The 57671-nt window shown below is 42.3% G+C and carries 51 protein-coding genes; 25 read left to right on the forward strand and 26 right to left on the reverse strand.

The features are described 5' to 3' along the window. Both V7L05_RS01370 and V7L05_RS01375 read left to right on the forward strand, forming a co-directional pair. On the forward strand, positions 1-1319 hold a 1319-nt coding region (locus tag V7L05_RS01370), incomplete at its 5' end, for an HsdM family class I SAM-dependent methyltransferase (RefSeq protein WP_335161114.1). Between the two features lie 110 nt (positions 1320-1429). Then, the gene (locus tag V7L05_RS01375) at positions 1430-2716 is read left to right on the forward strand and encodes a restriction endonuclease subunit S (RefSeq protein ID WP_335161116.1); all 1287 of its coding nucleotides are present in this window, start codon (positions 1430-1432) and stop codon (positions 2714-2716) included. 79 nt (positions 2717-2795) lie between these two features. Here V7L05_RS01375 and V7L05_RS01380 read toward each other — a convergent pair whose 3' ends face one another. Continuing rightward, positions 2796-4442, reverse strand: a complete 1647-nt coding sequence (locus V7L05_RS01380) for an alpha/beta hydrolase (protein WP_335161118.1) — start codon at positions 4440-4442, stop codon at positions 2796-2798. Positions 4443-4942: 500 nt separating this feature from the next. On the opposite strand from V7L05_RS01380, the gene V7L05_RS01385 reads away from it, so the two are divergent. Continuing rightward, the gene (locus V7L05_RS01385) at positions 4943-5395 is read left to right on the forward strand and encodes a hypothetical protein (protein ID WP_335161121.1); all 453 of its coding nucleotides are present in this window, start codon (positions 4943-4945) and stop codon (positions 5393-5395) included. 238 nt (positions 5396-5633) lie between these two features. Here V7L05_RS01385 and V7L05_RS01390 read toward each other — a convergent pair whose 3' ends face one another. Together V7L05_RS01390 and V7L05_RS01395 are read right to left on the reverse strand one after the other, a co-directional pair. Further along, a complete protein-coding gene (locus V7L05_RS01390; protein WP_335161123.1) occupies positions 5634-6458 on the reverse strand; it encodes a class I SAM-dependent methyltransferase in 825 nt (274 codons plus the stop codon). Positions 6459-6781: 323 nt separating this feature from the next. Next, positions 6782-7837 (reverse strand): M28 family peptidase, encoded by a 1056-nt coding sequence (locus tag V7L05_RS01395; protein ID WP_335161125.1) that lies wholly within the window; start codon positions 7835-7837, stop codon positions 6782-6784. 62 nt (positions 7838-7899) lie between these two features. Between V7L05_RS01395 and V7L05_RS01400 the strand changes: the two genes are divergently transcribed. Next, on the forward strand, positions 7900-8022 hold the full coding sequence (locus V7L05_RS01400) for a hypothetical protein (RefSeq protein WP_335161127.1): 123 nt from the start codon (positions 7900-7902) through the stop codon (positions 8020-8022). A 421-nt stretch (positions 8023-8443) separates the two neighbouring features. On the opposite strand, the gene V7L05_RS01405 is transcribed toward V7L05_RS01400, so the two are convergent. Both V7L05_RS01405 and V7L05_RS01410 read right to left on the reverse strand, forming a co-directional pair. Continuing rightward, complete coding sequence (locus tag V7L05_RS01405; protein ID WP_335161129.1) at positions 8444-10006, reverse strand: metallophosphoesterase family protein; 1563 nt, start codon at positions 10004-10006, stop codon at positions 8444-8446. A gap of 101 nt (positions 10007-10107) precedes the next feature. Then, positions 10108-11079 carry a YegS/Rv2252/BmrU family lipid kinase gene (locus V7L05_RS01410; protein WP_335161130.1) on the reverse strand — a complete coding sequence of 324 codons (972 nt, stop codon included), beginning with the start codon at positions 11077-11079 and terminating at the stop codon, positions 10108-10110. A gap of 191 nt (positions 11080-11270) precedes the next feature. On the opposite strand from V7L05_RS01410, the gene V7L05_RS01415 reads away from it, so the two are divergent. Beyond that, complete coding sequence (locus tag V7L05_RS01415) at positions 11271-11693, forward strand: lysozyme inhibitor LprI family protein (RefSeq protein ID WP_335161132.1); 423 nt, start codon at positions 11271-11273, stop codon at positions 11691-11693. A 71-nt stretch (positions 11694-11764) separates the two neighbouring features. After that, a complete protein-coding gene (locus tag V7L05_RS01420; RefSeq protein ID WP_335161134.1) occupies positions 11765-12316 on the forward strand; it encodes a Uma2 family endonuclease in 552 nt (183 codons plus the stop codon). A 402-nt stretch (positions 12317-12718) separates the two neighbouring features. Here the strand turns inward: V7L05_RS01420 and V7L05_RS01425 are convergent, their stop codons facing one another. Continuing rightward, the gene (locus tag V7L05_RS01425; RefSeq protein ID WP_335161136.1) at positions 12719-13789 is read right to left on the reverse strand and encodes an LOG family protein; all 1071 of its coding nucleotides are present in this window, start codon (positions 13787-13789) and stop codon (positions 12719-12721) included. A 464-nt stretch (positions 13790-14253) separates the two neighbouring features. Beyond that, entirely contained in the window at positions 14254-15072 is an 819-nt protein-coding gene (locus tag V7L05_RS01430) for a class I SAM-dependent methyltransferase (RefSeq protein ID WP_335161138.1), read from the reverse strand. A gap of 45 nt (positions 15073-15117) precedes the next feature. Here V7L05_RS01430 and V7L05_RS01435 point away from each other — a divergent pair, with 45 nt between their 5' ends. Then, entirely contained in the window at positions 15118-15846 is a 729-nt protein-coding gene (locus V7L05_RS01435; protein WP_442937128.1) for a class I SAM-dependent methyltransferase, read from the forward strand. Positions 15847-15892: 46 nt separating this feature from the next. Next, positions 15893-16036, forward strand: a complete 144-nt coding sequence (locus V7L05_RS01440) for a hypothetical protein (RefSeq protein ID WP_335161142.1) — start codon at positions 15893-15895, stop codon at positions 16034-16036. Positions 16037-16074: 38 nt separating this feature from the next. On the opposite strand, the gene V7L05_RS01445 is transcribed toward V7L05_RS01440, so the two are convergent. Together V7L05_RS01445 and V7L05_RS01450 are read right to left on the reverse strand one after the other, a co-directional pair. Next, a complete protein-coding gene (locus V7L05_RS01445; RefSeq protein WP_335161144.1) occupies positions 16075-16356 on the reverse strand; it encodes a hypothetical protein in 282 nt (93 codons plus the stop codon). 21 nt (positions 16357-16377) lie between these two features. Further along, positions 16378-16845, reverse strand: a complete 468-nt coding sequence (locus tag V7L05_RS01450; RefSeq protein ID WP_335161146.1) for a VOC family protein — start codon at positions 16843-16845, stop codon at positions 16378-16380. Positions 16846-16922: 77 nt separating this feature from the next. Between V7L05_RS01450 and V7L05_RS01455 the strand changes: the two genes are divergently transcribed. The 4 genes from V7L05_RS01455 to V7L05_RS01470 all read left to right on the forward strand — a co-directional run bounded on the left by V7L05_RS01455 (position 16923) and on the right by V7L05_RS01470 (position 18418). Then, the gene (locus V7L05_RS01455) at positions 16923-17396 is read left to right on the forward strand and encodes a DUF4385 domain-containing protein (protein ID WP_335161148.1); all 474 of its coding nucleotides are present in this window, start codon (positions 16923-16925) and stop codon (positions 17394-17396) included. 36 nt (positions 17397-17432) lie between these two features. After that, complete coding sequence (locus V7L05_RS01460; protein ID WP_335161150.1) at positions 17433-17726, forward strand: hypothetical protein; 294 nt, start codon at positions 17433-17435, stop codon at positions 17724-17726. A gap of 90 nt (positions 17727-17816) precedes the next feature. After that, on the forward strand, positions 17817-18062 hold the full coding sequence (locus tag V7L05_RS01465; RefSeq protein WP_335161152.1) for a DUF433 domain-containing protein: 246 nt from the start codon (positions 17817-17819) through the stop codon (positions 18060-18062). Next, positions 18062-18418: a DUF5615 family PIN-like protein gene (locus tag V7L05_RS01470; protein WP_335161208.1), complete on the forward strand. Its 357-nt coding sequence runs from the start codon at positions 18062-18064 to the stop codon at positions 18416-18418. The genes V7L05_RS01465 and V7L05_RS01470 overlap by 1 nt, the downstream gene beginning before the upstream one ends. 61 nt (positions 18419-18479) lie before the next feature. Here the strand turns inward: V7L05_RS01470 and V7L05_RS01475 are convergent, their stop codons facing one another. The 3 genes from V7L05_RS01475 to V7L05_RS01485 form a co-directional block, all read right to left on the reverse strand. Further along, a complete protein-coding gene (locus V7L05_RS01475; RefSeq protein WP_335161154.1) occupies positions 18480-22232 on the reverse strand; it encodes a CHAT domain-containing protein in 3753 nt (1250 codons plus the stop codon). 105 nt (positions 22233-22337) lie between these two features. After that, complete coding sequence (locus V7L05_RS01480; protein WP_335161156.1) at positions 22338-23357, reverse strand: aldo/keto reductase; 1020 nt, start codon at positions 23355-23357, stop codon at positions 22338-22340. A 159-nt stretch (positions 23358-23516) separates the two neighbouring features. Beyond that, complete coding sequence (locus V7L05_RS01485) at positions 23517-23741, reverse strand: hypothetical protein (protein ID WP_334943202.1); 225 nt, start codon at positions 23739-23741, stop codon at positions 23517-23519. 192 nt (positions 23742-23933) lie between these two features. On the opposite strand from V7L05_RS01485, the gene V7L05_RS01490 reads away from it, so the two are divergent. After that, entirely contained in the window at positions 23934-24734 is an 801-nt protein-coding gene (locus V7L05_RS01490) for a histidine kinase (RefSeq protein WP_335161158.1), read from the forward strand. A 238-nt stretch (positions 24735-24972) separates the two neighbouring features. Here the strand turns inward: V7L05_RS01490 and V7L05_RS01495 are convergent, their stop codons facing one another. The 4 genes from V7L05_RS01495 to V7L05_RS01510 all read right to left on the reverse strand — a co-directional run bounded on the left by V7L05_RS01495 (position 24973) and on the right by V7L05_RS01510 (position 28540). Further along, positions 24973-25164, reverse strand: a complete 192-nt coding sequence (locus tag V7L05_RS01495) for a YqaE/Pmp3 family membrane protein (protein ID WP_335161160.1) — start codon at positions 25162-25164, stop codon at positions 24973-24975. A 119-nt stretch (positions 25165-25283) separates the two neighbouring features. Then, positions 25284-25682 carry a phage holin family protein gene (locus tag V7L05_RS01500; protein ID WP_335161162.1) on the reverse strand — a complete coding sequence of 133 codons (399 nt, stop codon included), beginning with the start codon at positions 25680-25682 and terminating at the stop codon, positions 25284-25286. Between the two features lie 343 nt (positions 25683-26025). Next, complete coding sequence (locus V7L05_RS01505) at positions 26026-26367, reverse strand: 2Fe-2S iron-sulfur cluster-binding protein (protein ID WP_335161164.1); 342 nt, start codon at positions 26365-26367, stop codon at positions 26026-26028. A gap of 13 nt (positions 26368-26380) precedes the next feature. After that, complete coding sequence (locus V7L05_RS01510) at positions 26381-28540, reverse strand: Tex family protein (protein ID WP_335161166.1); 2160 nt, start codon at positions 28538-28540, stop codon at positions 26381-26383. 652 nt (positions 28541-29192) lie between these two features. Between V7L05_RS01510 and V7L05_RS01515 the strand changes: the two genes are divergently transcribed. The 6 genes from V7L05_RS01515 (at position 29193) to V7L05_RS01540 (ending at position 33886) form a co-directional block, all read left to right on the forward strand. Next, positions 29193-29447 (forward strand): hypothetical protein, encoded by a 255-nt coding sequence (locus tag V7L05_RS01515; RefSeq protein ID WP_335161168.1) that lies wholly within the window; start codon positions 29193-29195, stop codon positions 29445-29447. Positions 29448-30563: 1116 nt separating this feature from the next. After that, positions 30564-30692: a hypothetical protein gene (locus tag V7L05_RS01520; RefSeq protein WP_335161170.1), complete on the forward strand. Its 129-nt coding sequence runs from the start codon at positions 30564-30566 to the stop codon at positions 30690-30692. 172 nt (positions 30693-30864) lie between these two features. Further along, complete coding sequence (locus V7L05_RS01525; RefSeq protein WP_335161172.1) at positions 30865-31248, forward strand: EamA family transporter; 384 nt, start codon at positions 30865-30867, stop codon at positions 31246-31248. A gap of 36 nt (positions 31249-31284) precedes the next feature. Further along, complete coding sequence (locus tag V7L05_RS01530) at positions 31285-31641, forward strand: EamA family transporter (protein ID WP_335161174.1); 357 nt, start codon at positions 31285-31287, stop codon at positions 31639-31641. A gap of 70 nt (positions 31642-31711) precedes the next feature. After that, positions 31712-33016 carry an NAD(P)/FAD-dependent oxidoreductase gene (locus V7L05_RS01535; RefSeq protein WP_335161176.1) on the forward strand — a complete coding sequence of 435 codons (1305 nt, stop codon included), beginning with the start codon at positions 31712-31714 and terminating at the stop codon, positions 33014-33016. Between the two features lie 45 nt (positions 33017-33061). Beyond that, positions 33062-33886, forward strand: a complete 825-nt coding sequence (locus V7L05_RS01540; protein ID WP_335161178.1) for a glycosyltransferase family 2 protein — start codon at positions 33062-33064, stop codon at positions 33884-33886. 87 nt (positions 33887-33973) lie between these two features. On the opposite strand, the gene V7L05_RS01545 is transcribed toward V7L05_RS01540, so the two are convergent. Both V7L05_RS01545 and V7L05_RS01550 read right to left on the reverse strand, forming a co-directional pair. Continuing rightward, positions 33974-34576, reverse strand: a complete 603-nt coding sequence (locus V7L05_RS01545; protein ID WP_335161180.1) for a HEPN domain-containing protein — start codon at positions 34574-34576, stop codon at positions 33974-33976. 10 nt (positions 34577-34586) lie between these two features. After that, positions 34587-35645 (reverse strand): ParA family protein, encoded by a 1059-nt coding sequence (locus V7L05_RS01550; RefSeq protein ID WP_335161182.1) that lies wholly within the window; start codon positions 35643-35645, stop codon positions 34587-34589. A 319-nt stretch (positions 35646-35964) separates the two neighbouring features. Between V7L05_RS01550 and V7L05_RS01555 the strand changes: the two genes are divergently transcribed. The 3 genes from V7L05_RS01555 to V7L05_RS01565 all read left to right on the forward strand — a co-directional run bounded on the left by V7L05_RS01555 (position 35965) and on the right by V7L05_RS01565 (position 41810). Continuing rightward, entirely contained in the window at positions 35965-37437 is a 1473-nt protein-coding gene (locus V7L05_RS01555) for a TldD/PmbA family protein (protein WP_335161184.1), read from the forward strand. A 254-nt stretch (positions 37438-37691) separates the two neighbouring features. Next, positions 37692-39032, forward strand: a complete 1341-nt coding sequence (locus tag V7L05_RS01560; protein ID WP_335161185.1) for a TldD/PmbA family protein — start codon at positions 37692-37694, stop codon at positions 39030-39032. Positions 39033-39548: 516 nt separating this feature from the next. After that, positions 39549-41810: a cation:proton antiporter domain-containing protein gene (locus V7L05_RS01565; RefSeq protein ID WP_335161186.1), complete on the forward strand. Its 2262-nt coding sequence runs from the start codon at positions 39549-39551 to the stop codon at positions 41808-41810. A 471-nt stretch (positions 41811-42281) separates the two neighbouring features. On the opposite strand, the gene V7L05_RS01570 is transcribed toward V7L05_RS01565, so the two are convergent. The 6 genes from V7L05_RS01570 to V7L05_RS01595 form a co-directional block, all read right to left on the reverse strand. Continuing rightward, positions 42282-43718, reverse strand: a complete 1437-nt coding sequence (locus V7L05_RS01570; RefSeq protein WP_335161188.1) for a TolC family protein — start codon at positions 43716-43718, stop codon at positions 42282-42284. Between the two features lie 123 nt (positions 43719-43841). After that, complete coding sequence (locus V7L05_RS01575) at positions 43842-44513, reverse strand: ABC transporter ATP-binding protein (protein WP_335161190.1); 672 nt, start codon at positions 44511-44513, stop codon at positions 43842-43844. Between the two features lie 30 nt (positions 44514-44543). Then, positions 44544-45824: an ABC transporter permease gene (locus V7L05_RS01580; protein ID WP_442937124.1), complete on the reverse strand. Its 1281-nt coding sequence runs from the start codon at positions 45822-45824 to the stop codon at positions 44544-44546. A gap of 269 nt (positions 45825-46093) precedes the next feature. Beyond that, complete coding sequence (locus V7L05_RS01585) at positions 46094-47674, reverse strand: efflux RND transporter periplasmic adaptor subunit (RefSeq protein WP_335161192.1); 1581 nt, start codon at positions 47672-47674, stop codon at positions 46094-46096. Positions 47675-47989: 315 nt separating this feature from the next. After that, positions 47990-48625: a hypothetical protein gene (locus V7L05_RS01590; protein WP_335161194.1), complete on the reverse strand. Its 636-nt coding sequence runs from the start codon at positions 48623-48625 to the stop codon at positions 47990-47992. Positions 48626-48948: 323 nt separating this feature from the next. Continuing rightward, the gene (locus tag V7L05_RS01595; protein ID WP_335161196.1) at positions 48949-49581 is read right to left on the reverse strand and encodes a TetR/AcrR family transcriptional regulator; all 633 of its coding nucleotides are present in this window, start codon (positions 49579-49581) and stop codon (positions 48949-48951) included. Between the two features lie 145 nt (positions 49582-49726). Here V7L05_RS01595 and V7L05_RS01600 point away from each other — a divergent pair, with 145 nt between their 5' ends. After that, a complete protein-coding gene (locus tag V7L05_RS01600; RefSeq protein ID WP_335161199.1) occupies positions 49727-50614 on the forward strand; it encodes a tetratricopeptide repeat protein in 888 nt (295 codons plus the stop codon). A gap of 253 nt (positions 50615-50867) precedes the next feature. Here the strand turns inward: V7L05_RS01600 and V7L05_RS01605 are convergent, their stop codons facing one another. Next, positions 50868-51266, reverse strand: a complete 399-nt coding sequence (locus V7L05_RS01605; protein ID WP_335161201.1) for a response regulator — start codon at positions 51264-51266, stop codon at positions 50868-50870. 567 nt (positions 51267-51833) lie between these two features. Here V7L05_RS01605 and gyrA point away from each other — a divergent pair. Together gyrA and V7L05_RS01615 are read left to right on the forward strand one after the other, a co-directional pair. Next, positions 51834-54350, forward strand: coding sequence for a DNA gyrase subunit A (gyrA, locus tag V7L05_RS01610; RefSeq protein ID WP_335161204.1), 2517 nt, complete (start codon positions 51834-51836; stop codon positions 54348-54350). A 601-nt stretch (positions 54351-54951) separates the two neighbouring features. Then, positions 54952-55137 carry a chlorophyll a/b-binding protein gene (locus tag V7L05_RS01615; protein ID WP_300414870.1) on the forward strand — a complete coding sequence of 62 codons (186 nt, stop codon included), beginning with the start codon at positions 54952-54954 and terminating at the stop codon, positions 55135-55137. 125 nt (positions 55138-55262) lie between these two features. Here the strand turns inward: V7L05_RS01615 and rpoD are convergent, their stop codons facing one another. Further along, entirely contained in the window at positions 55263-56432 is a 1170-nt protein-coding gene (gene rpoD, locus V7L05_RS01620; RefSeq protein WP_094353188.1) for an RNA polymerase sigma factor RpoD, read from the reverse strand. Positions 56433-57671: the final 1239 nt, after the last annotated feature.

The raw sequence follows: 57671 nt of genomic DNA on the forward strand, positions 1-57671 counted from the left end.
CTTTAGGATCTTTACTTGTTCGTAGGTCATTAATGCTACCCAACTCTAACTTATTTGTCCCACGCATCTGGGACTTTTGCAAGAGGTCTAATGTAGATCCACCAGTTCTCGCCCAAGTTGTTGAACACTTAGAAGCTCTTTCACTAGATCGCACGGAACTGGATACAAAAGGGGTAGCTTTTGAGGAGTTCATGGGTGGGTTCTTTAAGGGGGATTTTGGGCAATATTTTACTCCCCGTGAACTAATTGCTTTTGCTGTTGAAGTTCTGAATCCAGAGCGCAAACAGCTAGTTCTTGATCCTGCTTGTGGTTCTGGGGGATTTCTTCTCTATGCGCTTGATCATGTTCGTAAGGAAGCTGATCGGTGTTATCCAAAATACAAAACTGATGTGCGTCACAGTAGAGATCATTGGAACTATTGGCATGATTTTGCACAAAAGAACCTATTTGGAATTGAAATTAATGAGGAATTAGCCCGTGTCGCTAAGATGAATATGATTATCCATGATGATGGTCATACTAATATTGTTGGTTACGATGCTCTTGAGTTCCTAACTAAGCTAACTGCGATCAAATCCGAACTTGTACCCGATAAATTTGATTTAATCTTGACCAACCCGCCTTTTGGGTCGGTGGTTAAAAGCACTGAAAAAGAAAAAGGCTATCTCGATCAGTTTGAGCTACGCCATTATCTGAATAAATCAACGACTGGCACAGAACCGGATGAGTCAGCACAAAGTGAGAGAAATGCCAAGCGAGGGGCAAAGGCGGTAAAAGCTCGTACTAACATCAAAACAGAAATTCTGTTTATAGAGCGAATTCATTCCTATCTGAAACCAGGTACAGGTCGGGCAGCGATCATACTTCCTGATGGCATTCTTACCAATTCTTCGCTGCAAGGGGTAAGGGATTGGATGCTGTCCCATTTCCAAATTCTTGCTGTGGTTGGTTTGCCTCAATTTGCCTTTGCTTATTATGATGCAGGGGTCAAGGCAAGTATTGTTTTTCTCCGTCGCTTAAAGAATGGTGAAATAGTCTCGGATGATGTCCCTATTTTCATGGCACTAGCTGAAAATATTGGCTATGACGCGACAGGAAGAAAAACCTTTAATGTAAAGGTTGAGGAAGAAGTTATAGGAAAAGAAAAGATAGAGCGTCACAGTTGCGATCTTTTTGATTATCGAGTTTATTTTGAGTGGAGTACGGTTAATCCGAAAGAACCAGGTTGGAGTGAACATCACCGTGAAATTATTCCTGATACTGGATTGGTTGCCCAATGGTGGGAGTTTCAAAGAAATGCAAAATCTTTTTTCGTTTAACCCCTGTTCGAGTTGGTAATTCCAAGGCTTTTGCTATCGAACAGGGGAAAATTAAAGGTAGTTTTGGTGTTTCAAGTGCAATGTTTGAAACATTTGAACGGCCTTTATTAATGAATAGATCACTATTTCCAATTCAAAATCTACGCCAACTTGTTTCGGAAGATTTCTTGAATGGAATATTCAAAAAAAAAGATGATTATGGCGAAGGTACTTTGCTAGTCAATGTATGGGATTTATATCGTGACGAAGTTGTAATAGAGGAGAATCTTGAACGAATAAAGACTACAGCAGAAGAAAATGAACGCTTTCAGGTTGCTGAAGGAGATGTTTTTTTCTGTCGTTCTTCGCTAAAACCAGAAGGTGTAGGTTGGTCTTGCTTAATAGGTGAGCTAAGTGAACCTGCTGTTTTTGAGTGTCATTTAATTCGTGCAAGGGTAGATTATCGCAAAGTTTTACCCGCCTTTCTTAATTACTTTGTTCGTTCTCGTTTTGGGACATCGTATGTACGGGCTAAATCTGTAGTGACGACTATGGCTACGATTGACCAAGGAACTCTTTATAATCTTCCGGTAATTTGTCCACCGATACAAACACAAATTAAAATTGTATCTGTCATGGATAAAGCGCGATCGCAACGACGACAAAAACTAGCAGAAGCTGATAATCTTCTTGCTAGTCTTGATGATTACTTACTCAATGCCATTGGACTTGATCGCCCTGCTGAGGATAATCGCAAGGTGTTTGCTATGCGTGTTCAAGATATTCGCTTACAGGGTCGGCTAAATTCAGACTACTTTCATCCTGAACGTATCCTTGCTTTACGAGCTATGACTACTGCTGCAAAAAAGATTAACTGTCAGCAACTTCAAAATATAGCGACTTTTGAGCGTAACCAAATCAAAACACCGGAGGCAAATTATCTAGGTCTTGCTCATGTTCAGACTCACACAGGTGAACTTACAAATGCAAGTGATACGGCTACTGGGAATTGTTTTACTTTCCAACGTGGAGATGTATTATTTGCAAGGCTTCGCCCCTATCTTAATAAAGTATATTGTGCTGAAATAGATGGCTGTTGTTCTCCTGAGTTTCACGTTCTCCGTATTCGTGATACTAGTTCGCTCCTTCCTGATTACTTAGCAGTTATCTTACGCAGCAAACTAATTCTTGCTCAAACTATACATATGATGACTGGAAACACTCACCCCCGTTTAGCAAATGAAGATGTAATAAGTCTTGTAATTCCTATACCTGGTTGGGAAGTTCAGAAACAAATTGCAGCAGAAGTACAACACCGTAGTGAAGAAGCCCGACGCTTAAGAACTGAAGCAGAAAGAGGTTGGCAAGATGCAAAAAAATGGTTTGAAGAACAACTTCTTGGATCTGCCCTGCTATGATGTTTGAATTTCTGCTTTCTTACCGCCATACACCCAGCATCGAAATTCTTAAAGGTCAATTTTTTTAATTGGAAGTCCCTTATTTCTCAACAAATTCTTTCACCACTGCGATCGCGTCAGGAGGAATCTGCCTAACTAGACGAAATGGAAATGCCGGAGTCGAAGCAAACTGGGCATAATCTGAGGTCAGAAAGACAGCGTAGTTTTTAGCTTCTGGAGTCATCTGTGCAGCAAAAGCCAAAGCTATAGCTTTAACGTACTTGCGAACATCTGCTGCTTGTTCACCCACAACTTCACCACCACTAATCGGTGTATTTGGTTGTCCTGCCTGATCCAAAGTGGTACTAGGGTCTTTTACACTCAGATGAGTACCCCCAACTATACCAACTAGCCATTTTGGGGATGGGATTTTTTCAAATCCGGCAATCTGTTCAGTTAAAGCTGGAGTGGTTTTATCTGCGGAACTTGCTAACACTAGGGTAGGAATTTGCACCTTAGTTAACCCAGTTTCGCCAAACATCAGAGAAGTTGTCGGATTGAGAGCGATCGCCTGTTTTATTCTAGTATCCCGTAGTTGATAGCTATTTTCTGGTAGTTCTTGAGCGATGCACTGCATAACTTCACCCTCACTAAAGCTAGTCAAGTTCTTTTTACAGCGTTGTTTGAGTCGTTCCAGTTGTAACTCGGCTCCAGCAATTTCTAAAGCTGTACCACCACCAAAAGAATGTCCAATAACCATCGCGTTCGTGGTTGCGAGTTTCCCTTGTAGCGGATGATTAGGCGTTTGGTTGAGCTTTTCTAATTCGTCGAGGACAAAACTAATATCTTGAGGGCGATCCAAAAACTCATGAGGCTTCATAACTCTGGTTTTGCCTTGTAATGCTGAGTTAGTATTTGCCTGGTTACTACCGGGATGTTCTAAAGCTGCTACTACATAACCGTGGGATGCTAAATGTTCTGCTAGGTAACGCAAGTCCGTGCGGACTGACGCAAAGCCGTGAGAAAGGACAATTACGGGTTTGTCGAGAGTTGCAGCAGTTGACCAATAAATATCAACTGGAATTTGGCGTTGGCGCTTTTGGTCATTCAGGCTTAAGCTGAGTATTTTTACTTGAGCGTTTCCTGGTTGGCTGGGATCAAAAGGAAAAGCAATCTGCGGTGTTCTGGGGTCGATTTGAGGAGCGATCGCTAACATAAATTGCTGGGTACGCCAAAAAGCTGTATTCAAACTCCTTGCAACTATAAAAGCCTGTGGCAAATCAATTTCTAAGCGTTTACTCGGATAAGCGGCGATAAAACTCAATATAGAAAGACCCTGCGGTGCAGTAGAGCCTAATACCAATCCTGCTCTCAGTGCTTGTACCCCAGCTTTGTCCTTTCGGGCTAAGACCGTAGCGAAGTCATTGAGAATGCTTGTAGCAATTTGAGTATTAATTAACTTATTAACGGTAACAACATTTATCGGTACATTCATGCCCAGCGCCCCCAAGAGAAAGCGGCGTTGTTCTTCAGATAATCCTTTAGTGTAAGACTTCAAACTGCCAGACAATTCCCCAGTTTTTGCAGCATTTTGCAACTCAGTAAGAGAGATAGATTCTGTAAATAAACCCAAACGCACAACAACTGTGTCAGCCGCGATCGCCGAAGTATTTGCCCCAAACTGTGTAAGTGCAATCGCGCTAAAGATACCTGCAACTGTCTTAAGACTTCCCCAACTTCTTCCCATAACTTTTATACCAACTATTACTTACGGGAATATAACTAATATTTGTGTATTTGACTACCGATTAATTGCCTAGAAATCAAAGGAGATTTTTTCTTGAACTTGATGGCGCTCGCTCTGATTTGTTCAAAACACCTGCTGATGGGAACAAAGCATAACAAAAGCAACGAATTGTAGGATTCATCACAGCTAAAAAATTGAGCATAAATCAGTGTTAACAGCCACAAAAGCCTGATGGTTTCTCAGCTAGGTTTAATACTGTAACGAAGCTACTAAAACAGGGTAAGCGATGCCTGCGGCGGTAAACTACGCATCTACAATCTGCACTTTTTGTAGGCTGATATCTTGACGGCAATTTTTTTTGGCAGGAAAGTTTAATCGACTGCTTAATGTTTTGTCTTTGGCCTTTAGAACGTATTGCAGGTAGATAGTCTTACTGCTGTAGCTGCACTATCATTACTCATCAAATTCTACCAGCCGCTTCAACAATTTTTCTTGGCTTTATGCGTCGCAGACTCCGCTATATTTTAATTTTGCTGCTCTCCCTGAGTATTATTACACTGTGGTGGCCTGTGAATGATTCTGATTGCAATTTCGAGACTTTTCTCGCATCAAAAACTCCAAAATTCCAAGTACATGCTACTAAGGTTATTGTTCAGCCGTGGCGTGGTCGTCACCATGTATATGGAATTTTTATGATTCCTGATGAATACAAACAAGCTCCATTTTTTGTGTTAACAGTTCAAGGTGCTGGCAGTTATTGTTCAAAACAATTTGGTTATAAACAAAACTTTGATGATATCTTTGCTGAAGCAGGAACTTATCTGGTAAAGAAGCCTATTAGAACTCGAAAAACTCTGCGGCTCATTCTCCAAGGTTTGTACTTTCAGGTGAATGATAAAAATAATTGGACGTTGACTTTCCCGGAATCAAAAGTTGGTCAACATAATTTGTAATTATCAAAAAATTAGGTTTAAAACCCCGTCCTTGTAGGACGGCTTTAAGTTTTGATGCCTAAGCTAAATCCCCGTCACAAAACGTAATTGCGAACGCGAGTGCGTGCCGGAGGCTCTATTACAGCTATTTTCAGGTAAATAGACCATGCGGTAGGGGCACAGCATTGCTGTGCCCCTACAACAGATGTGGTTCAAATACATGAAAACTGCTGTAAGAAAAAGCGAATTGCGAATTGGTTTAAGACCCATAAGCCCAATCGCGTATCACAACAATTTTGAACTGACGTTCTTGGGGCAAAATGTAATCCAGTGAACCGTAGCGTTGCAAAGCCCACTCCCGCAAGTCTTGAATGGCACGAGCAAATATCTGATCGGGAATACTCCAAGCTGCACTTTGGATTTTGTTTTCTTGGTTTTCTAGCAATTTACCCACAGTATCTTCAACTCGCCATTGAGCAGCGATTTCGGTGGACAAAGTAGCACCTTGTGCTTGCAACTCTGTTAACACCTCTTCTTCGGTCGCACCGTAGCGCGGTAAAGGATGATTGTAGCCATCCAATATAGCTCTCCAACGCTCAGTAAATTCCCGTCTCTGTGAATTGACATCCTCATCAGCGCTAATAGAGGTAGCCTGACCGTGAGTGTAGAGCAAAATACCACCAGGTTTGAGAACGCGACGGATTTCTGCTAAAGCTTGCTTCCAAGCAGAAATCAAGTGAAACACATGAACCGTTAGAACCACATCGAAGGAATTATCATCAAACGGTAAAGCAGTAGCATCTCCTTTGATTGCTGTTAATCGGTGGGACACACCCTCTAATTTTTGGTGCAGTTCAGCCAACATCTTTTCTGAAACATCTACACCAGTGTATGAATAACCTCTTCTAGCAATTGGAACAGCAATTCTACCAGTGCCGATACCCGTTTCATAGAATTTAGTCTCTGCTGTTGGTGAAACTAGATTGAGGATAAAGTCCGTCACTTGCTCAGAAACCCCTGGTGGAAATCCCCTTGTCGCATCGTAAATATCAGACACTCGGTCAAAAGAAATTGTGCTAGTCATATCGGTTTTTAATGTATGGAAAAGTGATTCGTAGTAGTACAGCTACCCAAAAGCAAGCTACGTAATTAGAATTCTCAAAAATTTAGAATTACTTGTGCTAACTATGGCTAATTCAAATGAAAAATGCAGTATGTTATTAAAACTACTGTAAGCGTATCGCTAAACCGTAGTTTATAATCGAAATCTAGAGTATCATGGAAAATCATCCCAAATCAAGTTGTATTCAATTCCAATGGCATGATAAAACGAGAAACGCTTTTGTAAGCTTTCGCTACTTGCAATAGCAGTAAATCTCTATATCTTATTAATGAAGCGTTTAAGCATCAGCTTGGTGGTTGAGTTTCCAAAACCTCGTTTTTCTCTAACAAGGCAGTAGTAGTATTGACTACAATCTGTGCTGCTCCTGTGAAAAACGATCGCTCGATGGTCGCTGGAACATCACTAGGTTTATGATAGTGCGGAGTACGTAAATTTGCGGTATCTGTCACCAGGACAGCACCCACACCATGATACCAAAATGGTGCATGGTCGCTGCGTAGGGTGTCTGGTGTCAGTAAACCTTTAAAAGGAATTGGTACTGTTAGGGTTGGCGGCAGATTTGATTCTTGTTTATTCCGGGCGGTTGAAGGGAGCATTTGTGAGTTTTGAAAGGCATTCAGCAAAGGCAAATGTTCTGTATCACCAACTACTGCCAAAAAGTCGCCCTTGTCGCTAGGTGGGGTAACAGGCAATCCGGTAGGGTATTTTTGACACCCAGCAGTGTAACAGGCATAACCTACCATATCCATAACGATCGCTCCGCCCAAGTTTTGCAAGCGTGTTGTCTTACTAACGAAAGCCCGACTACCCAAAAGTCCTGCTTCCTCTTTGTCAAAAAAAGCTAGCTGTAACGTCCGTGGTGTGGGATGGGAACCGAGCAACCGCGCTACTTCCAGCACCACAGCTACACCACTGGCGTTATCATCGGCACCAGGAGATAAGGCAACAGTGTCGTAATGCGCTGCTACGAGAATTGCTTTAGCTGCTTTGTTAGTTCCTGGGCGTTCGGCAAAAATATTCACACCGTCAGAGAACTTTTCCAATTTGGGCTTCCAGCCTAATTTTCTCAGTTCAGTTGTGATATAAGTGCGAGTTAGCGATCGCTCTGTTGTTGTGTAGCGCTGAAAATTTAACTTTTGGATATGGTTTAACAGCTTGTCAGTAGACACTTCCGGGGCAATGTTAACTTTTTTTAACTCTGCCTGTGGTTCGGGTGTTTCCAGTGGAATGCTCTGAACAATTGCTGGTGAGGAACGCTGTTCAAAAAACGTGCTGCCCTGACTACCCACCACCGCAACTGCCACCAACACCAACAGCATCAGCCAAATCCATTTTCTCATGTTCTTGCCAAAATTTTGACTGAATCGATGCTCTAGATGATTATCGGCTCAAGTTCACGATTATGCCATTGCCTTTGATGCCATTCGGCAACCAAAGGACGGACAATAAACTTAGGATGGCGATCGCCCTTGGCGTTGGCAAAGCCATCGCCTTTAACATCAATAGTGTAGTCAGGATTTCTTAGCTTTTGATAAATTGGGTTTGTAAGAATTGGTCGTAACCCATGACAGAATAAAAGCCCTTAGTTATTACCAAAGAAATTTAAGTACAAGAAAGATAAACGAACCGCAAAGGACGCAAAGGACACAAAGTAAAGAAAGAAAGAAGTTAAAAGGGTTTGGCGCAGCCTCACAAAGAAATGGTATTAGCGGGACTTAAACATTTTTTCGGGATAAACAAGCCTCAAACCCATGCAGGGTAAGGGAAATACACCAAATGCTCAAAAACGGCTCAAACCCAGATATATCAATCAACCAAGCAAAACGATGTCAAAGTCTCTCTGTATATAGATTTGAGGCTTTTTTATGGGTGTTTTTTGTCTAAGTCCCATTAGGCATCAAAACGTTCTGTCTGTAGAGGCTCTTTACTTAAACCCCCAAACTTGGTTAAATAATTAACGGTTCAAGTTCACGATTATGCCATTGCCTCTGATGCCATTCGGCAACCAAGGGACGGACAATAAACTTAGGATAGTGATCGCCTTTAACGTCAATACGTAAACTTGAATAAGGTCGTCGTTTCTGAAAACCTTGGCCGTTGCGACCGATGAAGAGATGCGATCGCGCCACTAATCTATTTTCATTTCCAAAAGTCTCCATCAAATCTGCTCCCTCAATTCGCTGGCGTCGCAAACTAAACCCGCTACCGCCACAAACAATCCAGTGGATATGCGAATCAGCGTGTCCGGTATCCATTGTCTCCAGGTGTTCCAAGCAGTGCGCGTGACCGTTTAATACCAAATCGACTAAAGGACGCCCCTGAGTTAGGGAACCTATTTCTTTAGCTACCGCATCGAACACACCACGGAGGCGATCGCGAATGATTAAAGTTTGGGCTTGCTGCCACTTTGTCGCTTCAGTTACATAGGGAGGATGATGGAAATAAATCACCCTTCCTCGAACTTCAGAATTATTCCAAGATTCAATTAATCTTTGCTTGAGCCACTCCAGTTGTTCAATATCAGTCAGCAGTGTTTTATTAGTGGCTAGTTGCTTATCAATATCAACAATAATTTCTTCAATTTGTGATAGCTTGGCGTGGAAGTCGTCTAATTGATCGGCTTCGCTGGGGTTTTCGGGACGAAGCTTGGCTGAGGTTTCAATAATTTCCAGCTTTTCTTGCTCTAAATCTTCACGACGTTTTTCTAAGACTTTGCGATCAGCGTCACCTTCTTTTGTTTTAGGTAGCGGTGGTGGATCGTTAAATGTATTAGAATCCAAGGCAAAGAAATCAATCCCGCCATAGCGAAAAGTGTAGTAGCGATTGGGAAGCCGGGTGAAGTGCCCAGGTTCATAGGAAAGACAACGACCTGTATCTGTCTTGGCTGTGTAGTATTTATCTAAATGATCATTTAACTCTCCGGGAAGCTGAAACGCCTTCAGATAGTCCAGAAATGCCCGTGCGTAGGCTTCACCAGTTCCTGAGCCATGTAAGCCCACATCTAAATCTAACCGCGATCGCAACAGGCGACGAATGGGTAATGTTGTTAAAGATGCCAAGCTCAATAAAATCGGCAAGTTATAGTAATCGTGATTTCCCGGTACTGGTAAAATGGGCAGCTTAAAAATCATCTGGTCAAAGGCAATCTGTTTGGGATGTTCTCCGCCCAAGAGAAACTCTCGGTAAGGCTCGATGAAGTTCTGCTGGTAGTATTCACTCGACCCCACTAAATAGATCACGTCCCCCGTGTGTAGCATAAAACGGCATTCGTTGTGATGAGGCAGCATGAGTTCAGCTACCTGTCGCTGGGGATTGTGACCCCGGTGCCTGCCCGAACCACTATCACCGACAACTAAAAATGAGAACTCAGAATTGTCTGTTTGACCATCCTCCAACACCAGCCGAGTTTGGTCGATGTCCCGTTCCACAATTAATGGATCTTGCCACCGGACTCGCTGATTCATTTTACGAATTTTGTTAGCGATCGCTGGATCAGATACAAGTTTCAATACAAGTTACTCCTGAATCTTCAATTAAAAGACAGCAAGGTTACAGCAAGTCTTTCCCCTCTGCCCCATGCCCAATGCCCCATGCCCAATGCCCCATCCCCTCATTCTTCTACTGTGTTTTTCATCTCAATAGTCAGATTAGGAAGTCCCTCTAGTTTTTCGATAGGCTCAACTTCTTCTACTAATGGCACAAAAATTCTCAAACCTGCTGGTACACACTTAATTTCTACTGGTGTTGTGCCCACTAATTCACCATCTAGAACAACCTTTTGCGGTGGGTTAGTCGTAATTTTAAATTGTTTGGCTCGCAGAAAGCCAATATCATCCCGTTCTACGGCGTTACCTGTAGAAGCGGTTTGAAATAGATGAAATGTCGCTGCGATCGCTCCTGCCTTATTAGCTGGAGCTACAATTGTTAAATCTAGTAACCCATCATCATAAATCAGACCTGCTGGCCCCTGAGCTAAAACGGAAGTGGGAGGCGCGGCATTTGCGACTGTTACTGCACAGGCACTAGTTTTAATTATTTTGTCTTCAGTTTCAATTTCAACATCAAAATTTTTTAAGCTTCTGAGTTGCTGGAATCCTGCCAAAACGTAGGCCATCATCCCAAAGCGATTTTTTGCATCCCGGTCTGCCAATTCTACAGTTTCAGCTTCAAAGCCAATACCTGCTAAGAGTACCATTGGGCGATCGTTGCAATAGGCTACGTCTACACTGCGGATTCCTCCCTGTAAAATTGTCTGACATGCAGATGCGATCGTGTCAGGAATTCCTAAAGCTGTGGCAAAAGCGTTTGCTGTTCCTCTAGAAATGATCCCAAATGGAATCTCAGTACCCACTACAGCCGCCGCCGCCGCCGAGAGGGTGCCATCTCCCCCCGAAGCAATGATTGCATCTACCCCCCTCGCTACGGCTGCATAAGCCAGTTCGTCAGCGTCGATTTCTTCAGTTGTCAGATAAATATCTAGGTCAATATCTGGCTCTAATATTCCCCGAATTTGTGCCAGTTCTAGGTCTGGATCACCCTGACCAGCAACTGGATTGAAAATGAGGCAGGCGGAACGATTCATAAAAATATAAAAGCTAAACTTAGATCACTAAAATAGCAGATTATTTTTAGCATTCTTGGAAAATTTTGACTTCCTTCTGACGGCTGGTTTATCTTTTGTCAGCAGTTTAGAAGTCTTCTGCGTCGGAACATCCCAATGGTGATGCCTATTTTGGTATCTTTTGTCCAATACTTAAACAATAAAATTTTGCCATGCGTAAATTCTTACTAGTTTTGGCAAGTATGCTAACTCTCAGCACTTTAGATGCTCCTACCATAACAATAGCAGGCACAACGCCCGATTTACCAGAGATGCTTTTAGCTCAAAAGCTCAACTGCAATAATTCTCAAACTCAAATAGCAATTAATGAATGCAGGAAGTTATCTTATCAGAATGCAGATAAAAAACTGAATCGAGTTTATCAACAATTGCTATCTACCTTAGAAAGCTCTAGCAAACAGAAATTGATTGCTGCACAGGTAACATGGATCAAGTTTCGAGATACAAATTGTGAGTTTGAAAGAAGCAGATATGAGGGAGGAAGTATTACTCCTACCATTTATTTTGGTTGTCTGGAAAATACGACAAAACTGCGTACCCAACAATTACAGGAATATCTCAAATCCGACCCTTAATTTTTTTGATATCTAGCGATTTCTATGCTTGCGTTACGATGTGAGGTAAAATACGATAAAAAAGTGTATCTATGACCATAGCTACAACAAAGTGGACAACAGATGAATATCACCGCATGATCGCGGCAGGTATCCTAGATGATCGGCGAGTGGAACTACTAAAGGGAGAAATAGTAGAAATGTCACCGGAAGGAGAACCTCATGCCTACTTCAGTAGTGAAGCCGGGGAGTACCTGATTCAACTTTTAGGTACTCGCGCTACAGTTCGCCCCAGTAAACCGATTACCCTTCCTAACAACTCTGAACCTGAGCCTGATATTGCTGTTGTACAAAGATTGGGACGTGAATATTTAGAACATCATCCCTACCCTGAAAATATCTTCTGGCTAATCGAATATTCAGATTCCAGCTTAGATAAAGACTTACAAATAAAAACCAAACTCTATGCTGAAGTAGAAATTCTTGAATATTGGGTAGTTAATCTTAAGAAGCGGCAACTTGTAGTATTTCGAGATCCTCAAGATGGAGAGTATGCCTCAAAAACCACATTAACTGGAGGTACAATTTACCCACAAGCATTTCCAGATTTGGCTATATCAGTAGTTTCCATCGTGAGCATTTAGAAGTAGAAACGAAAAAAGCAATTACCCCGTTAGTCTGATTCAGGAACTTCCTTCTCTTCCTTCCTTCCTTCCTTTGCGTCCTTTGCGTCCTTTGCGGTTCATTAAAAAAATTGACTTAGACAAAGAGTTAAGCCTTAACCCAAGCATATTATTCCATAACCTTGAAAGAATAAAAGGGGAAGGGATTCAAAATTATTCCCTTTCCCTTTCTTAATAGTGGGACTTAGACAAAAAACACCCAGAAAAAAGCCTCAAACCTATATACAGATAGACTTTGACATCGTTTTGCTTGGTTTATTCATATATCTTGGTTTGAGTCATTTTTGAGCATTTGGTGTATTTCCCTTACCCTGCATGGGTTTGAGGCTTGTTTATTCCTCAAAAATGTTTAAGTCCCGATAGCTACTTTCTTTCTGGATGCGCTGCATCCTCTGGTGAAGGAGTACCCATCTGGTTAATTCTGGCAATCATCTGATACAAGCGCCCCAAGTCGCGTTGATTGAAGTACAAAGTGAGACGGGGTAGTCCAACAGTTTCATCTTGTGCTTCTTGAGGTAATGCCTGACTTTTTTCAATCCGTCCTTGAATAATAATCTTGCTGAAATCAACATTGAGTTGCTCTACCAGAGCGTCTGATATATCTGTCTTCAGGCGGATGACTAATTTATCGCCTACATATCGACAGGAGTGATAAACCTGGTAAAAACGGGTGATAGCGTCGCAAGCCACATCCAAGTTGTCTGTCACCGTGTAAAGGCTGGGGTCTTCAGGACTGACAAGACCATTTTGCACGAGTTGCTTATCAATATATTCGCTCCAAGAGCGCCAGTAATCACCACCAGGGCGATCGATTAAAACTAAAGGTACTGGGCCAAATTTACCGTTTTGGGTTAATGTCATACATTCAAAAGCTTCATCTTGAGTGCCAAAGCCTCCCGGAAACAAGGCTACAGCATCACTTTCTTTGAGGAGAAACAACTTGCGGGTAAAGAAATATTTGAAGTGAATTAGCTTGGGATCTCCCTCTATAAAAGGGTTTGCTTGCTGTTCAAAGGGTAACTGAATGTTTAATCCAAAGGAATTTTCTCGCCCAGCACCTTCCTGACCTGCCTGCATGATTCCACCGCCGCCGCCGGTCATCACCATAAATCCTAATTGAGAAACAGCGCGAGCAAACTCAAGCGCCATTTGGTATTCTGGTGTATCTGTAGCTAGACGAGCAGAACCGAAGATGGTGACTTTGCGAACGTGTCGGTAATCATAAAAAAGCTGAAAACCGCGCTCCATATCTGCTAACGCAGCCGATAAGATTTTCCAATCGAGACGCTCAATTTCGGTATCAGCTAGACGAACAATAGTAGCAAGTGCTTGTTGAATAAATTGCCGATTTTTTAATGTCGGTAAACGAGCGATCAATTCAGCGATATCCGCCTGTAAAGACTCTAATGTGTCAAACGACGCAGATGAGGTCATGAGAACTGCTGCAACAATGGCATTATATTTTACGTGAACGACTCACACTCTAGCAAGCAGGATATAGCCCTCTGATGTAGAGTTAGCATTCTCAGAACTGGTTTTGAGGTAATGTTGGTCATTAGTCAAGCTCAGATCCCCATCTTTTGAGATTGGAACTCGGAAGATGGTGTTCAGTGTCAACTTAAGTCTTGGGGAATAGAATTTGCTGAGGGGTTAACAGACAGACAAGCGGCATGCAGTCAGGAGTCGGATTGATTGAAAATACCATTGGGACTAGAAATCAGTGATAGCGGTTTTGATTACTCAGTATTAAAGTCTCATACAATTCGCTACTACACAAAGCTTAGTCCACGGAGGTGGACTAAGAGAAAATCAACGGTTTTTAACGCACAGAGGTGGGTTTTGTCTGTATAGCCGCGATTTCCAATCGCCAGGGCTAGTATTAATTGAGACTCCTCAATTTATTTTCGAGCGCGAACAAAGAATTTTGTAGTATCTTCCCAAATACCTTGATCAGTTGCTAGTTTCTCAATTTCTGCTTTGTATTCAACTTGCAACTGATTTAATTGTTCTGGTGATAATGTTGACAATAGAGGATTACCTTTAAAATTTATATTAATTGCTGTCTCAGATAATCTGTTATTCCTAAGAGGGCGATAACGTCCTGATGGCTCAATCTTAATTTCAATATCTCTAAAACCCGCCTGATTAAGCAAATTACGACATTTTTCTGGAGTTCCAAGTGGTTCAAGGATATATGGTAGCGATACGCCCAAAACTTTAGCGCAGATCCTCTGCTGAAGAGATGCCATATAAGCTGTTTCTGGAGGACAGGTAAATGCCACAAACCCTTCAGTTTTCAAGATGCGATACCACTTTTGTAAAATAGCAAGGATATCAGGAAAAAGTACAATTGCCTCACAGCAAAAGACAACATCAAAACTACTATCACTAAAGTGGAAATATTCTGCATCTGCCTCAATTAACTCGATGTTTTGTAATTTTGCTGCTGCAATCTTAAGTCTTGCTTGATCCAACATTCCAGGGGTCATGTCAATCCCAATCACATAGCCCTCTGAACCAACTTTTTCAGCTGCGGGTATCGCTACTAAACCTGTTCCAGTCGCCACGTCAAGAATTTTCTGTCCCGAATGTAGCGTTACAAATTCAAGTAGAATCTTGGCTTCTAGAGGATGGCGAGTACCTTCCTCATGGTCATAAATAGTTCTACTACCATAAAATTCTCTTAGTTGCTGCTTATAACTATCCTGATCAGTCATAACCAAATGTCAAATTTTCTACACTTTATAATAACTCTTGTTGTGATGTTGAGTTGCTCGTTGCTGAATCCAACTCTGACAGCACAAGCTGCGACTTCATCCACTACGATTTACGAACAACGGATAATCCACAGTCCAGATGGGATCGGCAAATATTACATGGGGCGAGAAATTGCCAAAGTTATGGGATATACGGGCGCTGGCTGGCTAGAACGTCCCAGCCGAGAAGGAGAGGAACAGCCAAGTAAGGTAGTCAACGCCCTGAATCTGAAACCTAACGATGTAGTGGCGGATATTGGCGCTGGTACAGGTTACTTAAGCTTTCGCATCGCGCCGCTATTAACAGCAGGTAAGGTGTTGGCTGTAGATGTTCAGCCAGAAATGTTGGAAATTATTGAGTTGTTCAAAAAAGAGAAAAATATTACCAATGTTAAGCCTGTTTTAGCAACCCTTACTAACCCCAACTTACCATTTGAAAGTATCGATTTGGCGTTGATGGTGGATGCTTACCATGAACTTGAGTATCCCCAAGAAGTGATGCAAGGAATTGTCAAAGCACTTAAACCAGGTGGTCGGGTAGTGCTAGTTGAGTATCGGGGTGAAAATCCCTTTATTATGATTAAAGGTCTGCACAAGATGACTCAAAAGCAAGTCCGCAAGGAAATGCAAGCTGTTGGTTTGGTTTGGCGTGAAACTAAAAACTTGTTACCTCGACAGCATTTAATGGTGTTTGAGAAACCTGATTCTAGCGATTTTCGTTTGCATGCAATATAATCTGACCTCACTTCCATTCCTCTCTCCTAAAAGGCGAGAGGCTTTGATGTCAATGTTAGATTTACTTGCTGGGAATATGCAGCAAGTATTGGCTGTGTTGCAGTTGGGATTAAATTCACCAGAACATCAAATATTTGTGCAGCAGTTGTCTAGTCAGAATTCAGGAGTCAGAATTCAGGAGTCAGAATAGTTAAAGAATCAGGAAAACATTTGATGAATATTTGGGCATCAGTTTATTTTTTTGGGAATGAGACTGGCGCTTTTGGTTGCACTATCCCAAACAATCCAGCTAAGAGAATTATCTAAATCATCGGGGCTATTTGAAACTTTAAAATACAGCTTTTCTGCACCTTTCCTTTCAATGGCAAAGTCAGCATTTTGAGCATAAACGACTATAAAACCTTTGTCTCGTAAACAATACATCGCCCAAGCTTTCAATGATTGCTTGTATGGTTCGTGTGGAATTGATGGTTTTACGATCGCATCTTCGATTACTTGAAATATTTGCATGAGTTTCCCGCTCATAGTAGATTAACTAGCCTCTGGATCGCAACGAATTTCAATCATAAAGCCATCTGGATCGTAAAAATACACCCCTCTACCAGTAGGACGAGTGACTGGGCCATGTGCGATCGCTATTTTATTTTCTCTGATCACTGTCAGCGCGCGATCGAATAACTGCGGATCGATGTCAAAGGCGAGATGGTACGCTCTAGTGAAAGTCTTCTCTGGGTCTGGATTTGGTGGTGATAATTCTGGTTCCCCAAATAAATCCAAAATTGTCCCGTCGGGGGTGATGAAGTTGGCTACTTTGCCAGATGCGACAAGTTCCAGCAGAGTTGCGGGTACTTCGTCGCCGGTGAGTTCATGCAAACCCAGGATTGTGCCATAAAAGTAGCGGGAAGCTTGCATATCTTGGACGTTGAGGGCAATGTGATGCACTTTACGCAGATTTCCGGGCGCAAGGACACTGTTTACAGATTGGGTGCTAGATAGCATAGTAGAACAAAATCTCTTTACTAGGATAGAAGTTGAACTTTTTTCTTAAAGTTTATTATTCATAATAAAAATCTATCATGCCATTTGATTATTCTTTAGACTTTAAAAATATCGATTTTCGACAACATCCTGAACTGTATCGTGTTGGCAAGGGTGAGCAGGGTGTACTTTTGGTAGAACCATATAAATCAGAAATCCTTCCCTACTGGCGGTTTAAAACTGCTGAGATTGCTAGAGAGTCAAGTGAGAAAATTTACGAGCTTTTTCTTGTATATCTAGAACAAGATGATTTTGTCGGCGCAGATATGGCACGGAAGTTTATCCAAATGGGTTATACTCGCTCTCGCCGCTATGCTAATCATAAAAGCGGCAGGAAATATAAACAAAATTCGGAAACTTCAAGCTCTAAAAAAGAGATTCTTCCCTACGAAGTAGACCCAGTTAAAGCGGAATCAGCAGCAATATTTAAAGCCAAGTGGGTACAAGCAAAGACAAATGAGAAATATCAAGAGCTTTTAGCCAAGCATAAACAGATGTATGAGCTAGAGTAAGACACTATTAACTTTCAACTGAGCGACTTTCGGAGGGTGGGTTATGCGGATGAACCTCTGAGCTTCGTGAATGAACCTCTGAGCTTCGTGAATGAACCTCAAAGCTTCGTGAATGAACCTCTGAGCTTCGTGAATGAACCTCTGAGCTTCGTGAATGAACCTCTGAGCTTTGTGAATGAACCTCTGAGCTTTGTGAATGAACCTCTGAGCTTCGTGAATGAACCTCTGAGCTTTGTGAATGAACCTCTGAGCTTCGTGAATCAACCTCTGAGCTTCGTGAATCAACCTTGGGGACTCATTGCAGAAACTCGTGACATTGTGACTAATTAATCAAGAGTAACGCGATCGCATCTCCCCTTCACCAAGCCGACAAAAATCATCCTGTGCAACAATAGCTGTAGCTTAGTCGGAGTAAAAACTATGGACTGGCAACACTACATTCATTCAGACCCAAAAATTCTGCTGGGTAAACCGACTGTGAAAGGAACTCGTTTATCTGTAGAGTTCTTATTAGGTTTGTTTGCTGCGGGATGGACAGAACAACAAGTGCTAGAAAACTATCCTACTCTTACCTCAGAAGCACTAAGAGCGGTGTTCGCTTTTACGGCAGAGTGTATGCGTGAAGAATCTTTGTACACCCTACCGCTTTTGTCTGGGGCGGGATGATGCGGTTTCTAGCAAATGAAAATTTTCCTCTGATGAGTGTTAGATATTTGCGCTCTGCTGGTTACGATGTAGCCTATGGAAGTGAAGACGCACCAGGTGCAGAAGATTCTGAGGTTCTGACGCGTGCAGTTCGTGAGGGGCGAATCATTCTGACATTTGACCGAGATTATGGTGAGTTAATTTACCGCCTACGAATGCCATCGCCAGTCGGTGTTGTTTATTTCCGTTATTTTACTGCTACACCAGAGGAGCCTGCTGAAGACTTGCTACGCCTGCTGAGTATTGAAGGTATATCTTTAGAAGGCAGTTTTACTGTTGTAGAGCGTACACAGCTACGTCAGCGCCCACTGCCCTAATTTACCTTATTTGTCAATCAGTCTCCTTTTACTATCCTTGTATCTCCTCTGATGCCACCATCTAAACTTGACTGGCATCAAACAACCACCCATCCCCGACTATTTCCTCTAGGCGTTGATTGAGTCGGGGGAGGAAATATTCTGAATCGTTCAGCCGTTGCTGAGTAAACCAAGTATTAAACTTTTCCTCTGTTTCAATTCCTTGGGTATCCGCCGCCCCTGATATCATCTCGAAACTACGCTCTTGGAGTTCTTCTAACTGCGGATCACCTTCACCTCGGTAGTTGCAAATGAATATTGCCGTTGCTCCTAGCAAAGCTTCTAATTCATCACCTTGAGGCACTTTATTATATAAAACATTGATTAACTCAATAGTATCTGCTAAGGGAGCTTGAATCTTCAGTGTCAGCCAGATTGCTTGAGCTAGGTAAACCAAACCGTTACTTTCGTCTTCTACACCTAAGTTAGTGAGAACCGTCACCAAATTAATGTATGCACGTATTTGTGCAAGTGTGACAACAGCTTGCAAATTGTAATCTAACTGCCTAGCTTTATCTCCAGTTTCACCCGCCCAGTAAGACTGATTTACTAGCGTCGCGGCTTTCTCTAGATCATCATTGATATCTTCTTCGATTTGCAAAGATTCTTCATAGAAAGCGATCGCTCCTGAGATGTCTCCTTGTTCGGCTTTTAACCCGGCGATTTTGTGTAGCGTTGCGGCTTTCCCTAGTACATCGTTGATATCTTCTTCGATTTGCAAAGACTGTTTATAGAAAGCGATCGCTCCTACTATATCTCCTTGTTGGACTTTTAACCCTGCCATTTCGTGTAGCGTCGCGGCTTGTGCTTGCAACTTCTCTTCAGGGCAAAGGTCTAAGGCTTGCTGAAAATGGACAACAGCCTCTTGCAAAAAACCCAAAACCTCTTCGGCACGGGCAATGGTTCCCAAGATGCGGTAGTCTGAAAAAACTGCCAAGATTTGCTCACATAAATCAAAAGCTTCTACAAAGCGGGAATTATTCACCCAACCGCTTGCAATCCTATCTCCAACGCTCACAGCAATTTCTTGCTCTCTTGCCAGCAGTCCCAAACGGACAATTTCCAGTCCTTCTGCTTCTGTACGTTGCTTAGAGTCCTGCCACCAAACTTGATAGACTTTCCTCGCTGCTTGTTGTCGGGTTGCTTGCCACTCTGACTCACTCAACACAGATTCTAGCAATGGTTCTAAAATTGTCGTCACTCGGTAATTAGCTAGCTGGGTGGGGTTAGCGGTGGCAGACTCGACTAGGTTAAGGCTGACGGGAGCATCCCAAATGTGCAAAATGCCCTCCCTCAAGCACACACTACGCGAACAGTCTGGAAGGTTGGTGGGGCGAAAACAAAGTCTGCCTAGCTTTTTCCTGACGGAAACGCGGCTCTTAGCTCGTTTCCCCAAAGGGGTATGGCTTCTGCGAAGCAATGCGGAGACTAGGATTAGTCCGCGCACAGATAAGTTTGAGGGACGGGAACCGACGTGAGCGTAGTCCAACGCAGGCATCAGAACTTCTTTGCTGGTGGCCGCGCCAGGGACGGAGTGGACTTGGTTTGTGTAGTGGCGAATTCTATTCGCCAGGTATTTGTGCAAAATTGGGATACTTGCAAGGCTGACAAGCTTGGGTAAGTCTGGACTAACTCCCCCCTCTCCTACAAGGAATGTGGCAGATTGTAGCCCCTCTTTTTGTCGGAGGACGGTTGGGGAGAGGTTCTGCATGAACACACTAATTATCTCCTCTGTCACAGGCAGATGAAACACACTCAACTGGGCGAGAAACTTTTGTTCTTCCGGTTGCAAGGCATCCAGCAGAGTTTGTGCCAAAATATTTTCACGAAACTTCGGCTCAGTCTTCTCCAGCCGATTCAGTAGTTCATCGACCGCCAGTACTGGTTGCCCAATCACCTGCAACAGCCACTTCAGCAAACCAGGGTTGCCATTGGCAATGTTAATAATCCTCTGAGTTTTTAACTGTTGCCTAACTTCTTTATCTAAGGAAAAGCAGATTTTATCAATATTACTGCTGCTCATCTCTGCCAAAGATTCCAAGTGCAGGCGGTGGGGTGGCAAGGTGTCTGACTTCAAATAGCGACAGGTGACAATCAGCCGACTTTCTGCCCCGGTTTCTACCAATGCGGCACAAATCGCCCCGAAAGTTTCGTAAGCTTCTGCCGTCATTCGCAATGAGCCATCTTGAATATTCGGGTTGGGGATGTTTTGCTCAAAGTCATCCAGCACCAGCAGCAAGGGTTGGTTGTGGATTTTTTCTATTGCTTTAAAAAAGTTTTGCAACCGCCCTTTGAGAGTCACCTTTGGTTCGTTCAAAAATGCGGGTATATCTGCAAACTGCTCATACTTATGGGAAAGCTGATTCAGCAAACCCCACTCATCGAGAGAGCCAACCAACACGACTCGCGCAAAATTAGGACGCTGCGCCTGCACCCTGCTACATAACCGCGCCGCCAAGCTACTTTTACCTAGTCCGTCCATCCCGGCAATAAACACACCGATTTGGTTGCTGTTTTCCCGCAATGCCTTGAGACACCGTTGCAAATGTCGCCTGCGTCCAATAAATTCAAACCGACTGGTAACTTTAATTTGATTATTCTCATCCAGAAATTCTGGCTCTGGTGCTGTAAAATTTAACCTTTCACGATTTCTTGTTCTCAGTGGTGTCACCAGTTCTGCGATCGGGTGCGTATCCCGATAGATCCGCAACCGATGCCAGTCGGTGCATTCCTTGTCAATCATCTCTTGCTGCGCCGCTTTGATTGCTGCTTCAACAGTTGCCCCCGTGGCCAAAGCTCCATAGAGCGCCTGCGCCGCGACAATACCCGTGCAGGGAAACACTGGACACGCCCAGCCTAAAACTATACCTGCCCCTGCCTTTACTAATGCCTGTGCGATCGCGGGTACTGTCTCTTTGTTAGAAACCTGTCCCGGATGACAACCAGAGAGAAAAGTTACAGGAGGCCAGCGATCGCTAAAAGCTTTACCTAACTCATTGACGGTAGTAAGTTGCAAATTCCCCACCTCATCCTCAGTGATCAAGCAAGGAGTATTGTCTGGTAAGAGAGTACCTGGTGGCAGCAAATAGCCGTAATCTTTTTTGGTATAAATTATCCCGTGTGCGGTGAGGTGAAAGACATCAAAATAATCTTCTGGGTAGGATTGCACCAAATTAGCTAACTCTGCAACAGAGCCAGTTTCCTCAATAATCAACGCCAAAGGCTGCTCTTTAGTTGCTTGCAAAATGTTTGCTTCTTCCTGCTCAAACCCTAGTGGTGGAACTCTGGGATCTTCAGGTGAAGTCGCCATGAACAGCAACCGCAATGGGCGATTTTGCACGCCAATCACTTGAGCTTGACGCTGCTTTCCAGAACGCACTGGCAAGACTGAAATATCCCGACGTTCGATTAAAAACCCTGCACCATCATGTAGTAACTCCCAAGGCAAATGTGCCAATCCCAATGCTACTCTTTCTGTTTCTGGGTTCAACCCCTGTGCTTCGCTGGCTTGAATCAAATCCAGATAAATTGTTTGCTGATCTGCTTCATCTAGCGACCTTCTCAGCCATCCCTCATTACCATCCAGCCATTGATAAAGTTGTCGTCCCAACTGGGTGAGTTCGGGTAAGGCTACTGTTTGTTGAGTATAGTAATTTTGCTCACACAAATCAATCAGCGCTGCCAACTCTGCTTTATTCAAGTGACGTGAAACATTGTTAAAGCGCAGTTCAAAAGTTTGCTGTTGACTAAGCGCGAAGGTGAGGTTTAGAGGCATAGCCTGTAGGGGTAGTTTCCACAATAACCTTGACCGTATGATCACTCAATTACTAAAACCTTACACTGTTGCGAAAGGCTTAGCCTATTCCTAAAGGCTTAGTTATTATCGCCGATATTCGTCACCACAATCACCGATCAGCTGATATAAATCCCGTGATTGCCGAGATACTGCATTGATGCGATCGCGATCGTCAGCATCTAAACTAAAACTAAATACTTTGGCATTATCTTCTATATGTTCTGATACACCAAGCCTTGCACCAACTATCACACCTCCGACAGTTGGCTGATCTAAGATGTAACGCACTGCCACGTTAGAAATACTTACCCCATGCTTATTAGCAATTTCCTTCAGGATCGCCAGCAACTCTTGAAATAATTGCCAACCACCCCAACCATCGATCATATTTTTATATTTTTTCAAACTAGCTGTAGTTAGATCAAATCCTCGCGGTTCCGGTTTGCCCAAATAGTTTTCTGATAACAAACCGCCGCACAGTGTCCCGTAAGTAAAAAGTTTTATATCATGCTGTTGACAAAACTTCACCATATTCACTTCGGGGCGGCGGTCAACAAGGGAAAATTGCACTTGGTTAGAAACAATTTTGATGCCTGCTTCGGTAATAATCTTCAAGTGTTCCGTGTCAAAATTAGTTAAACCTAGATGCTTAATTTTACCCTCAGTCTGAAGTTCTGCCAGATATTTCAGCGCATCCAGGTAATTTTTATCCTGATATTCCCACCAATGGAATTGCATTAAATCTAACGATTGCACATTCATTCTTCTCAGGGAAATATCAATATTTTCCTCGACGAGTTTTTTCGTCATTTTACCTGGACGAGGCACCCATTTTGTAAAGGCTTGCACCTGAGATAAAGCATCTTTGCCACGAGTATCAATTAGTTCGCAGCGAAACTCGCCAATAAAATCTTCTGCTGGGCCATAATGGTCTGCTAAATCCCAAGTGGTAAAGCCTGCATCTAAATATTTGAACATAGTCTCAATGGCGGCTTGGGGATTTATCTGTCCGTGTGCGCCGGAGACTTGCCACATACCATTTAAAATGCGGCAGATGTTTAAATCGGGAGTGAATTGGAGACGACTAGCTGCGGGTAAGTTCATTTTCAAGTTTAGGAGTGAGGAGTGGGGAGAGACGCGATTAATCGTGTCTGGGGAGAGACGCGATTAATCGCGTCTGTACAGGAGTTAGGAGAGTAGTTTTTCACTCCACCTCTTCCGATTTTGACATACTAATTGCAGGCAGAAGTGTCTGAAGCAATACTACAGGGATTCAAAGTCAGTTGTAAATCCAGCAAAATTTGCACAATCTTCTTGAAAGGCTTCTGCATCGCTAACATCCTCAATTTTATAGGACATGATGCGGATACCATCTGGCATTTTTTTGGAACCAATCAATTCACCTTGATATTTCTCTGCGATCGCTTTAAATTCAGTACCATAAAGCTTCCAGGCATCGCCTGAACAAGTAATATTTACTCGCCACATATTTCACTCCCAATGACTACCACTAAATCTTGATCATCTCATAAATGGGCATACAGATTACACATCACCTCCTTGGGGCTGTAATTTTCTATCTAAAGGAAGTGCCTAGTCCAATTAGACTACGCCATAATGTGGGTATAGGAACGCGTCTAGAAAATTTTATCCCAATTAGTTAAATCCCCAGAGTTAAAAATGCCTAACAATATCAAACAACAAATTCAAGCAGACCTGCAACAAGCGAAAGAAACCGGACAATTAAGAACTGATCGGATTCGAGAAATTGTGAAATCGGCAGTTTCTCAAGTTGCTTCTGAGTTTAAACAAGGCTCTGGTGAACTTCGTAGCCTTGTTAGAGATGCTGTTTCTGCTGTAATTGAAAACTTCCAAGAAAAAGGTGGCGAACTCAAAGATGAAGTGACAGCTTCCATTGAAGGAGCGCTGGAAGGAATTAATAGTCAAAGACACGAAAACATTGCTAAAACTCAGATAGATATCAAGCGACTACAGGCTCAACTTGATGGTGAAGAAGAACAACTCCAACAAGAAGTTGATGTGATTTTGGCAGAGATTGAAGAGACGGGTAAGGAAAAATCTGCTACTACCAAAACTGCCATTGATTCTGCTGTCAATGCTATTAAAGATAGTGAAGAAGTAGGATTGTTAAAGAAACGTTACGCGCAACTGCAAGCGCAGCTAGCGATTGTCCGAGCTAACTTAGCTGCACGCTATGGCGGACGTACTATGGAGGTTCAAGATTATCTAGACGAGGCTAAACACTGGTATGATAAAGCTCGTCCTCAAGCAGAGGCTGTCGCTCTACAGGTAGGAGAGAAGCGATCGCAACTAGAGGATCAATTAGGTGAAGCTGGCACATCTCTAGCGAGAAAAGAGCGCCAAATCAAACAAACGTTGAGACAGTTACTCTTAACGGCGGCTGACTTATTCAAAGATAAGGAACCTGCTGATAAAGAGCGGGAGACTATTCATAAATAGACTGTTTTGGTATTTAATTGATTTAGAAAAGTAGGGTGGGCAATTTCCACCCTATTTTGTTGGAAAAGAAAAATTTCATTACAGCAGTTTTCATTTAATTGAACCACATATGTTGTAGGGGCACAGCATTGCTGTGCCCCTACCAAATCCTTGCATTCCCGCAGTAATTATAAAAATCATAAATGGGTAATGGTTGCACACAATTACCATTACCCATTACCAGAATTAATCTTACGTATTAGTAAATACGTCCTCCTTCATTAAGTTGTTCTTCATGCTTGGCAATAACCCAAATTGCATGAATACTACCGGGTAGCCAACCTAGAACTGTCAGCAAAATGTTAATAAACAAAGTGGGGCCAACTCCAACTGTCAGGAAAACGCCTAAAGGAGGCAATAACAAACCTAGAAGAAAACGAACTATTTTCATGATGTTACAACTTTGTGATTTTGTTTAATTTGAAGATGCCGAATGAGGAAATCCACCTTCGGATATTTTATTTGGAGTAGAGACGTGATTAAGATGAGTATTTCTACTCCCTCTAATACTTATCTTGAAGGTAATTCACCTTGGCTTTTTGCATCACTACTGCTGGTTAAAAGGTTTCTTTCAAGAAAGTAGTTGTTAATGAAGGTGTTAGCAAAAGATAGAATTACTGGACCTAGAAGAAAACCAATAATTCCATGAACTGAGAACCCAGGAATTAGCGCTGATGCTAACCAGAAACAAAAACCGTTGACGATCAGCGAAAATCCTCCAAATGTCACAAAGTTAAGTGGTAGAGAAAGAGTAGACAGAACTGGTTTAAATGAACCGTTAATTAGACCAATTCCTAACCCGGCAATCAAAGCTGCGGGAAAATTAGCAATATTAACGCCTGGAACAATTAAATCAACAATCAACAGGCTCAAAGCTGTAGCTAGCGCGGTTAATAATGGTGTCAACATTGTTTTTTCCTAATAAGATATTTTTTGTTTGAGACTTCTTATCTCATCTTTAACTATCTGCTAGGTTTTAACCTCTCTTGCAAGATAGAATTTAGTTCTACCATTAGGTCTATCATTGAGAAAACTATAGCGGTTATAATATAGCTGCAATGTTTTTAAGGTTGCGTTATGGCGCTTCTCTGTTGAGTCCAATATAGACCTAACCCCCAACCCCAACCCTTGTAGCGTTGGGGAGTAAAATTCAAAGCCTCTCCCCTTTTAGGAGAGAGGTTAAGGTATATTGCATACAAACGAAAAGCACCATAAACGAATTTAAGATTAATTTAATGTTACAGCCCAATAATCACTCAGATTTTCCAGACTCAGGCTGATAGTAAAGGGCTGATTTATACAAGACTTGTTCTTGATGGGTTTCTAAAGTGCAATGAGATAAAGGGTAAGTTACACAAGTAACAACATAACCTGCTTGTATTTCACTTGGATGCAGAAATTTTTGCTCACTTTGATCAACTTCACCGCTAATGAGTTTGGCGATACAGGCAGAACATTCGCCTTGTTTGCACCCAGATGGTAGGCGGATACCAGCTTCTTCTGCCATATCCAGAATATATTGATCATCTGGTACTTGAATGGTGCGATCTAACCCAAGTGTAGAATTGATGAATCGAACTTGATAAACTGCCATCTGCTATTTCTAATTATTGTTTAACTGCTTTCATCGACAAACTAATCCGCTTGAGTTTCTCGTTGACTTCTAACACTTGCACTTTAACTACTTGTCCGACTTTGACAACTTTGTTAGGATCGTCTACAAATCTATCAGCAAGTTGGGATATATGCACTAAACCATCTTGATGTACGCCGATATCAACGAAGGCGCCGAAGTTGGCGACATTCGTGACGATTCCCTCTAGTTCCATTCCCACCTTTAAGTCCCTGATTTCCTTAATTCCTTCTCTGAAGGTGGCATACTTAAACTCAGCACGAGGATCTCTACCTGGTTTTTCTAGTTCGCTGAGGATGTCGCGTAGTGTGGGTTCGCCAACGTTATCGGTAACATATTTCTTCAGGTTGGTCTTTTTGAGTTTTTCGGCAATTTGCGTCACCTGATTTAATGGCACATTTAGATCAGATGCGATCGCTTCTACTACAGAATAACTCTCTGGATGCACTGCTGTATTATCTAATGGGTTGTCACCGCCGCGAATCCGCAGAAAACCTGCTGCTTGTTCAAAGGCTTTCGGCCCCAGCTTCGCAACTTTCAAGAGTTGTCGGCGATTTTTAAAGGCTCCATGCTGGTTGCGATAGGCGACAATGTTATTAGCAACTGTTGCCGTAATTCCAGAGACGGAAGTTAGAAGTTCTTTGGAAGCGGTGTTTAAATCTACGCCGACGTAGTTCACGCAGCTTTCTACAGTGTCATCCAATTTCTTTTTCAACAACTTCTGATCGACATCGTGCTGATATTGTCCCACACCAATGGATTTGGGATCAATTTTCACCAGTTCCGCTAAGGGGTCTTGCAAACGGCGACCGATGCTAATCGCGCCGCGCACAGTAATATCTAAATCAGGAAACTCTTCCAGCGCCACAGTACTCGCAGAATATATAGATGCGCCAGACTCATTCACCATTACCTTAACTGGTTTGCGTTCTATGGTTTCTAAAACTTGCGTGACAAATTCCTCTGTCTCGCGGGAGGCTGTACCATTACCGATGGCGATTAATTCAATTTTGTACTTTTCAATCAGATTTTTGACAGTTTGCGCTGCTTTGAGTCGTTGTTCAGCCGCTTGATGGGGAAATACCGCTTGGTATTCCAAAAATTTTCCAGTTTGGTCGAGGACTGCAACCTTACACCCAGTTCTAAATCCAGGGTCTATCGCCAGCGTTGGTTTCATCCCGGCTGGTGCAGACAGCAGCAACTCCCGCAGATTAGTTTCAAATGTCTTAATTGATTCTATGTCTGCATAGATTTTTATCTCAGAAATTACTTCTCCCATGAGAGAGACTTTCATCAAACGGTTGAATGCATCCTTCAACATCGCCTGATAAAAATCCCGAATTGTGCGGACTTTGCTTTTAATTTCTTTCGACTCAAGATAGTAAAGTATTGTATCTTCATCGAAAGCAATTTCAAAGCTTAATATTTTTTCAGTTTCACCCCGACACAACGCCAACATATTATGGGGTGCAATATTTTTTACCCTAATTTGATAGTTACGGTACATCTCAAACTTGGTTGTACCCTCGGGATAATCATCTTTGATGCGGGAAACAAATACTCCTTCTTCTAAAAGATAGTCGCGGATATATGCGCGTAACTCAGCTTTTTCGGCGACTTCTTCCGCTAAAATGTCAGCAGCACCTTTGAGCGCTTCTTCTGCTGTTTTTACTCCCTTAGTTTCCGAAATATACTTAGCCGCCTCTTCCTCTAGGGAAGCCGTTGCACCATTTTTGACATTTAGCGACTTGATGAACTCCGCCAGTGGTTCGAGTCCTTTTTCTCTGGCGATGGTGGCGCGGGTGCGTCGCTTTGGTCGATAGGGTAAGTATAAATCCTCAAGTTCGGTTTTTTGTAAGCAGGATGAGATTTTGGCTTTGAGTTCATCTGTAAGTTTACCTTGTTGGGCGATCGCACTTAAAATCACCGATTTTCGTTCTTCCAGTTCTGTTAAATAAGTATATCGATCAGCCAGTTCACGTAGTTGCACTTCATTCATCTCATCAGTGCGCTCTTTGCGGTAACGTGCAATAAAGGGAATTGTTGCACCCTCCGCCAAAAGTTCCAGCGCGTTTTGCACCTGATGGGGTTTGAGGTTTATTTCAGTTGCCAGTAATTGAGGAATGTTCAGCATTATGTGTCTAAAATGAAAAAATGAAAATGCTACTTCTAAAGGTAATATGCTAGATCCTGATCTTGGCGCAAGGCCAAAGTTTTAAGCCAATTTACCAGATGATTGCTCACAAGAGTGCAATTGACGAAATAGACAAAACCTACCTACGCAAGTTTTATAGCGTTTCCTAATTAGATGAGGTACATCATAGCCCCCTCATCGCTTGCGGGGAGGGGGTTGGGGTGGGGTTCAGTACCTACTCAAGCGAGAACCGCTATAACCCCTTTCAATCCGCGTAGGCGAATGAGAATTTGTATAGCATAGCGCAGCTAAACTGAGTCAGGAGAGCAACACAACGAGCCTCACGGAAATAATTGTGTGTTTATATACACTAATTTAACTACGCGTAGCGTCTCGTATCCCGACCCTTAAAGCAAGCTGACGCGCAGCATCAACCACAGAAGAAGAAGTTATTCGCCAAGCTTTTCGGTGCTTCATCTGTCGCAATAATTATTCCAATTGGCATAATATACAACGTTGCGTAATCTTGACTTTCTATAATATTTATTTCGATCGACTGTTGTGGCTAAAACCTGATTGGATGTAGAATTAACCCCAATTCCAAAAAGTTTGTTTGATAAACACTACAACCTTTAGTTCAGAGGTGAGTAAAATGCCTTTGTTTTTCTTGATACCACTATGCACTGCTTTAGCCACTGGCTACTTATTTAAAAAGAGTAATGATGAAATTGCATATCTTGCAGGTGTATTTGCAGCTGTTAGCTTGATTTTAAGCTTAGTATTAGCACCCTGGCAGATTCAGTTTGGATTGTTAATCATTGTCTTCATCATTACCAACAGACTTTTGCAGCAAAATGAGTTAAAACAAACTGAAGCCACAAGAAAACAATCTAGAGAAATTAAATAATACCAACTATCACTAAATAATTTTTTCTCAACTTTAAACTGCTGGGAATTATCAGACACCTAACCCAGAAATGTCTTTAAACACAGAAGTTGGTAATTTTTTATGGGGAATTCTTCTGTATGAGTATGGTTTTGACGACTTTATACTCGCTTTGGAGATTTAAAGATTTCCAATGGCAAGTTTGATGCTCTGCTTCAGCCCATAAACGCTATGGTTAGGTATTGTTGAGCTTTTCCATCTGTAAGGCGAAGCCAGCTTTTAAAAGTATACTTACAATCTTCAAATAAACTTTGATGAGAGAATTTATAAATAGGATTTTACGACTTACTTAGTGTCTTAATTAACTCTCAACTAAGTCTTGTCTGAGATTTATGAATTTGAAAATTTTCGTGGATAAATAAAAAACGATTCAGACTTTCGGTTGCATTTATAACTTGTGCTGTAAATCATGTATTTTTGTAGTACAGTTTGCCACTGCTTCAACTGTTGTTCAAATTTCAATTCTGCGTTCTCAAACTCTTAGCTTTGCACTTCTAGAGTCTGAGACGAAATCGCTACTTTTGCAAGTTTCTTAGCCAGAAAGGGCTTCATCAAGCTACAAATCCTTAAAAATGAAGATTCATCTAGAGGAAAGTTTAGATTTGATGAAGTTTCTGTTTAAGTATATTTTCGATAAATGAATTTTTGATGAAGTACGGCGATAAATTTGCAACACGCTTTTCTCATGGTATTCTAATAGGTAATTACATGTAACAATAAAGTTCAAGTAAACCTGTAGTTAAAATTCCATGTAATTAAAAACAAGTCAAGCCAACCTAATACTAAGTAATGTAAAAACATCTCAAATCAGATGCAACCAACATTAACTGTGAGTTGATCAGCCAACGCTAGTTTACATTAGCCGTTAGTGTGATCAAAAATTCCATTTGGACATTCAGTAAAATTCCCCAGAAACCTGTAAAGCGCATTCCTGTAGACTGATTAATCTATGGTTTCCGCAGCCAAGCAGACTTCTGTAATTTATTGTGTTCAAATGTCCAAAAATATTACGTATAGATACTCAATTTGAGTGCAAAATTTTATGAGTCGGCTTAATTCCAAGCCGAGGTTACAGATATGTCTGTGAACCTAGAGAAATTCTATGGCATCAGAGCAAATTTGTGGCAAAATCCTCAACTTCACTATATCTGTATCCTTTATAACCTAGATATTGCGATCGCGCCAAAATCTATTCTTGAAGTATAACTGGCTGACACGGAAGATTTCAACAGTCATTTTGATATCAGTCACTTCATAGCTATTTATTGAAGTGGAAGTCGAATTGCACAGAAGGTATTACCGACATCCGAAACGTTCAAAACAACGGGCTGTTTACTGTCCGGTTCATACCTACTATCTCGATTGAGGTAAATGTACTATGAAATCTATTTCACAAATTTCCAAATTGAAAATAATTCCTTATATCATCCTGTTTGTCAGTATTTTATTTAGTATTTCTGGGCAATTGCTGATGAAGCATACCATGAGTAATACAAATGAGGGATTATTTACTTGGGTATTTATTCAACAATTAGTATTAGCTGTGAGTGTTTATTGCTTGGGAGTAGGAAATTGGATATTGGCTCTGCGTTCAGTTAAATTGAGTATTGCTTATCCACTCACTAGTTTAAATTATGTTGGCATACTTTTCGGTTCATACTACTTTTTTAATGAGGTGATTACACTAACCAGAATAGCAGGAGTAATCACTATTTTTCTGGGTGTTATTTTAGTGGTTATTCCCATTAAAAAGTCTATATAAATTTCCTCTAGTAAATTCCACAAAAAGTATTGACAAATGAACATCATTACTTGGCTACTTTTAATGCTTGTAGTTTTATTCGGAACAACAGCTAACCTGTCACTAAAATATGGACTTTACATTTCTAGCCCTACTAATGGAGAAAGCGCATCTATCAAAAATCTATTATTATCTCCTTATTTTTTGATTTGGTTTATCTGTTATACATTTATGACTATATTGTGGCTTTATGTATTGCGGACAATTCCTCTGAGTAAAGCATTTCCAGTTCTCGGATTAATGTATGCACTTATACCAATTGCTTCTCACTATCTTTTAAAAGAGGAAGTTATTTTTAGCCAATGGTTAGGAATTTCCATTATTATAACTGGCGTAATTCTTGTTGTACATTAATAGCTTAACAGGCAATTAATCAGGTTATTAATATTAAATCTCAAAAGCATCCCTACAAAAATCTAAATTTATGAATATAGGTATCATTGGCGGAGGTATAACTGGGCTAGTATTAGCCCAACGTCTTTCACATCAAGGACATATAGTAACTGTATTCGATAGCAACAAGCAGCTTGGTGGACTTACCACCTATCATGATTATGGGTTGTTTACCTGGGATCGCTTTTATCATGTTATCCTACCTTCTGATACTCACTTAATAAATTTTCTCAGAGATATTGGTCTTGGAGATAAACTGCGTTGGCATCGAAGTTTAACAGGTTTCTACGACAATCAAAAATTTTATTCTATTAGTAACACTATCGAATTTCTGCGCTTTCCTCTATTTGGACTTATAGGTAAAATTAGATTAGCTTTTACTCTTCTGTATGGTTCACGCCTTAATAATTGGCGGCGCTTAGAGAAGATTTTAGTTGAAGATTGGCTATTGAAACTCGGTGGTAAAAACACATACGAAAAGCTCTGGAAACCCTTGCTTTTATCGAAGTTAGGAGAGAACTATAAGCGAATATCAGCAGTTTTTATCTGGGCTTATATCAAACGACTATTTTCAGCGCGGGATTCTTCATTAAATAAAGAACAACTTGGTTATGTCTCAGGTAGTTACAAAACTGTTTTTGACCATATAGAAAAATTAATTTACGCGGCTGGAGGTCATATTCGCACAGGAGTTCCGGTGGAATATATTGCACCTCATCCAGGGGGTGGAATTTGGGTAGAATCTCAAGGTAAAAAGGAGCATTTTGATAAAGTCATTTTTACTGGCCCAGTTAATATTTTGCAACAGGTTGTTGCCGATGAACTGGTGAAAGTTTCAGACAGTGGTGAAACAGTAGACTATCTGGGTGTAATCTGCATGGTACTTATTACTCGCAAGGCTCTAGTTCCTTATTACGTAGTAAATATTGCCGATAGAAATATTCCCTTTACCGGAGTTATCGGTATGAGTAACTTAGTTTCTTTGCAAGAAACGGCAGGATATCACATGACATTCCTACCAAAATATATACTTTCCACTGACCCGTTGTTAAAACAGCCAGATGATGAATTGCGCCAAGTATTTTTCCAGGGTATACGTTTGATGTTCCCAGAACTCAAAGCAGATGATATTGTCGCAGCGCACATTAATCGCGCTATTAAAGTACAGCCACTACAAGTTTTAGATTATTCAAGTCTGGTTCCAAAAGTGAGTAGTGAAAACGATGATTTTTTCGTCGTCAATACCTCGCAGTTGGTCAATGATAGCGTTAACAACAACGCAGTTGTGCGACAGGTAGATGAATTTCTGAAAAAATCAACATTACTTAATTCTTGAAACTTGAGTAATGATATTTTATTTTAAAAATCACAGGAGGTCTTTATGAGTATTTTTGTTCTTTTACCCGCATACAACGAGGAAGAATCAATTCGCCCTTTGTTCAAAAGGTTTCAGACATTGCAGCAAATCTCTAATATGGAGATAGAACTGATTCTTGTTGATGATGGTAGTAGTGATGCAACTGCTCAGACTGCTTTAGAAGAATCTCAATCACTGGGTATATTACTAAAATTAGTCCAACATCCCAAAAATGCTGGTTTAGGTCAAGCAATTAAAACAGGTTTCACGACTTTCTTAGAAATTTCCCAAGAAGGCGATTTTTTAGCTGCAATGGATTGCGACAACACTCAACCACCAGAACTGTTAATCAAGATGTATGACACCATGATAGCTGGTAGCTATGATATTGCGATCGCATCTAGATATCGAAAAGGCGCTAAAGTCATAGGCTTATCAAAATTTAGAGAGCTGATGAGTTACGGAGCTAGCTGGCTTTTTAGAATTGCAGCCCGTGTATCAGGTGTAAAAGACTATACTTGTGGCTACAGGCTGTATAACCGTACTTTCGTCACTAAACTGGATATATATTATGGCGACAATCTATTCACTGAAAGTGGATTTGCTTGTATGATAGATTTACTGCTGAAAGCCAAAGTACTCAAACCAAAAATCGTAGAAATTCCAATGGTTTTGAGATATGACCAAAAGCCGACTGCCAGCAAAATGAAAGTTATTAAAACTATTACTCGAATACTAAAGTTATTGTTTAAGAATCTATTATCGACAGGACAAACTTCCAATTTAGGTGAGACTTTCAATGAGCAAGAAACATCAAGAATTCCCCTGAAAATGGCAAATCGTAAATAAACGTGAGAAGGAATGTTTGCTCATTCTCTGGGTCTAAAACATTATATCCAGTATTGTAAGTGATTCTCTAAACATTTTCTTCATTTCTTACCAGGGTGCAACTATACCATAGATAATTTGAATATTTTGCTTCATGCCAAGGTCAGTAACAGCGACAAGATATTGTAATAACGCATCAACATCTTTAATAGCTTTAGCAGTAAGCCGAACCTTTCCAGTTGGTGTTTGTGTCCAAGAACATGCGGGAATTGGAAAACCATGAGCAAAACTGTGCCTGACTTGCAGAATATCGTTTAGCATCTGTCGAGTGGCGAGTGCGTTCATACTTCTTTTTGACCAAACCCAATCATTGATAGGATCATAGCCAGTATATTGAAACAAAAGGTTACGCGAATTCTCTGCATTTGGTGTGTTAAATTGTTTAAGCGATCGCTCTGCTGCATTTTTAGCAATAGAATGTACAGCATGAAACTGAGGGTCTAAGGGATTTGCAGTGACATCAAAAAAGTTGCGAACTAGTTCCTCAATATAAGCCTCCCATCCAGCAACAAACGTTGCTAAAGCTGAATGGTAATAGACTTGAGTTTGGCTGTTTAATATTGGACGTAAGCGGGAATCTGTCGCAGTATCACGTAGGACACGAGCCTTATAAGCCGCTTTATCGTACCTTAATGCTGCTGGTGATGGCACGGCGATGCTCTTAGAGGAAATTCACAAACTCTTCAAGTGCATCTCGATATCTCTGTAATGGCTCTAAATATAATTGTACTTGCTGTTCACCAATTTTTTTTGGGCCTGGTTTAAGTTTATGTAAAGGGGTGCCAGTTGTTGCTGCAACTATAGCAACAGCATGAGAAGCAGGAATCTCAATTAGACTTTTACTGGGAATTTCAATAAAACTATTACTTGGTAAGTCTTTGGGATTAGCAAAAATATGACGATTTTTTTGATGTATATTATTGAGAGTTTTCTGAATCATTTTGTTTATAGCTAAGGATGTAGAGGCAGGTCTACTTTCATACATTGTTACCTGATTAAGAACAAATGCATATAATTTTGGCACAGATACGCCTTCTTCTTTTGCACGTTTAGCAAAGCTAATTTTTGCATATGGTGCAGTATTGGGATCAGTTATGCCATATAAAAGTGCAACCACATTTTCAATCGCATGAAGTGAACTTTCTGCCGCAGTAAATGGGACAACTACACCCTCTGCTCCAACTAGACCAAGCTGTGTATAAATAGCAAAACTAGGGCTACAGTCAATTAAAAATACAGTATCTCTCTCACCACTAAATATACGCAGAGAAATTATTAAATCTCGAATCCAACTAAGCACCTGTTTCCAAGCATCATTTGGTATTTGTAGTTCAGATGTTTGCCTAATTGCTTCAGAAATTATTTCGAGAAGATTGTCTCCACATACGAGTTTCAAATTTTCTGGTATTTGTGGGTTAAATTCTGTTGGCTCACAAATATAAGGAGATACATCGCTAATCATTCGGAAGGGAGAGTTAAGACGTGCTTCCAGGTAGCCAGCCACTGTCGAGCGTGGTGTCTTACTACTTAAAGAATCTAGTGCCTTTGGACTATTAAGATCTCCCCCTAGTAAAATCTCTGAAACGTTGGCTTGGGGACACAGGTCAATTACATAAACATCTGTATCGGCGTAACGGTGAGCATATTCAGCAGCAGCCACAAAGCAAAGAAAGCTCTTTCCCAGGCCACCTTTGGTGTTCCAAAAAGCATACGAACTCATTTGATATATTCCTTTTCTAGGTAAAACAGTCCCTGCGGGTATTAGCAATGCTGTGGAACTTTTACCCCTATTGTCGCAAAATGAAACTGTATTCTATCTCGACTCTACATGAAGTGCGTAGTTTACCGCCGTAGGCATCGCTCTCGAAAGGGCGTTACTGAAAATATTTCGCTGATGCTTAAAAGGGGGAAGTGAGTTTCCCAGGTGAGGAAACCCCTACTACTTAATTGCCGACTCTGGCTTTCGCTCATTTGTTAGACTGAACACACCAGGATTTTTCAGTCAAATCTCTGAACTACGCCAGCAGACGAGGCTACTCATGCTTACAAGTACGCTACTTCTCTCAAATCAACTTCCCACCCTCCAATATTCCTCCACACCAGAGCGTTTCGATGAAACCTGGGAAGCCCCCCTGGCTACCCTCCTGGGACTAGGACGCGCCGCCGGTGCTGACTTCATCGAATTATTTTTAGAGCGCCGCAACTATATTAGTTGTCTTGCAGAAGACGATGCCATCACGAGTATTTCACCGAGTCTGTCTACAGGCGCGGGAGTCAGAGTATTTCGCGGCAAAGCTGACTGCTACGTTAGCACCAATGACCTTTCTTTTTCCGGTTTGAAAGCAGCCTTAGAAAAAGGTCTTTCTATCTTGGGATTGCAACTACCCACTCCTAAAGCTTTCATTCCAGAAATCAACCTGGAATTATTGAGAGATTACGCCACCAAAAGAGGTAAAGATGCATGGCTACCAGTGTGTAGCTCCATCCGAGAAATGGGAGAAGTCCTCCTCGATGGTACTGCCCACCTGAAGCAAAAAGCTAGCCACGTCCAATCGCGCCGTGCTACCTATTTTCGGGATTGGCAAGAAGTTTTAATCGCTGCCAGTGATGGTACTTTTGCCCGTGATATTCGCCTTACACAATCAGTAGGATTTAACTTGTTGTGTGCCGATGGTGCTAATCGTACCTCAATTGGCGATCGCGCGGGTAATACTAGCGATGCCAACTTCTTGAGAACTTGGGATTCTCAACAAGCCGCCGAAAAAATCGCAGAATCTGCTGGAAAAATGCTCTACGCAGATTACGTGGAATCGGGTACTTACCCCATCATTATGGCCAATCACTTTGGCGGCGTCATCTTCCACGAAGCCTGTGGACACCTGCTAGAAACCACTCAAATTGAACGCAATACCTCTCCCTTTGCAGACAAAAAAGGCGAAAAAATTGCCCACGAAAGTTTGACTGCTTGGGATGAAGGGCGGTCTGAAAATGCCTTCGGGACAATTGACATGGATGACGAAGGTATGCCAGCTCAAAGAACCCTATTAATTGAAAAAGGCGTTCTGAAAAACTTCTTAGCAGATAGAACCGGTTCTGCACGCACCGGACACCCCAGAACTGGAAGTGGACGTCGCCAAAATTATACCTTTGCCGCAGCTAGCCGGATGCGTAATACTTATATTGATTCTGGCGAATATACCACTGAAGAATTATTTGCCTCTGTTGATAAAGGTATTTACTGTAAAAAGATGGGTGGTGGTAGCGTTGGTGCTACAGGTCAATTTAACTTTAGTGTTGATGAAGCTTATTTGATTGAAAATGGCAAAATCACCAAACCTTTAAAAGGAGCAATTCTAATTGGTGAAGCCAAGGAAATTATGAATAAAATTTCCATGTGTTCCCAAGATTTGGAACTTGCACCAGGTTTTTGTGGCTCTGTGAGTGGCAGTATTTACACCACAGTTGGACAACCCCACATCAAAGTTGATTCTATTACCGTAGGTGGACGATAAGAATTTTAGATTTTAGATTTTGGATTGTGAATGAGCAGGATGTTGCGTCAATAAAAAGCTACGAGAAAAATATAAGTCATAAGCTAAACCACATCTAGTTTGCATAATACTAAATTGTATATTTATTGTGGGGTGGGCATCTTGCCCGCCCAAGATATGCAAATTTATGTGGAACAGCTTAACATCCAAAATCCAAAATCTAATATTCAAAATAAAATCGCTTCCAATCCCAAATCCAAAATCTAAAATTGACTATGCCGAATATCAATGAGATTGCAAATTCTGCCAAGGACAATGCTGATAAGCTTGGTATTAAGAAATTCGACATTTATGGCTCAACAGTAGATGACACTAGCGTGCAAGTAGACCAAGGTGAGCAAAAACAAGTCAAAGCCTCAAATCGCTCTGGTGTTACTGTTCGTGTCTGGAATGAAGATAATACAATGGGTGTTACCAGCACCACAGATGTAGATTCCAAGGGACTGGAATTAGCTTTGAAAACTGCCTACGAAGCCAGTTTCTTTGGTGTTAAAGAAAATGTTCCTGATTTTAGTCCCGAAGCTACTGTTCCGATTCCAAATAAACCTCACGATAAGACACCCCAAGCACCTGTTGCTGAACTCATAGAAAGACTGTTGGTAGCTGAAAAAGAATTACTGGCAGCTCATCCAGCAATTAAAGGTGTACCTTATAATGGTTTATCCCAAAGAGATATTGACAGGTTTTATCTAAATAGTGACGGTGCAGCGAGAACTGAATCTCACTCTTTAGCATCAGTTTATCTTTACAGCAAAACTGAGGAAGAAGGAAAAAAACCTCGCAGTGCAGGCGCTTATAGAATCAACCAAAGTTTAGATAATCTAGACATCAATGGTTGCATCAAAGAAACTGCCGATAAAACTATCAGTCACTTGAATTATGAAAAAATCAAAACTGGTAAATATCGAGTTGTTTTCTCAGCAGAAGCTTTCTTAAGTCTGTTGGGTGCTTTTTCTAACTTATTCAACGCTCAAAGTATTTTGGACAATCAAAGCCTATCTACTGCTGATGATTTAGGTAAGCAAATTGCTTCTCCTCTGCTTTCAGTTTTTGATGATGCACTGCACTCAGCTAACGTTGGTGCAGAAACTTTTGATGGTGAAGGAACTCCTACTCGTCAGATTTCGCTGATTGAAAATGGTGTTTTAACAAGCTTTCTCCACAGTGCAGGCACTGCTAAAAGGTTAAATGCCCAGCCAACAGGTAATGCTAGTATTGGTGCAAAAGTCAGCGTTAGTCCCAATTTTTATCACGTTTTTACAACAGCAACTCCTGAGCAGGAGTTGAGCTTAGAAACGGCTGAAAATGTGATTCTTATCGATGATTTACAGGCTCTCCATGCTGGAGTTAAATCTTTACAAGGTTCGTTTTCTTTGCCGTTTGATGGTTGGCTAGTTAATAAGGGTGTCAGGACGAGTATTGAGTCAGCAACTGTTGCTGGCGATTTCTTAGAACTCTTGAAGTCAATTATTTATGTAGAAAAAGAGCCAGAGTTAACGCCAGGGGGAGTTTGCCCGAAAATCTGGGTTAATGAACTGTCGATTACTGGTGAATAAAACTTAAAAAGTGCAGAGTTAGGAGTTGAATATAACTCTTAACTCATCACTTTGAAAACTCACCATTAGTATTCACCACCGAGGCTAATAGCAGTATTAAATACATCAGCACAGCTTAAATCAATCCAGCTAAAACAGCGCCATCTACGTCAGTATTATATAAACGGGAATTACTCTAAATTTCGTGTCACTTGCGCTGTCGTTTCTGGAATGGATGACCAGTCTCGCGGATTGAAGAGTCATATTTGATTATTTATACCACTTTTGTTACACAATCATTCTGGTTACTAATTACCGTCTTGTTCGATCAGGGGTCTTACCCCTCACTTATTCGCCAACAGTCTCATAGAATTCGCCCAATACTTTTCAAACAACCTCTTAGGGCGATCGCGCACGATCATCTTGCCGTTAATAATAATGACAGTTTAAGCTCCTAGGCCGATGTGGAAATAAACATTTTCAGGATTTACTTAAACAGCCCCTTGAAAAATTTGTAATCCACCTTTGGACGCTTATATGCAAAACCTGTCCCTGATGTTAGTGCCTGTACTCGCTGCACAGAAAGTAGCAGGTGACGGTTTAATTAAACCTCTCGGTCATCATGAACTGCTGTTGGTGCTGGTGCAACTATCACTGTTGCTTCTCGTAGCGCGGGGATTAGGTGAGTTGATGCGCCGGATTAACCTACCGCCTGTTGTTGGGGAATTATTGGCGGGTGTGCTGCTTGGTCCTTCTCTATTTGGTTTGCTGCTTCCAGACTTACAGGCACACATCTTTCCCAAAAGTCAAGAACAATCTAATTTACTTTCGGTGATTTCTTGGTTAGGCGTGTTATTTTTGCTGATTGTAACTGGGTTGGAGACGGATCTAAAACTGATTCTTCGTAAGGGTAAAACGGCTCTGCTGATTTCACTGGGCGGAATTATTGTCCCCTTTATCACTGGATTTGGATTGGGTTGGCTATTACCAGATAGTTTTTTAGCCGACCCAGATAAGCGACTGGTATTCAGTCTGTTCATCGCCACAGCAATGAGTATTTCGGCAGTACCAGTGATTGCTAAGGTGCTGATGGACTTAAACCTGATTCGCCGTGACATTGGTCAAGTCACCTTAGCAGCTGGGATGACTGATGACACCATCGGCTGGATTTTACTTTCTGTGGTTTCAGGTTTAGCTAGTAGTGGCAAATTTGACTTTGGGACAATTTTTCACTCCGTAAGTGCAGCAGTATTGTTTCTAGCGATCGCTTTCACAATTGGGCGTACCATCGTAGACCAGATTTTACGCTGGGTTGATGACTACGTTGGCGGAATCTCCGCTAGTATATCGGTTGTGCTGATTCTTTCGCTCTCGGCAGCAGCACTTACCCACGCATTAGGTCTAGAAGCAGCATTAGGCGCTTTCGTGCTGGGGATTCTGGCAGGTCAATCCCGCCGCTTTAGCAATGAAGCTGGACATCTGCTAGAAGTCTTCACAGCAGCCTTTCTCGCGCCAATTTTCTTTGCTTCAGCTGGCTTGAAAGTTAATTTGCTAACTTTGTTAGTGCCGCAAACCTTGATATTTGGCTTGATTGTTCTCACTGTCGCCTGTGTTGGTAAATTTACAGGTGCTTACCTTGGTTCTCGCGTCGGCGGCTTGAGTCATTGGGAAGGTTTAGCGATGGGTTCCGGGATGAATGCTCGCGGGGCAATGGAAATTGTTGTGGCCACCATTGGTTTATCTTTGGGAGTGCTGAATCCTCAGATGTACTCAATTATTGTCATGGTGGCGATCGTCACTTCCCTAATGGCTCCACCCCTTTTGCGCTGGTCTTTATCAAAAGTGGTTATGGGTGAAGAGGAAGCTCGACGTTTGGAACAAGAAGAGCAAGATAGCCAGAGCTTTATCAAGCAAATCCAACGTGTTTTAATACCGACTAGCGGTGGCCCAAACATCCAACTCGCAGCGCAGCTAGTCGGTTACATGGCTCACCAAAACTCGATAGAAGTTACATCTCTATATGCCCTGAGTGACAAGCAGCCCCAAAAAAAAGCACGTCGAACTGCAACCCAGTTAAAAGACACCGCCGCCGAGGAAGCTCTAGCCTGTGTCACTGAGGAAATGCAGCTACCTGCTGATACCATCCTGCAAACAAAAACGGAGTCTGGGCGTAGTAAGGCGGAGGTAATTCTGAATGAAGCGAACAAAGGCTATAACTTGATTGTACTGGGAGCTTCTGAACAGATCCGCCCCCAGAAAGCACTGTTCAATTTGCTTGTAGACCGGGTAGTACAAGAAGCACCTTGTGCAACGATGGTGGTGAAGTCGCACTTACCCCAACCCAAAGGCGAGATATGCAAAATCGCTCAACAAAAGCTAAACAAGATTCTGGTGCCAACGGTGGGGACAGAATATAGCAAAAATGCTGTAGAGATGGCAAGTACGATCGCTGCTCAAACAGGGGCATTAGTGATGATTGTTAACGTGATTAATTTGCCACAGGTTGAGTATATTCTTTACGAACAGCGATCGCTAACTCCAGTCAAGGAAATGGCCCACGATCTGCTCGAACAGCAAGCAGCAATTGGCCGCAATCTGGGTGCTGATGTCAAAACCTATATTTTGCAAGGAACCAGCCCAGAAAGAGAAATCCTCAAGTTTGCCCAAACCAATAAAGTTGACCTAATTATTCTCGGAAGTAGTATCCGAATGGTTACGGGTCGCGTTTTCTTCGGTCACAGAGTCGATGCAATTCTGAGTAAAGCCCATTGCCCAGTAGCGGTAATTACTACGCCATAGTCCAATACGCTTGGGTTAAGGCTTAACTCTTTGTTAAAGTCAATTTTTTTAACGAACCGCGTACTCCTGCGGAGGACAAGCTACGCGTAGCGTCTCGCAGAGAAGGACGCAAAGAACGCAAAGGAAAGAAAGCAGGACTTACGCATTCAGAATAAAGACCAAATATGTATAGCAGATTGCGCTCTAATCGAATACACGTAGAGACGTAGCTCTAATCGAATACACGTAGAGACGTAGCACTGCTACGTCTCTACAAGGTTTTGGGTTTTATATATGTACTTCATTTACCTGAAATCTGATGTATCAGGCGAAAAACCACATCTTTCGTAGGGGTTTAGCATGGCTTTTCCCCTACAGCATCGTCTATTTACGACCAAAGGATAATTAAGAAAAGCCTGAAACAACCTAAACTCAGCGCCCCTCAGCGCTTTTCTGCGTTTAAAAAAGCTACGAATTTCGGAAATGCTGTACTTAGCGCGAAGCCCTGTAAGTGACTGATGTTTGCAAATTAGCTAGAGCGATATTGTAATTCAAAATAGCTGTGACTCGATTACCTTCTGCTGTTGTCAGGTCATTTTCAGCATCAATCACCTCTGTTTGAGTGCCCACACCAGCTTGGAACCTCAGCCTTGCTAAATTTAGAGCTTCCCTGGCTTGATTTAAAGCCACACTAGAAGTTTGCACATTATTTAAATTGGATTGCAATTGAAAGTAGTAATTTTCTACATTAAAGCGAATTTGGTCGCGCTGGCTAGCAAATTGAGTCTCGGCGATCGCAATATTCGCTTTCGATTGAGCCGCACTCGCTCTTGCTGCGCCTCCATCAAACAAAGTTAGACTTCCTTGAATTCCTGCTGAATAGCCATCAGTAACGCTGACGCCATCATTATACCGATCTAGCAGGTTGTAGTTGGCTACCAAACTCACTTGCGGCCCTAGCTGTGAAAGTGCCTGTCGTCGCTGTTGCTCGGCAATATTACGTTGTGCCAAATACAGTGGCAATTCTGGACGATTTTGAAACGCTTGGATAATAGTTTCTTCCAGTGTTGGCTGCCAAAGACCGGCTAATTGTACAGGATCTGCGGCAGTGATATCAACTGACTGCGACAAACTTAACAGAGTTGCAAGCTGACGACGGGCAATTCGCTGCTGTGAAATCGCATTAGTCAGGAGTTGTTGGAAATTTGCTAAATTTACCTGAGCTTGCAGCACATCGAACTGCGTACCGACTCCAGCATCTAGTCGAGCTTGAGTATCCCGCAAACTAGCCTGGGCATTCACCACAGCAGACCGATTAATTCTGACTTGTTCATCGGCTTGTTGCAAATTGTAGTATTGAGTGGTGGCATTCAACCTAATTGTCAAAGACTGAGTTTCAACATTTAATTCATCTACACGTAGTTGTTCTTCAGCTGCTTGGATTGCCGCTTGTCGATTCCCGGAGGTATAGAGGTTATAATTCAGTTGTGCTGAACCATTGAAAGAACTGCTGCTTTGAGATTGACTGCTACTAAAACCATCACCACTGTTAGTCACATTACCGTTGATTCCCAGAGTCGGAAATAAGGCAGCTTGAGACTGACGTAGGGCTGAACGACTGCGTTGTAGCTGCAATATGGCTACCTGTAAGTCTCGATTGTTGCGTTGTGCTAGTTCCAAAGCCTGTGCCAAACTGATTGCCACAGTTTTCTGAATCTTCACTTCCTCCGGTTTGGTAGGAAATTGCAGGGGATTGGGATTGGGGTTGAGGTAATCGGGAACCTGTACAGAGCTTGAGGAATTCTGCGGCTCTGCGGGGGTTGCTGCACTTGCTAAAGTTGGAAAAAGAATAGCGATGCCTGACGGCAAGGCTACCGCCAACGCTAGGCTAACCCAGGTAGAATGCACGAAGATTAAGCTGAAATTCATCTTTGGATGTCGTAATTAATTGGGTTTCTCGGTAATTTTAAAGATGTAATCAAAAATTGTCATCCTCATTTACTTACAGAGCTTTAAATTTTGAATTTCTCTAACAGGGTTAATATTAACGGATTAGCCTACAATCAAACCATCCTGAACTCGAATAATTCTTTGAGTTTGAGCAGCAATATCTGGCTCATGAGTGACAATCACAATCGTGATTCCTTGGTCATTAAGTTCTGTCAGCAAACTCATCACCTCACGGGAAGTTTCAGTATCTAAAGCTCCTGTTGGCTCATCTGCCAAAACTAACGCCGGTCGGTTAACCAAAGCGCGAGCGATCGCTACCCGTTGTTGTTGTCCGCCTGACAGTTGACTCGGACGGTTAGCGATGCGTTCCCCTAGTCCTACCTTTTCCAAGGCTTCTAATGCCCTTTCACGGCGTTTTGACTTAGATAAATTAGCGTAAACCATTGGTAACATAACGTTTTCCAATGCTGTCGCCCGCGCCAATAGGTTAAATTGTTGGAAAACAAAACCTATCCTTTGGTTGCGGATATAAGCTAATTCATCATCATCAAAAGTCGTCAAGTTTCTGCCTTCAAAAATATAGTCTCCAGTTGTGGGACGATCCAGACATCCCAAAATATTCATCAGCGTCGATTTACCCGAACCTGACGCACCCATAATAGAGACATATTCCCCCTCCTCAATAGAGAGTTCAATTCCCTTGAGTATTGGAACACTAACTTCTCCCAAATAATAGGTTTTGGTAATAGATTCCATCCAAATCATGGTTGTCATATAAATTACGAATTACGAATTACGAATTATTTAGTCACTACGTAAAGCGGTGATTGGATCTAATTTGGATGCGTTCTGTGCTGGAATTACCCCAGCGATTAAGCCAACCGTTAATGAGAGTCCAAAGCCAGCAATGATCGATAACAAAGAAAGTACAAAGGGAAATTTGAAAATGTTTGCAGCAACAAAAGCTAATAAAACGCCAGTCACTATGCCAATACATCCGCCGACAATGGAAATCACGATCGCTTCGGCTAAAAATTGATTAAGTATCGCCGAATTGGTGGCTCCTACGGCTTTGCGAATCCCGATTTCTCGCGTCCGCTCAACCACGGAAACTAGCATAATATTGGCAATACCAATTCCACCAACCACCAGAGAAATTCCCGCGATCGCTACTACCATAACTGTAAATAAACCCACAATACTAGTAAAGGTACTAACAATATCAGCTTGATTAGTCAGCCGAAAATCATCAGCTTGTGGCGGATAAATGTTGTGACGCAACCGTAAGAGATTGGTGACTTGAAACTGAGCGGCTTCTAACTGCTCCTGATTCGCGCCTTTGACTAAAATTCCATTTACAGAAACACCTACCAAGGCATTGTTACCAACCAGTCTCTTCGACATACTAGTTAGAGGGATGAAAATCTGGTCATCTCGATCCATCGGGCCTTGAGCGCCTTTAGCCTCCATCACCCCAATTACTTCATAAGCCTCTCCCTGAATCCGAATTCGCTCACCGATCGGATTTACACCCTGTCCAAAAAGTGTGGTTTGGACTGTGGGGCCAAGAATAGCAAACTGTGCAGCAATATCTAATTCTTCCTGAGTAAAATATCTCCCTTGCTGAGGGTGAGTATTTTTGACTTCTGGGTAGTTTAAATCTGTGCCATAAATGGTTGTTGAAGTGTTCTGTCCTGCATATACAACTTGGGCTGTACGTTGGAGATAAGCAGAAACCATTTGTGCTGATGGCGCTTGTGTAGCGATCGCCTTAGCATCTTCCCAGGTCAAGGTGCTGCTAGAACCTACTCCTTGACGGACATTCCCGCTTCTTGCCGCACCCGCCAAAATTTGGATAACATCTGTACCCAATGCTTGTATCTGTTGCTCAACCCCCTTTTGCACACCCTGACCAACAGAAGTAATGGCAATAACTGAGGAAATCCCAATAATCACACCCAACATAGTTAGACCCGTGCGTAATTTATTACTCCACAGAGTCTCTGCCGCCATTGTCAAGATTTCCAGCAATGGTACTGTGCGGGTATTCTTAACTTTGTAAAAGCCCTTAAATATCTTAAACATAAAGTTTTATTTAAAACTCAATCCAGTTCAGCTAAACATTTCTTCCTTCTCTTCCTTCTCTTCCTTTGCGCCCTTTGCGTCCTTTGCGGTTCGTTAAAAAAATTGACTTTGACAAAGAGTTAGGGATTTCCAAGAAATAAATTATCCAAGAAAACGAACCACAGAGGCGCAGAGGGCACAGAGAGAGGATTGTTGTATGAGGTTTTTGAATGTTTTTTAATTTGGAAGTCCCTTAAGTCTTAACCCAAGTTATTGATTTAAAACTCACTTTAAGGGGAACCACCGCCTTGAGAACGACCACCACCGCCTGAACGACCTCCGCCTCCACCTGCTCCGCCTGCTCCTCCTAGACCAGGAAAAACTCCTCCTCTCGGTGTTGATTGCGGACGTGACCCTGCTGGAAAACTGAGCAATACCCTTTCGTTTCCTGTCAATCCAGACTTAACTTCGGTAAAGTTATTCACGGTGACGCCAGTCTCGATGGGAGTAAACACAGGTTTGTTATTCTTTCCTGCCACAAACACACCCGTGGCATTTTGTTGGCGCACCACCGAGGCCGTTGGCACTACTAAAACATTTTCAACTTGACCGACTTGAAAATCTACTTCCGCATTCATCCCAGACCGCAGTAGCATTTGAGGATCTGAAAGTGATACTCTCACTTCAAAACTGGTGACGTTTTGCGTTACTACTGCTTGGGCAGCAATTTGGCTGACTTTACCTTCAAAGGTTTTTCCTGGGTAGGCATCTGCTTTAATCGAGACTTTTTGACCAAGGCGGATTTTAGAAATATTTGTTTCCGCTAAACTTGCGACAACTTCATTTGTGGAAGCTAGAGACAAGATTGAAGAAGAAGAAGAAGAAGCTACTTCACTACTGGCAGTTGTAGGTGTCACGAAAGCGCCTGGATCGGCATACTTCTTTGTCACCACACCATTAAAAGGGGCGCGAATGATCGTGTCATTGATTTGGGCTTGGATGTTTTGCAGCGAACCACGAGCAGATGTTACCTGGGCGCGGGCTGCGTCAATATCTTCTTGGCGTGTTCCGGCTTTCAGAAGTGCCAAAGCTTGCTGTCTCTGTTTCACCACAGCTTGTGCTTGCCCGATGTCTTCTGAACGTGACCCGGCTTTTTGCAACGCCAGTGCTTGTTGTGCTTCATTTACATTAGCTTGGGCGCTGTCGCGACTGGAACGCTTTTGGTTAAGAGTCTGAAGGGAAATACCGCCTGCATTGTAAAGTTGCTGATTACGAACAAGATCATCTTCTGCTTGGCGAAGGGCGGCTTGAGCGCTTTGCAACCGTGCCTGTGCTTGGCCAATATCTTGAGAGCGATTGCCTGTTTGTACCTTTTGCAGATTCGCCTGGGCTTCGTCTAATACTCCTTGTGCTTGGGCAATATCTTGAGGACGATTGCCTGCGATCGCTTTTTGCAAGTTCGCGTCGGCTTGTGCCAATTGTCCTTGAGCTGAGGTGAGTTGCCCCCGCAGGTTGGAATCATCCATGTAAGCGACAATCTGTCCTTGTTTGACGATATCTCCTTCTTTCGCCAACAGGCTTTTCAGGATGCCGGAATTTTTCGGGCTGAGGTTGATTGAACGCTCAGGCTTCACCGTTCCGTTCGCTGAAACTGTGATTGTTAAACTCTGCCTTTCTACAGGCTTTGTCAGCACCCGACGTCTGGCTTCTTGACGGGAAACAACTGTTACTTGGTAATAAACGGCATAGCCAATTCCACCCAAAAGGCAAAGAGCAATTAGCCAAGAGAGCCAATTACGCTTGGCCTTTTTTTTCTTTACCTCTGGAACCAAAACTGATGAATCTACGGGGTTTAATGTATCAATTTTCATATCCACTTTTTTATCTATAAAGAACGGCTACCGAGCCAGTTATTCATGCCTAAAACTATGCCTGGTAGCCCTATACTGACAATTGCTTGAGTTTTTAGTGTTTTCACAAAAAAGAATTCAGGAGCGGAGCGTCTGGAGTCTCCCCAAGTAGAGCAAGTGGTGTCAACTTGTGTTCAGAATTAAGCATGAATTGGAGTCCGACTGGCTCCTGAATAAAGGGTGAAAAACTAGACTAAATCCAAGATTTAGTGGTCAACTCTCGTAGTGGCGGGTCTGAATCCCCAAGGAATTACATTCTGAATTCTGACTTCTTATTTAAAAAAGGTGTATGTTGATTAGCGATGGTCTCTCAGCAGGAATTACGTAGCCAGGAGCATAAAATTCCTGCTGTGGGCCAATAATAACCCCGTCGGGAAGTCTGGAGTAACCATTACGAAGTCTGACTACGTCTCTAGCAGGAATAATTCTCCCATTAGCCAATCTGAGATCACCATTACGAAGTCTGGCTGCTCTGCTATTGTATTGGTTGTCGCGGTTCCAATTGCTCCTGTCTCCAACGTTTCTAACTTCTCCAGTATTTGTTCTGCCGTCGCGGTTCCAATTGCCCCTGTCTCCAACGTTTCTAACTTCTCCAGTATTTGTTCTGCCGTCGCGGTTCCAATTTCCCCTGTCTCCAACGTTTCTAACTTCTCCAGTATTGGTTCTACCGTCGCGGTTCCAATTGCCCCTATTTGCGCGAGTTCTGACTTCTCCAGAATTGTTTCTGCCGTCACGATTTGAATTGCCCCTGTCTCCAACGTTTCTGACTTCTCCAGTATTGGTTCTGCCGTCGCGGTTCCAATCTTGATCGCGTTCAACGGTCTGGGCATTTGCAGGTGCAGTCAAGAGAATGGGAACAATAATCAGGGCAGCAGCAGCTAAGACTATTGATACACGGTTTGGTTTCAGCATGGAATTGACTCCTTGTTTAGATTAAAGTTCTATTCTGCTTAGGTTCGGATTCACCAATTTAGACAGTTGCTTTTGTTTTGGCATCAATATGTCTAAATGTCTAATATTTACCTAATCGTATAATTTCATACATCCTAATTATGGCTTAAAAATTCCAGACTGATGTATAACCAAAGTCACTAGTAATTCCAGACTGATGTATGACTAAAGTCACTAATTTTCTTTCTAATGGCGAGTAGGGCTAAATCCCCGCTACAAAAATTAATTCTGTTAGCACCGCGTCATTACGAATTACGAATTACGAATTACGAATTATTCTAATCCTAGCTTGGTGCAATTCCTTGCCAAATAATATCCACAAGACTCAGGATAAATACTGATACTTCCGTGGCAGGATCTCCAAAATTTAAGTAAGTTCCTATTGCTAATTCGGCAGTTGGCATACTGACTTGGGACGACATCTGTTCTAAGAAAACGTAGTTCATCACCGATCCGACTAAGATATGAGCCACTGTCTGGGGATCGCAAGGGCGAAGGCGATCTTGGTTAATCTCACGCTCTAAGAAAGCAGTCAGTATTTTCACATCTAGCATCGGTCTTGGCTCTTTACCTCCAAGTTCTGGCATCGCATTGCCTCGCGATCGCAGCATCATTATCTGAGGTAGCACCTCACGATAGAATTCCATAATCTGGACGCAAATATTGATCAGGTTTTCTTTAAGATCGCCTTTGCCACAGAGAGATTCCAACTCGTTCACCCAGAGGGGTTTTTCTGGAATTCCCATCGCCGCAAAAAATAACTCTTCTTTCGTTGAGAATCGCTTGAAAATTGAAGCTTCAGAAATACCAGCCTGTTGAGCAATTTCTAAGGTTGAAGCACCAAATCCTTGTTGTAGGAAAACTTGACGAGCTGCTTCTAAGATTCGCTGATTGGTGATTCTGGGTATACGAGCCATAAATAAGTAAGTGGATACTTATTAATCTATTGCCTTTGTGATCGGGATGTCAAGAACTAATCACGTAAGATTTTGCTACCGTCAAGAGCGGAGATCGTTTAAGCTAGCTGAAAGATTCTTTGATTAGTGGCTTAAAGGCGGTAGTGTGCCTAAATATGTTCGTTTGATTTCTTTTCTAATGGTTTGTAGTTTGTGGAGTATGCCAAAAGCCGCTAACGCGCAGGCATTAATACCCCATACATTGCAACTAGATGCGACAAAGTTAGAGAAGCAGGGGTTGAGCTTGGCACAAGAGGCGGCTCAACTAGCTCAGTTTCAACAGATTGATTTAGCTTTGCCACGAGCGCGGCTGGCTAGTCAGCTGGCTCCGAAGAATGATAAGGTGTGGTTGCTGTTAGGTGGATTGCAACTGCAAACTAAAGAGTTTGATGGGGCGATCGCTAGCCTGAAAAAAGCGCAATCTATCAACCCTAAAAATGGTGATATTTTGTTTGCTTTGGGTTCAGCGAATTTTCAGCAGAAAAATTATCAGGCTGCTGTTGTCAATTACCAAAATGGTTTGAAGTTAAAACCCAACGATCCAGAGGGGTTATTTGATTTGGGTAATGCTTATTTTTTGCTGGGTAAATTGCCAGATGCGATCGCGCAGTATGATAAGGCCGTCTCCCAAGATAAAAAATTCTGGCCGGCGCTCAACAATATTGGCTTAATCAACTACGAACAGGGTAATATCCCCGAAGCAATTAAGCGATGGCAATCTGCTATAACCCTTGATAAGCAAGCCGCAGAACCTTTATTGGCCTTGGCAGTGGCACTGTATACTAAAGGCGATCACCAACAAGCACTAACCTTTGGAGAAGCTGCACTCCGCATCGATCCGCGCTACGCTAGTTTGGATTTCCTCAAAGAAAATCTCTGGGGCGATCGTCTCCTGTCTGATACGAAAAAATTCCTAGAATTACCCCGTATTCAAGCAGCCCTACAGCAACGAGAAAACTCATCATCAGCACCAGGAAAACAGCCTACGCAATAGGAGTAGGGAGTGGGGAGTAGGGAGTGGGGAGTAGGGGAAAGAGGTAATTTTTCATTTTTCCAACTCTCAACTCCTGATTCCCCATTCCCCATTCCCTATTCCCCATTCCCCACTCCCCATTCCCCATTCCCCACTCCCCTCTTGCCTAACAATACCTTTTCATAGTACATATATACTAACTAAATACAGGAATTAGTCGCCCAAAAACATTGGCGGGCGAATATTCCTAAAATAAGTCATTAATTCTCAATGGTCAGTCTGGGGGTAGAAGTGCGATGATTTGGTCAACAAACTGTTGATGGTCAACAACTGGCTTAGAAATGTAGCCATCAGCGCCGCTTTGCTTGAGAAAGTTCTCGCGATCGCCTTCCATAGCATGTGCCGTCACCAAAATCACAGGTAATTTTGCTGTTTTTGGATCAGATTTTAACATTTGTGTAATCTTGATTCCATCAACAGACTTACCTTGATAAACACTTCTAGACAGAGAAACATCCATTAAAATCAGGTCTGCTTCTCCTGATTGGGCAATTTTTATGACTTCTTCGACATTTTCAGTGTGTTTCACACCCAAGCCGCCACGCTTGGACAAAATTTTGGAAAAAACACGAGCATTAATTAGATCGTCTTCGACAATTAAGACAGTTTTCATGAGAATTTTAGTCATAGAGGTGAGAGGATTCAAGAATTCCAGAATTCAAAATTAAGAAATGCAATCACGAGCGCAAGGAGTCAGAAGACAGAATTCAGAATTCAGAATTCAGAATTCAGAATATCCCAGCAGTCAAGTCAGAGCGAAGAGTCACGGAAAGAATTTAATATCACGCGCGTTTAAAATCGCTTGCTCTAAACCTCTCTTATACATCCAGTACTTCGACCCAACTCTACCAGACGCTACGCGAACGACAAAGCTCAGGGCAACGCAAGCTCAGTAACCATCGCACAGAATCCAGAATGGATTCTGGCACCTGGATTCTGACTCCTGAATTCTGAATTCTTCTTCGGTAAGTATCATGGCTACTAAGTTTATGTAGATTATAGTCGTCTGCATCCTTTTTAATAGTCAATGTGCATCCTCGTCATCAAGGATGATACTACTGCTTTTTATTCTATGGCGATCAAAATTTTGTTATGAATCCTATTTGATCCGTTATGCTGTGGTTGCCGCAGTGTTGAGTTCCATCGGCTTTTGTGTAGTTAAATTTCAGGGAAAAAACTCATGGCAAAACAGTTAAACCTGCTCTCAACGGGACAGGTAGTTACAACAGCCCTGCACACCGAGATGCAACGGTCTTATCTAGAATATGCCATGAGCGTGATTGTCGGGCGAGCGCTACCAGACGTGCGTGATGGCTTAAAACCAGTGCATCGCCGCATTCTGTATGCAATGCACGAACTTGGTTTAGTACCAGATAGACCCTATCGGAAATGTGCGCGTGTAGTGGGTGATGTGTTGGGTAAATACCATCCCCACGGCGACCAATCAGTTTACGATGCCTTAGTGAGGCTAGTGCAGGATTTTTCTAGCCGCTATCCTTTACTAGCAGGACACGGTAACTTTGGCAGCGTCGATAATGACCCGCCAGCAGCGATGCGCTACACAGAAACGCGCCTCGCACCCATCAGTCATGAGGGAATGCTGACAGAAATTGGTGAAGAGACTGTGGAATTTGTCGGTAACTTCGATAATTCCCAGCAAGAACCAACGGTGCTACCTGCTCAATTGCCGTTTCTGTTGCTTAACGGCTGTTCTGGTATTGCCGTGGGAATGGCGACGAATGTTCCGCCGCACAACTTGGGGGAAGTTGTCGATGGGTTAATTGCCTTAATCGATAACCCAGATTTGTCAGATGAAAAGTTATTCGAGTTAATTCCAGGGCCAGACTTTCCCACTGGTGGGGAAATAATTGGTCAGGCGGGAATTCGGGAAGCATACACCACAGGTAAAGGTGGGATTCTGCTGCGGGGAGTTGCGACTCTGGAGGAGATTCCAGCTAGTAGAGGAAGCAAGCGACGGACGGCAATTATCATTACAGAATTGCCTTATCAAGTGAATAAGGCTGGCTGGATTGAGAAGGTAGCGGACTTAGTAAATCAAGGACGCCTGCAAGGAATTTCTGATCTTCGGGATGAGAGCGATCGCGAAGGTATGCGGGTGGTAATTGAACTCAAACGCGATACCAATCCCCAAGAAATTCTCCAGAATTTATATCACCAAACTGCTTTACAAATGACTTTTGGGGCAATTCTCCTAGCGATAGTGGATGGACAACCGCGCCAATTAAGTTTGCGTCAAGTGTTGCAGGAGTTTTTGAGTTTCCGAGAACACACGCTGAACCGTCGCTACAATTACGAGTTGGGTAAAGCTCAAAGTCGTGTGCATTTGGTAGAAGGTTTGCTGAAAGCGCTGTCTAATTTGGATCAGGTAATTGAAATTTTGCGCCAAGCTGCCGATGGAAGTACGGCAAAAATTAACCTTTGTAGCCAACTAGATTTGAGTGAGGTACAAGGTGATGCAATTCTGGCTATGCCGTTACGCCGCCTCACCAGTTTAGAAAAGCAAAATTTGCAGCAGGAATTTGAGCAGATAAGTCAACAAATTAGCTTGTTAGAGCAATTACTCAACGATCGCCGGGAATTATTGAAAGCGCTGAAAAAAGATTTGCGATCGCTCAAGCGCAAGTACAACGATCCCCGGCGGACGAAAATAGGAGAGGAGCAGAGGAGCAGAGGAGCAGAAGAACAGAAAAACAGAGGAGCAGAAGATGATCAGGAAAATCCAAAATCCCAAATCCCAAATCCAAAATTAGAACAGCCAGCAGAGTCAGCGATTTTAGAATTTACCCAACGAGGTTATGTCCGTCGCACCCAGCCATCTGGGAAAAAGTCAAAAGCTGAAAATGGTCTGCATGATAATGACTTCATTATCCAAACTGTGTTGACCGACACAGCAAAAGACTTGCTAATACTAACCGGTGGCGGCAAAGTCTATCCTGTGAACGTGGGAGAAATTCCGCCAACAACTGGACGTTCTCCACGGGGGAAACCTTTGATTACGATGCTCAGTAATACTGCTCAAGGCGCTCAAGAAGCTGTGGTCAGCCGCTTTTTGCTGCCGGAAAATCTCGAAACTAGCCAGATAATTCTTGTAACAAAACAGGGAAGAATTAAGCGTCTGTCTCTGGAAGAATTTACTAACTTGACTCGGCGCGGAATCACGATTTTGAAGCTCAAAGACGATGATGAATTGTCATTTACCCAGTTCACCACTCCAGGGGAGCATCTGATTTTAGCTAGTTCCGGTGGGCGACTGTTGCGCTTTGCAGTTAATGATGAACAATTACCGATTATGGGTCGCACAGCGATGGGTTTACAAGCATTTCGGTTATTGAAAAATCAGCAAATGGTTGGCTGTGCCACTGTCGGTAAAGATGACCAACTGCTGCTAGTTACTCAAGAAGGATATGCCAAGCGGATGGCTGCGAGTCAGTTGAGAGCGGCTAATCGCGGCGATTTAGGCACGCAAGCGCTGAGATTTGCCAGCAAAACCGACAACTTAGCTGGTATGGTCATAGCCAACGCATCTGGTGAAGTAGCTTTAGTGACGAATAAAGAGCGGGTAGTACGGATACCTGTGGAAACAGTGCCGCTCTTAGGTAAAGATGTCAAAGGTGAAAGCATCCTCCAACTCAACCGCGATGAAAAAATCATCACCGTTGCCGAAGTGCGATCGTAAATTATGAGGGCTGCTCTCGTGATCTCCTTCCCAGTCTCCGACTGTGAATGCCTTCCGAGAGGGCTGCCGCCTCAAGACTTGCGACACCGCAATGAGCAGCATTTCCAGCCAGAGACTGGAAACGAGGTTTGAAAAGGGTTTTGGCTTAAGTTGACACCAATGGCTTTTCGGCCCACCCCACAAGTAGTAGTAATTTATTTCTTGGAAATCCCTAAGCTGGATTTAGATCCCCGACTTCTTGAAGAAGTCGGGGATCTGGACAAATCGGGACAGTATTTTTAACTCCAATATCTCCATTTATTATCAATAATTTTCATTTAAAAATCACAACCTCTATATAAAATCAAGCAATACAAACAAAGTATTTGACAATTAATATCAATAAATATAGGATTGTCTATGACGGTGAAAGTCTAGATAACATTTCTTCACCTCAGTAAATCTCACTGAAGGCCGATGTTTTAATCTGTATAAATAGCTAATACTATTTATGTCAAGGTATGGAAACAAAAGTATAAAAAATGTTGCCTTTATAAAAATATTTGTTATATTAGTTTACATAAGGAAATAAACCTTAAGAATTAAATTTGGAGTCCTAACCATGACAAATGTAAGCACAACAAAAGTTACTACTCCCGTAATTGAGGATCGCAACGCTTGGCGTTGGGGCTTTACCCCACAAGCAGAAATTTGGAACGGTCGCTTGGCAATGATTGGCTTTTCAGCAGCCATTTTGGTTGAACTTTTTTCTGGTCAAGGCTTCCTGCATTTTTGGGGCATCCTATAAGTTTTAATATCTAAGATGACCTATAAATAAAAAAACCTGGAGTGCTAATTCACTACCAGGTTTTTTGTTGTTTTGTCATTTGTCATTTGTTTATTTACTAATGACAAATGACTAATGACTCTTGACTACCGAATATATTCCTTGAGAACGCTGTTACGATTTGGATGGCGTAACTTGCGGAGTGCTTTCGCCTCAATTTGACGAATCCGTTCGCGGGTTACATTGAAAATCTGGCCGATTTCCTCAAGGGTTTTCATCCGACCATCATCCAAGCCGTAACGCAGTCTAAGAACATCGCGTTCACGAGGACTAAGACTATCGAGGACTTTTTCAAGGTCTTCGCGCAGAAGATTTTTGGAAACTTGGTCTTCTGGTGTCTCACCATCGGATTCAATAAAATCGCCTAATCGAGAATCTTCTTCTTTACCAATGGGCGTTTCTAGTGAAATCGGTAACTGGGCGGATTTAGCAATAAACCGCAACTTCTCAATGGTCATTTCCATGCGAGTGGCGATTTCTTCTTCAGTGGGTTTGCGACCCATTTCTTGAGATAGCAGCTTGGTAGTTTTCTTAATCCGAGAGATGGTTTCGTAAAGGTGAACTGGAAGACGAATCGTGCGAGATTGATCGGCGATCGCGCGGGTAATTGCTTGACGAATCCACCATGTAGCGTATGTAGAGAACTTATAGCCTTTTTCGTGGTCAAACTTCTCAGCGGCACGAATCAAACCGAGACTGCCTTCCTGAATTAAGTCTTGGAACGACAAACCACGATTCATGTACTTCTTAGCAATTGAAACCACAAGACGGAGGTTAGATTGCACCATCTTGTCTTTCGCCCTGCGACCAACATGGAGGCGATAACGAAAGGCTGGTAGTGGAAGTTGCACTGCTTCTGCCCATTCACTATCACGAGGATCGCGATCTAACTGTTCACAGAGTCTTTCGCGTACCCTCTCTAATTCCAGCAAATCGGCTATTTTCCGCGCCAATTCGATTTCTTCGTCTGCCCGCAACAGCCGAATTCTACCAATTTCTTGCAAGTAAAGCCGAATTGAATCTTCGGTGTAGTGCTTTTTCTTGCTTTGTGTCCGACGACGCGATTTAGCGGCTTTTCCAGACTTTGCGTCGTCCTCATCAGACTGAGGCTCTAAAAATTCCTCGTCACCTTCATCGATGATCAGCAAGTCCTCTTCATCGTCTATTAAGAGTTCTTCTAACTCGAGCTCAGGCTGATTCATTATTTCTAGGTCAGGCTGATATATGCTTTCGAGTACGTTGTTAGCCTGGTTCATGCCGCGTTCCTCATGCTCCTTGCAGAATCAATTACTCAAGATGTGTTTACTGCTCTTTTAAACGAGCTAGTTGTCAACCGAAAATAAGTTTGTTGGCAGATTTGCCAGAGATATTTTCGGACGTTTTGCACCTCCGATTGGAGGGGTTTTTACTTTAGTTTAAGCAATTACTAAAGGTGACTTCTTCACTTTAGTAAATGTTATATGTGTTGCTATCACATTTTGCTTTCAACTAACTGGTCAAAAAAAGACTCGCCTTGATCAAAAAATTTGCCACTCCATACAAATGAGTTCAGACTGTTGGCAGATTTTTCTATAAAGACTCTTCCGATTGTAGCCTGTTTCACAGAAATTGCACTCTTTTTGTGTATTAATCATGAACTCCCACAGCAATTTTTAGCCACTATTACCAAAAAGACATTAAAAACGGGAGTGATACCCGGAAATTTTTTCTCGACTTTTCGGAATTGCAGTGACGCTCTGATTACATTACAAAGTAAGTACGCTTGCTTTTGCCGAATTTCATGTATTTTACACAACATTAATTACTGAGAAAGAGTGCATTGTATGTTAACTCAGACAATTCCTCTTAACCTACCCATTTTACATTTCCTTCATAAATTACGCATTTCTGAGATTAAATCGGGTCTTGACCTTGGGTAAATACAACAAGGGTGGTGGTGCTTGCCTGAAAGCAGTTAACCTTCTGCGTACTAATTACCTGAACTGAGGAGTTGAGGCGGTGGCAGAATCGACCTGATAGCAGATCAATTTAGGTTTAACTAATTTGGTCTTATTCACACGTTAGCGCACTGTGGCGATTTCAGCCCTATGAAACTTGACAAACTTTTCTTATTGTATACAAGGATATTTTAATCAATTCAAAAACAATTTGTGTTGGGAACTCACCAATTTAGTCTTATCTTAGGCAAAAGTACATTAGATACATACAATGCAATCGCGATCGCCACGAGATTATATGAAGATATTAACAAGTTTTCAGCCAGATGGTGTTGGCTCCCAGTAGGCATTACCTCGAATCAAGAGAATCCAGAAGATTGCCTGATGATTTGGTTACAAAGGGTTTTTCCGTAATTGAACTGTAAACTTAAATACTTTTATTTCAGTAAGTTTTTGTCATCTTAATTATGAGAAATCCTCAAGATACTTATTAATTGCTGTTTGATAGATGATATTCAGTTATTTGCTTAAAGCATAACAAATGTGTTTCTAGCTGGT

Source organism: Nostoc sp., assembly GCF_036917755.1.
Classification (GTDB): Bacteria; Cyanobacteriota; Cyanobacteriia; order Cyanobacteriales; family Nostocaceae; genus Nostoc.

Excerpts from the sequence above, each read along its gene's own strand:
- V7L05_RS01375 (WP_335161116.1), top strand. The coding sequence starts at position 1,430 with ATGAATAGATCACTATTTCCAATTCAAAATCTACGCCAACTTGTTTCG.
- V7L05_RS01380 (WP_335161118.1), bottom strand. The coding sequence starts at position 4,442 with ATGGGAAGAAGTTGGGGAAGTCTTAAGACAGTTGCAGGTATCTTTAGC.
- V7L05_RS01385 (WP_335161121.1), top strand. The coding sequence starts at position 4,943 with ATGCGTCGCAGACTCCGCTATATTTTAATTTTGCTGCTCTCCCTGAGT.
- V7L05_RS01390 (WP_335161123.1), bottom strand. The coding sequence starts at position 6,458 with ATGACTAGCACAATTTCTTTTGACCGAGTGTCTGATATTTACGATGCG.
- V7L05_RS01395 (WP_335161125.1), bottom strand. The coding sequence starts at position 7,837 with ATGAGAAAATGGATTTGGCTGATGCTGTTGGTGTTGGTGGCAGTTGCG.
- V7L05_RS01400 (WP_335161127.1), top strand. The coding sequence starts at position 7,900 with ATGCCATTGCCTTTGATGCCATTCGGCAACCAAAGGACGGACAATAAA.
- V7L05_RS01410 (WP_335161130.1), bottom strand. The coding sequence starts at position 11,079 with ATGAATCGTTCCGCCTGCCTCATTTTCAATCCAGTTGCTGGTCAGGGT.
- V7L05_RS01415 (WP_335161132.1), top strand. The coding sequence starts at position 11,271 with ATGCGTAAATTCTTACTAGTTTTGGCAAGTATGCTAACTCTCAGCACT.
- V7L05_RS01420 (WP_335161134.1), top strand. The coding sequence starts at position 11,765 with ATGACCATAGCTACAACAAAGTGGACAACAGATGAATATCACCGCATG.
- V7L05_RS01425 (WP_335161136.1), bottom strand. The coding sequence starts at position 13,789 with ATGACCTCATCTGCGTCGTTTGACACATTAGAGTCTTTACAGGCGGAT.
- V7L05_RS01430 (WP_335161138.1), bottom strand. The coding sequence starts at position 15,072 with ATGACTGATCAGGATAGTTATAAGCAGCAACTAAGAGAATTTTATGGT.
- V7L05_RS01435 (WP_442937128.1), top strand. The coding sequence starts at position 15,118 with ATGTTGAGTTGCTCGTTGCTGAATCCAACTCTGACAGCACAAGCTGCG.
- V7L05_RS01440 (WP_335161142.1), top strand. The coding sequence starts at position 15,893 with ATGTCAATGTTAGATTTACTTGCTGGGAATATGCAGCAAGTATTGGCT.
- V7L05_RS01445 (WP_335161144.1), bottom strand. The coding sequence starts at position 16,356 with ATGCAAATATTTCAAGTAATCGAAGATGCGATCGTAAAACCATCAATT.
- V7L05_RS01450 (WP_335161146.1), bottom strand. The coding sequence starts at position 16,845 with ATGCTATCTAGCACCCAATCTGTAAACAGTGTCCTTGCGCCCGGAAAT.
- V7L05_RS01455 (WP_335161148.1), top strand. The coding sequence starts at position 16,923 with ATGCCATTTGATTATTCTTTAGACTTTAAAAATATCGATTTTCGACAA.
- V7L05_RS01465 (WP_335161152.1), top strand. The coding sequence starts at position 17,817 with ATGGACTGGCAACACTACATTCATTCAGACCCAAAAATTCTGCTGGGT.
- V7L05_RS01470 (WP_335161208.1), top strand. The coding sequence starts at position 18,062 with ATGCGGTTTCTAGCAAATGAAAATTTTCCTCTGATGAGTGTTAGATAT.
- V7L05_RS01475 (WP_335161154.1), bottom strand. The coding sequence starts at position 22,232 with ATGCCTCTAAACCTCACCTTCGCGCTTAGTCAACAGCAAACTTTTGAA.
- V7L05_RS01480 (WP_335161156.1), bottom strand. The coding sequence starts at position 23,357 with ATGAACTTACCCGCAGCTAGTCGTCTCCAATTCACTCCCGATTTAAAC.
- V7L05_RS01485 (WP_334943202.1), bottom strand. The coding sequence starts at position 23,741 with ATGTGGCGAGTAAATATTACTTGTTCAGGCGATGCCTGGAAGCTTTAT.
- V7L05_RS01490 (WP_335161158.1), top strand. The coding sequence starts at position 23,934 with ATGCCTAACAATATCAAACAACAAATTCAAGCAGACCTGCAACAAGCG.
- V7L05_RS01495 (WP_335161160.1), bottom strand. The coding sequence starts at position 25,164 with ATGAAAATAGTTCGTTTTCTTCTAGGTTTGTTATTGCCTCCTTTAGGC.
- V7L05_RS01500 (WP_335161162.1), bottom strand. The coding sequence starts at position 25,682 with ATGTTGACACCATTATTAACCGCGCTAGCTACAGCTTTGAGCCTGTTG.
- V7L05_RS01505 (WP_335161164.1), bottom strand. The coding sequence starts at position 26,367 with ATGGCAGTTTATCAAGTTCGATTCATCAATTCTACACTTGGGTTAGAT.
- V7L05_RS01510 (WP_335161166.1), bottom strand. The coding sequence starts at position 28,540 with ATGCTGAACATTCCTCAATTACTGGCAACTGAAATAAACCTCAAACCC.
- V7L05_RS01515 (WP_335161168.1), top strand. The coding sequence starts at position 29,193 with ATGCCTTTGTTTTTCTTGATACCACTATGCACTGCTTTAGCCACTGGC.
- V7L05_RS01520 (WP_335161170.1), top strand. The coding sequence starts at position 30,564 with ATGTCTGTGAACCTAGAGAAATTCTATGGCATCAGAGCAAATTTGTGG.
- V7L05_RS01525 (WP_335161172.1), top strand. The coding sequence starts at position 30,865 with ATGAAATCTATTTCACAAATTTCCAAATTGAAAATAATTCCTTATATC.
- V7L05_RS01530 (WP_335161174.1), top strand. The coding sequence starts at position 31,285 with ATGAACATCATTACTTGGCTACTTTTAATGCTTGTAGTTTTATTCGGA.
- V7L05_RS01535 (WP_335161176.1), top strand. The coding sequence starts at position 31,712 with ATGAATATAGGTATCATTGGCGGAGGTATAACTGGGCTAGTATTAGCC.
- V7L05_RS01540 (WP_335161178.1), top strand. The coding sequence starts at position 33,062 with ATGAGTATTTTTGTTCTTTTACCCGCATACAACGAGGAAGAATCAATT.
- V7L05_RS01550 (WP_335161182.1), bottom strand. The coding sequence starts at position 35,645 with ATGAGTTCGTATGCTTTTTGGAACACCAAAGGTGGCCTGGGAAAGAGC.
- V7L05_RS01555 (WP_335161184.1), top strand. The coding sequence starts at position 35,965 with ATGCTTACAAGTACGCTACTTCTCTCAAATCAACTTCCCACCCTCCAA.
- V7L05_RS01560 (WP_335161185.1), top strand. The coding sequence starts at position 37,692 with ATGCCGAATATCAATGAGATTGCAAATTCTGCCAAGGACAATGCTGAT.
- V7L05_RS01565 (WP_335161186.1), top strand. The coding sequence starts at position 39,549 with ATGCAAAACCTGTCCCTGATGTTAGTGCCTGTACTCGCTGCACAGAAA.
- V7L05_RS01570 (WP_335161188.1), bottom strand. The coding sequence starts at position 43,718 with ATGAATTTCAGCTTAATCTTCGTGCATTCTACCTGGGTTAGCCTAGCG.
- V7L05_RS01575 (WP_335161190.1), bottom strand. The coding sequence starts at position 44,513 with ATGACAACCATGATTTGGATGGAATCTATTACCAAAACCTATTATTTG.
- V7L05_RS01580 (WP_442937124.1), bottom strand. The coding sequence starts at position 45,824 with ATGTTTAAGATATTTAAGGGCTTTTACAAAGTTAAGAATACCCGCACA.
- V7L05_RS01585 (WP_335161192.1), bottom strand. The coding sequence starts at position 47,674 with ATGAAAATTGATACATTAAACCCCGTAGATTCATCAGTTTTGGTTCCA.
- V7L05_RS01590 (WP_335161194.1), bottom strand. The coding sequence starts at position 48,625 with ATGCTGAAACCAAACCGTGTATCAATAGTCTTAGCTGCTGCTGCCCTG.
- V7L05_RS01595 (WP_335161196.1), bottom strand. The coding sequence starts at position 49,581 with ATGGCTCGTATACCCAGAATCACCAATCAGCGAATCTTAGAAGCAGCT.
- V7L05_RS01605 (WP_335161201.1), bottom strand. The coding sequence starts at position 51,266 with ATGAAAACTGTCTTAATTGTCGAAGACGATCTAATTAATGCTCGTGTT.
- gyrA (WP_335161204.1), top strand. The coding sequence starts at position 51,834 with ATGGCAAAACAGTTAAACCTGCTCTCAACGGGACAGGTAGTTACAACA.
- V7L05_RS01615 (WP_300414870.1), top strand. The coding sequence starts at position 54,952 with ATGACAAATGTAAGCACAACAAAAGTTACTACTCCCGTAATTGAGGAT.
- rpoD (WP_094353188.1), bottom strand. The coding sequence starts at position 56,432 with ATGAACCAGGCTAACAACGTACTCGAAAGCATATATCAGCCTGACCTA.